55 protein-coding genes, 3 pseudogenes and 1 riboswitch (1 of these 59 running past the window's edge) are annotated in these 57,671 nt (G+C 50.3%); of the genes and pseudogenes, 46 read left to right on the plus strand and 12 right to left on the minus strand.

The genetic code is table 11. The features are described 5' to 3' along the window. Positions 1-157: 157 nt before the first annotated feature. Positions 158-841: pseudogene (locus EDM55_RS10075) on the minus strand (SLC13 family permease); the annotation flags it as partial. A gap of 31 nt (positions 842-872) precedes the next feature. On the opposite strand from EDM55_RS10075, the gene EDM55_RS10080 reads away from it, so the two are divergent. Both EDM55_RS10080 and EDM55_RS10085 read left to right on the plus strand, forming a co-directional pair. Next, a complete protein-coding gene (locus EDM55_RS10080; protein ID WP_122960237.1) occupies positions 873-1,196 on the plus strand; it encodes an ArsR/SmtB family transcription factor in 324 nt (107 codons plus the stop codon). Between the two features lie 86 nt (positions 1,197-1,282). Beyond that, positions 1,283-2,186: pseudogene (locus tag EDM55_RS10085) on the plus strand (NADP-dependent oxidoreductase). 207 nt (positions 2,187-2,393) lie between these two features. Here the strand turns inward: EDM55_RS10085 and EDM55_RS10090 are convergent. Continuing rightward, complete coding sequence (locus tag EDM55_RS10090) at positions 2,394-3,581, minus strand: cation:proton antiporter (protein WP_122960238.1); 1,188 nt, start codon at positions 3,579-3,581, stop codon at positions 2,394-2,396. 162 nt (positions 3,582-3,743) lie between these two features. Here EDM55_RS10090 and EDM55_RS10095 point away from each other — a divergent pair, with 162 nt between their 5' ends. Then, positions 3,744-4,340, plus strand: a complete 597-nt coding sequence (locus EDM55_RS10095) for a TetR/AcrR family transcriptional regulator (protein WP_246071129.1) — start codon at positions 3,744-3,746, stop codon at positions 4,338-4,340. Next, a complete protein-coding gene (locus tag EDM55_RS10100; protein WP_122960239.1) occupies positions 4,330-4,761 on the plus strand; it encodes an SRPBCC family protein in 432 nt (143 codons plus the stop codon). The genes EDM55_RS10095 and EDM55_RS10100 overlap by 11 nt, the downstream gene beginning before the upstream one ends. 35 nt (positions 4,762-4,796) lie before the next feature. On the opposite strand, the gene EDM55_RS10105 is transcribed toward EDM55_RS10100, so the two are convergent. Further along, a complete protein-coding gene (locus tag EDM55_RS10105; protein ID WP_122960240.1) occupies positions 4,797-5,426 on the minus strand; it encodes an RraA family protein in 630 nt (209 codons plus the stop codon). Positions 5,427-5,664: 238 nt separating this feature from the next. Here EDM55_RS10105 and EDM55_RS10110 point away from each other — a divergent pair, with 238 nt between their 5' ends. Then, positions 5,665-6,729 carry an isocitrate/isopropylmalate dehydrogenase family protein gene (locus EDM55_RS10110; RefSeq protein WP_122960241.1) on the plus strand — a complete coding sequence of 355 codons (1,065 nt, stop codon included), beginning with the start codon at positions 5,665-5,667 and terminating at the stop codon, positions 6,727-6,729. An 18-nt stretch (positions 6,730-6,747) separates the two neighbouring features. After that, the gene (locus EDM55_RS10115; RefSeq protein ID WP_122960242.1) at positions 6,748-7,419 is read left to right on the plus strand and encodes an aspartate/glutamate racemase family protein; all 672 of its coding nucleotides are present in this window, start codon (positions 6,748-6,750) and stop codon (positions 7,417-7,419) included. Positions 7,420-7,513: 94 nt separating this feature from the next. Here EDM55_RS10115 and EDM55_RS10120 read toward each other — a convergent pair whose 3' ends face one another. Then, a complete protein-coding gene (locus EDM55_RS10120; RefSeq protein ID WP_122960243.1) occupies positions 7,514-8,707 on the minus strand; it encodes an MFS transporter in 1,194 nt (397 codons plus the stop codon). Between the two features lie 107 nt (positions 8,708-8,814). Here EDM55_RS10120 and EDM55_RS10125 point away from each other — a divergent pair, with 107 nt between their 5' ends. After that, positions 8,815-9,765 carry a helix-turn-helix transcriptional regulator gene (locus tag EDM55_RS10125; protein ID WP_092276731.1) on the plus strand — a complete coding sequence of 317 codons (951 nt, stop codon included), beginning with the start codon at positions 8,815-8,817 and terminating at the stop codon, positions 9,763-9,765. Positions 9,766-9,919: 154 nt separating this feature from the next. Here EDM55_RS10125 and acnA read toward each other — a convergent pair whose 3' ends face one another. The 3 genes from acnA to EDM55_RS10140 all read right to left on the minus strand — a co-directional run bounded on the left by acnA (position 9,920) and on the right by EDM55_RS10140 (position 14,598). Further along, the gene (gene acnA, locus EDM55_RS10130; RefSeq protein ID WP_092276864.1) at positions 9,920-12,631 is read right to left on the minus strand and encodes an aconitate hydratase AcnA; all 2,712 of its coding nucleotides are present in this window, start codon (positions 12,629-12,631) and stop codon (positions 9,920-9,922) included. 107 nt (positions 12,632-12,738) lie between these two features. Beyond that, positions 12,739-13,626, minus strand: a complete 888-nt coding sequence (locus EDM55_RS10135) for a LysR family transcriptional regulator (protein WP_092276734.1) — start codon at positions 13,624-13,626, stop codon at positions 12,739-12,741. A 63-nt stretch (positions 13,627-13,689) separates the two neighbouring features. Then, positions 13,690-14,598, minus strand: a complete 909-nt coding sequence (locus tag EDM55_RS10140) for a LysR family transcriptional regulator (protein WP_092276737.1) — start codon at positions 14,596-14,598, stop codon at positions 13,690-13,692. Between the two features lie 215 nt (positions 14,599-14,813). On the opposite strand from EDM55_RS10140, the gene EDM55_RS10145 reads away from it, so the two are divergent. From EDM55_RS10145 to EDM55_RS10185, 9 genes are all read left to right on the plus strand, one after another. Next, positions 14,814-16,160, plus strand: coding sequence for a M20/M25/M40 family metallo-hydrolase (locus EDM55_RS10145; RefSeq protein WP_122960244.1), 1,347 nt, complete (start codon positions 14,814-14,816; stop codon positions 16,158-16,160). Between the two features lie 62 nt (positions 16,161-16,222). Further along, positions 16,223-17,803, plus strand: a complete 1,581-nt coding sequence (locus EDM55_RS10150; protein WP_122960245.1) for an ABC transporter substrate-binding protein — start codon at positions 16,223-16,225, stop codon at positions 17,801-17,803. A 30-nt stretch (positions 17,804-17,833) separates the two neighbouring features. Then, positions 17,834-18,793, plus strand: coding sequence for an ABC transporter permease (locus EDM55_RS10155; protein WP_441294223.1), 960 nt, complete (start codon positions 17,834-17,836; stop codon positions 18,791-18,793). 12 nt (positions 18,794-18,805) lie between these two features. Further along, positions 18,806-19,735, plus strand: a complete 930-nt coding sequence (locus EDM55_RS10160) for an ABC transporter permease (protein WP_122960246.1) — start codon at positions 18,806-18,808, stop codon at positions 19,733-19,735. Between the two features lie 16 nt (positions 19,736-19,751). After that, entirely contained in the window at positions 19,752-20,714 is a 963-nt protein-coding gene (locus tag EDM55_RS10165) for an ABC transporter ATP-binding protein (protein WP_092276747.1), read from the plus strand. Between the two features lie 14 nt (positions 20,715-20,728). After that, positions 20,729-21,715: an ABC transporter ATP-binding protein gene (locus EDM55_RS10170; protein WP_122960247.1), complete on the plus strand. Its 987-nt coding sequence runs from the start codon at positions 20,729-20,731 to the stop codon at positions 21,713-21,715. A gap of 34 nt (positions 21,716-21,749) precedes the next feature. Further along, entirely contained in the window at positions 21,750-22,886 is a 1,137-nt protein-coding gene (locus EDM55_RS10175) for a C45 family autoproteolytic acyltransferase/hydrolase (RefSeq protein WP_122960248.1), read from the plus strand. Between the two features lie 36 nt (positions 22,887-22,922). Then, positions 22,923-23,507, plus strand: coding sequence for an SGNH/GDSL hydrolase family protein (locus tag EDM55_RS10180; protein ID WP_122960249.1), 585 nt, complete (start codon positions 22,923-22,925; stop codon positions 23,505-23,507). 254 nt (positions 23,508-23,761) lie between these two features. After that, positions 23,762-24,880, plus strand: coding sequence for a PepSY-associated TM helix domain-containing protein (locus tag EDM55_RS10185; RefSeq protein ID WP_122960250.1), 1,119 nt, complete (start codon positions 23,762-23,764; stop codon positions 24,878-24,880). Positions 24,881-24,947: 67 nt separating this feature from the next. On the opposite strand, the gene EDM55_RS10190 is transcribed toward EDM55_RS10185, so the two are convergent. Then, positions 24,948-25,556, minus strand: a complete 609-nt coding sequence (locus tag EDM55_RS10190; protein ID WP_122960277.1) for a TetR/AcrR family transcriptional regulator — start codon at positions 25,554-25,556, stop codon at positions 24,948-24,950. A 225-nt stretch (positions 25,557-25,781) separates the two neighbouring features. On the opposite strand from EDM55_RS10190, the gene EDM55_RS10195 reads away from it, so the two are divergent. The 7 genes from EDM55_RS10195 to EDM55_RS10225 all read left to right on the plus strand — a co-directional run bounded on the left by EDM55_RS10195 (position 25,782) and on the right by EDM55_RS10225 (position 31,985). Next, a complete protein-coding gene (locus EDM55_RS10195; protein WP_122960251.1) occupies positions 25,782-26,978 on the plus strand; it encodes an aminotransferase-like domain-containing protein in 1,197 nt (398 codons plus the stop codon). Positions 26,979-26,999: 21 nt separating this feature from the next. Further along, entirely contained in the window at positions 27,000-27,860 is an 861-nt protein-coding gene (gene kynA, locus EDM55_RS10200) for a tryptophan 2,3-dioxygenase (protein ID WP_122960252.1), read from the plus strand. 12 nt (positions 27,861-27,872) lie between these two features. Next, a complete protein-coding gene (gene kynB, locus EDM55_RS10205) occupies positions 27,873-28,496 on the plus strand; it encodes an arylformamidase (protein ID WP_092276767.1) in 624 nt (207 codons plus the stop codon). Between the two features lie 282 nt (positions 28,497-28,778). After that, on the plus strand, positions 28,779-29,417 hold the full coding sequence (locus EDM55_RS10210) for an O-methyltransferase (protein ID WP_122960253.1): 639 nt from the start codon (positions 28,779-28,781) through the stop codon (positions 29,415-29,417). 48 nt (positions 29,418-29,465) lie between these two features. Next, positions 29,466-30,398 carry a phosphotransferase gene (locus EDM55_RS10215; protein ID WP_122960254.1) on the plus strand — a complete coding sequence of 311 codons (933 nt, stop codon included), beginning with the start codon at positions 29,466-29,468 and terminating at the stop codon, positions 30,396-30,398. Between the two features lie 129 nt (positions 30,399-30,527). After that, on the plus strand, positions 30,528-30,998 hold the full coding sequence (locus tag EDM55_RS10220) for a GNAT family N-acetyltransferase (protein ID WP_092276774.1): 471 nt from the start codon (positions 30,528-30,530) through the stop codon (positions 30,996-30,998). A gap of 300 nt (positions 30,999-31,298) precedes the next feature. After that, a complete protein-coding gene (locus EDM55_RS10225; RefSeq protein ID WP_122960255.1) occupies positions 31,299-31,985 on the plus strand; it encodes a sulfite exporter TauE/SafE family protein in 687 nt (228 codons plus the stop codon). 10 nt (positions 31,986-31,995) lie between these two features. Here EDM55_RS10225 and EDM55_RS10230 read toward each other — a convergent pair whose 3' ends face one another. Beyond that, on the minus strand, positions 31,996-32,451 hold the full coding sequence (locus EDM55_RS10230) for a FixH family protein (RefSeq protein ID WP_122960256.1): 456 nt from the start codon (positions 32,449-32,451) through the stop codon (positions 31,996-31,998). A gap of 165 nt (positions 32,452-32,616) precedes the next feature. On the opposite strand from EDM55_RS10230, the gene EDM55_RS10235 reads away from it, so the two are divergent. The 5 genes and pseudogenes from EDM55_RS10235 (at position 32,617) to EDM55_RS10250 (ending at position 36,639) form a co-directional block, all read left to right on the plus strand. Further along, positions 32,617-34,800, plus strand: coding sequence for a heavy metal translocating P-type ATPase (locus EDM55_RS10235; RefSeq protein WP_122960257.1), 2,184 nt, complete (start codon positions 32,617-32,619; stop codon positions 34,798-34,800). Beyond that, a riboswitch (cobalamin riboswitch) is annotated at positions 34,794-34,984 on the plus strand. Its footprint overlaps the gene before it by 7 nt. A 174-nt stretch (positions 34,985-35,158) precedes the next feature. After that, positions 35,159-35,272: pseudogene (locus EDM55_RS31415) on the plus strand (hypothetical protein); the annotation flags it as partial. A 36-nt stretch (positions 35,273-35,308) separates the two neighbouring features. Continuing rightward, positions 35,309-35,791 carry an acyl-CoA thioesterase gene (locus tag EDM55_RS10245; RefSeq protein ID WP_122960259.1) on the plus strand — a complete coding sequence of 161 codons (483 nt, stop codon included), beginning with the start codon at positions 35,309-35,311 and terminating at the stop codon, positions 35,789-35,791. Continuing rightward, the gene (locus EDM55_RS30220; RefSeq protein ID WP_183191709.1) at positions 35,788-35,934 is read left to right on the plus strand and encodes a hypothetical protein; all 147 of its coding nucleotides are present in this window, start codon (positions 35,788-35,790) and stop codon (positions 35,932-35,934) included. The genes EDM55_RS10245 and EDM55_RS30220 overlap by 4 nt, the downstream gene beginning before the upstream one ends. A 192-nt stretch (positions 35,935-36,126) precedes the next feature. Next, positions 36,127-36,639 (plus strand): AAA family ATPase, encoded by a 513-nt coding sequence (locus EDM55_RS10250; RefSeq protein ID WP_122960260.1) that lies wholly within the window; start codon positions 36,127-36,129, stop codon positions 36,637-36,639. Positions 36,640-36,953: 314 nt separating this feature from the next. Here EDM55_RS10250 and EDM55_RS10255 read toward each other — a convergent pair whose 3' ends face one another. Beyond that, positions 36,954-37,385 carry a VOC family protein gene (locus EDM55_RS10255; RefSeq protein ID WP_122960261.1) on the minus strand — a complete coding sequence of 144 codons (432 nt, stop codon included), beginning with the start codon at positions 37,383-37,385 and terminating at the stop codon, positions 36,954-36,956. Positions 37,386-37,646: 261 nt separating this feature from the next. On the opposite strand from EDM55_RS10255, the gene EDM55_RS10260 reads away from it, so the two are divergent. The 8 genes from EDM55_RS10260 to EDM55_RS10295 all read left to right on the plus strand — a co-directional run bounded on the left by EDM55_RS10260 (position 37,647) and on the right by EDM55_RS10295 (position 45,898). Then, positions 37,647-38,102: a MarR family winged helix-turn-helix transcriptional regulator gene (locus EDM55_RS10260; protein WP_246071127.1), complete on the plus strand. Its 456-nt coding sequence runs from the start codon at positions 37,647-37,649 to the stop codon at positions 38,100-38,102. A 303-nt stretch (positions 38,103-38,405) separates the two neighbouring features. Continuing rightward, the gene (locus tag EDM55_RS10265) at positions 38,406-39,353 is read left to right on the plus strand and encodes a ring-cleaving dioxygenase (RefSeq protein ID WP_092276792.1); all 948 of its coding nucleotides are present in this window, start codon (positions 38,406-38,408) and stop codon (positions 39,351-39,353) included. Continuing rightward, positions 39,354-39,968, plus strand: a complete 615-nt coding sequence (locus EDM55_RS10270) for an alpha/beta hydrolase (RefSeq protein ID WP_092276795.1) — start codon at positions 39,354-39,356, stop codon at positions 39,966-39,968. 227 nt (positions 39,969-40,195) lie between these two features. Continuing rightward, complete coding sequence (locus tag EDM55_RS10275; protein WP_122960262.1) at positions 40,196-40,615, plus strand: MarR family winged helix-turn-helix transcriptional regulator; 420 nt, start codon at positions 40,196-40,198, stop codon at positions 40,613-40,615. 533 nt (positions 40,616-41,148) lie between these two features. Next, a complete protein-coding gene (locus tag EDM55_RS10280) occupies positions 41,149-42,612 on the plus strand; it encodes a hypothetical protein (protein WP_092276801.1) in 1,464 nt (487 codons plus the stop codon). Between the two features lie 302 nt (positions 42,613-42,914). Continuing rightward, positions 42,915-44,189, plus strand: a complete 1,275-nt coding sequence (locus tag EDM55_RS10285; RefSeq protein WP_122960263.1) for an MFS transporter — start codon at positions 42,915-42,917, stop codon at positions 44,187-44,189. 46 nt (positions 44,190-44,235) lie between these two features. Then, positions 44,236-45,285, plus strand: coding sequence for an XdhC family protein (locus EDM55_RS10290; RefSeq protein ID WP_122960264.1), 1,050 nt, complete (start codon positions 44,236-44,238; stop codon positions 45,283-45,285). Beyond that, positions 45,278-45,898, plus strand: coding sequence for a nucleotidyltransferase family protein (locus EDM55_RS10295; RefSeq protein WP_170184513.1), 621 nt, complete (start codon positions 45,278-45,280; stop codon positions 45,896-45,898). The genes EDM55_RS10290 and EDM55_RS10295 overlap by 8 nt, the downstream gene beginning before the upstream one ends. Before the next feature lie 124 nt (positions 45,899-46,022). On the opposite strand, the gene EDM55_RS10300 is transcribed toward EDM55_RS10295, so the two are convergent. Continuing rightward, positions 46,023-46,646 carry a LysR family transcriptional regulator substrate-binding protein gene (locus EDM55_RS10300; protein WP_170184512.1) on the minus strand — a complete coding sequence of 208 codons (624 nt, stop codon included), beginning with the start codon at positions 46,644-46,646 and terminating at the stop codon, positions 46,023-46,025. On the opposite strand from EDM55_RS10300, the gene EDM55_RS10305 reads away from it, so the two are divergent. From EDM55_RS10305 to EDM55_RS10315, 3 genes are read left to right on the plus strand one after another with little or no spacing between them, the layout of a single operon-like run. Further along, entirely contained in the window at positions 46,615-47,691 is a 1,077-nt protein-coding gene (locus EDM55_RS10305) for an FAD binding domain-containing protein (RefSeq protein ID WP_218033728.1), read from the plus strand. The two genes, EDM55_RS10300 and EDM55_RS10305, sit on opposite strands and share 32 nt — an antisense overlap. Further along, positions 47,688-48,173 (plus strand): (2Fe-2S)-binding protein, encoded by a 486-nt coding sequence (locus EDM55_RS10310; protein ID WP_092276813.1) that lies wholly within the window; start codon positions 47,688-47,690, stop codon positions 48,171-48,173. The genes EDM55_RS10305 and EDM55_RS10310 overlap by 4 nt, the downstream gene beginning before the upstream one ends. A gap of 4 nt (positions 48,174-48,177) precedes the next feature. After that, positions 48,178-50,523: a xanthine dehydrogenase family protein molybdopterin-binding subunit gene (locus EDM55_RS10315; protein ID WP_122960266.1), complete on the plus strand. Its 2,346-nt coding sequence runs from the start codon at positions 48,178-48,180 to the stop codon at positions 50,521-50,523. A gap of 197 nt (positions 50,524-50,720) precedes the next feature. On the opposite strand, the gene EDM55_RS10320 is transcribed toward EDM55_RS10315, so the two are convergent. After that, positions 50,721-51,110: an ArsR/SmtB family transcription factor gene (locus EDM55_RS10320; protein WP_092276819.1), complete on the minus strand. Its 390-nt coding sequence runs from the start codon at positions 51,108-51,110 to the stop codon at positions 50,721-50,723. Between the two features lie 169 nt (positions 51,111-51,279). Here EDM55_RS10320 and EDM55_RS10325 point away from each other — a divergent pair, with 169 nt between their 5' ends. From EDM55_RS10325 to EDM55_RS10355, 7 genes are all read left to right on the plus strand, one after another. Next, positions 51,280-51,576 carry a hypothetical protein gene (locus EDM55_RS10325; RefSeq protein WP_122960280.1) on the plus strand — a complete coding sequence of 99 codons (297 nt, stop codon included), beginning with the start codon at positions 51,280-51,282 and terminating at the stop codon, positions 51,574-51,576. 196 nt (positions 51,577-51,772) lie between these two features. Beyond that, positions 51,773-54,034, plus strand: a complete 2,262-nt coding sequence (locus EDM55_RS10330) for a heavy metal translocating P-type ATPase (RefSeq protein WP_122960267.1) — start codon at positions 51,773-51,775, stop codon at positions 54,032-54,034. Between the two features lie 125 nt (positions 54,035-54,159). Beyond that, entirely contained in the window at positions 54,160-55,125 is a 966-nt protein-coding gene (locus EDM55_RS10335) for a helix-turn-helix transcriptional regulator (RefSeq protein WP_122960268.1), read from the plus strand. Between the two features lie 77 nt (positions 55,126-55,202). Beyond that, on the plus strand, positions 55,203-55,709 hold the full coding sequence (locus EDM55_RS10340; protein ID WP_092276828.1) for a DinB family protein: 507 nt from the start codon (positions 55,203-55,205) through the stop codon (positions 55,707-55,709). A 142-nt stretch (positions 55,710-55,851) separates the two neighbouring features. Next, positions 55,852-56,268, plus strand: a complete 417-nt coding sequence (locus EDM55_RS10345) for a hypothetical protein (protein WP_141296079.1) — start codon at positions 55,852-55,854, stop codon at positions 56,266-56,268. Beyond that, entirely contained in the window at positions 56,268-56,591 is a 324-nt protein-coding gene (locus EDM55_RS10350; RefSeq protein WP_122960270.1) for a hypothetical protein, read from the plus strand. The genes EDM55_RS10345 and EDM55_RS10350 overlap by 1 nt, the downstream gene beginning before the upstream one ends. 224 nt (positions 56,592-56,815) lie before the next feature. Beyond that, positions 56,816-57,671: the 5' portion of an MFS transporter gene (locus tag EDM55_RS10355; protein ID WP_122960271.1), read on the plus strand. It continues 368 nt past the right edge of the window; 856 of the gene's 1,224 nt are visible here — the first part of the coding sequence; it begins with the start codon at positions 56,816-56,818; the stop codon falls past the right edge of the window.

Genomic DNA, 57,671 nt, shown 5'->3' on the forward strand with positions numbered 1-57,671 from the left:
AGCTAGCTGACTACGCTCTGTTATGCTAAGATGGGAATAACTCATGATTGATTCTCCTGTGTAAATGTGGTGTGGTAACTTCATTTTACACGAATCAATCATGGGCCATTTTTTTGCCTAAGCGTAGGTGTCGCACTTCATATTACAATCCGTCCTGTAAAAAAGAAATGGGATAGCCTTCTTTGCCTGACATACCAGCTACGATTAAATTTGCACTTGCTCCAATCAGAGATCCATTTCCACCAAGACAAGCGCCTAATGCCAGGCTCCACCACAACGGTTCCAGATTATTTACGCCCATGTTACCCATTTCCTGAATCATAGGGATCATTGTTGCTACAAACGGAATATTGTCCAAGAAAGCAGAGGCGATGGCACTCAGCCACAAAATCAGCATGGAACTTGCGAACAGGTCGCCTCCAGTTAACTCGATGGCTTGTTCAGCTAATTTGGCGATTACTCCTGTTTCAATTAGGCCAGAAACTAGGACGAATAAGCCAACGAAGAAAAATATAGTCGTCCACTCGACCTTGGCTAATGCCTCTTCCATTAATTTCTCTCCGGTCAAGAGGAGTAACAAGAAGGCTCCAGCTAATGCAACTGTCGCAGACTCCAAATGCAACAGCTGGTGAAGAAAGAAACCAATAATAGTCAGACCTAATACTGCTATGCACTTGAAGAGAAGGTTAGGAGCTGTTATTAACTCCTTTTCATCCAGTTTCATCAGATCACACATCAACTCAGGGGTTGTCTGAATTTGCTTGCGGAACAACCAGATAAAAAAAGGGATGTATACGAGGTTGACGATGTAAACATGAACGATTAAAATTATGTTTAGGAGATTAAACGAATGAACGATAGGGGCGGATCGTATGAGCCAGCAAACCGAGCATATTCTACAACAATTTAAAGATTGTATCCCTCTATTGGAAGTGCTGACCGATGAAAACCGTCAAGCTATTATAATGCTGTTGGCGCAGAACAAATCGGGCCTTAATGTGAATACCATTTCAGGCCATATCAATTTGTCCAGACCCGCTGTCTCCCATCATTTAAAGGTGCTGAAACAGTCTGGTTTTATTAAATCCGAAAAAAAGGGCGTAGAAAATTATTACGTATTGACTGTCCGCAAGCCGCTTGAACAACTCAAATCATTAATTCTTGCAGTTGAAGCCGAGTGCGATGGGCATCAGTAATTAAAAAGGACTACAGGAGAAAGGGCTTATTTTGCACAATCGGTTCGTTTGTTTAAACGAATAATCGTAAATGAAGTGATAATTTTATGAAAGCGATGATCATTGAGAAGTACGGGAAACAGGTTCCATTCGCAATTGCTGAACAATCAATGCCTGCTATCGGAGAACATGATGTGCTAGTGGAAATTCATGCGGCCAGCTTAAATCCTATCGACTTTAAAATTAAAGAAGGGAAAATGAAATTCCTTTTGAATTACAAGTTTCCTCTAATCTTAGGAAATGATTTCTCCGGAGTGGTAGTCAAGGTTGGTAGCCGGGTGAATACATGGAAGCCCGGCGATGAGGTTTACGGGAGACCCCGCAAAAACCGAATCGGAACATTAGGGGAATTTATTGCTGTACATGAGGATGATATTTGGCTGAAGCCGCAAAACCTAACCTTTGAAGAAGCGGCATCGATCCCGCTGATTGGACTTACAACCTACCAAGCTTTTGTGGATATTTTAAAGCTCCAAAATGGGCAAAAGATATTGATTCACGCAGGTTCGGGAGGCGTAGGAACCTTCGCCATCCAATTGGCCAAGCAGATGGGCGCTTTTGTCGCCACAACAGCAAGCGATAAAGGCTACGAATTGGTTAAATCGTTGGGGGCAGATCTAATTATTAATTATAAACAAGAGAATTTTGAAGAAAAGCTTACCGGATATGACGCTGTTTTCGATACTTTAGGCGGGGAAGCCCTGGAAAAATCATTCCGGGTACTGAAACCAGGCGGACAAATCGTATCCATCTCCGGCTTGCCAAACGCGATATCATTTCCTCTTTATGAAACCGAGCGGATCGCAATTGAAGGTGATAAAGGAATTTATGGAAGTAGGTCTCATTAAGCCTGTTATCGATAAGGTGTTTCCTTTGAAAGAGGTCGGGGATGCATTTCAGTATCTGGAAAGCGGAAGGGCAAAAGGAAAGGTAGTCATTCGAATAAAGTAATTCTAGGGAAAAGTTCAACCAATCCATAGATCAGGGAACGAAACAGCGAGCGTTCTTTCAATGGAACAGCGACAGTCTAGGGCAATATTTCTTGTCCTCGGCTGTCGCTGTTCCAATTTCTAGGCTCAGTTGAAAGGTATTAGATGGATTCCCTGGTTTTTATTTAACGCTGCAGGTGACTTAGGATTAAAGGAGTCGAGGGTTTACCTAAGATTGTTTCTTAATGCTAATGGAGAAGATCATTGGCGATAACACAGAAGTAATGATAGCGACCACAATGGCTGCATCTTGTATTCCCCTGTTAATTACCCCCAGCCTTAAACCGATCGATGTCGCAACAACGATTAGTGTCATCCTTGATGATAGGAGAAAGCCTCCAGCAAGAGCTTTTCGCATGTTTAGAATTGGTGCGAGACACATCATTGGGAGTACTTTAACGATGTAGGCTGTGGAAAGGAGAAGGGGAACCCAACTTATTGCAACGGGAGATTTTACAAAATCCTCTATATGAAAATGAAAGCCGACCATAACGAAGAAGATCGGTATGATAAAGCCGTATCCGATTCCCTCTAGCTTCTCCTTAAACGGGTGATGATCTTGGAGCTGCAGACTCGATAAAAGAAAACCGGCCAAGAAACTACCTAAAATAGGCTCTGAACCTGTCAGGTCGGTGAAGATGCCATATAAGCCAAGAATAGCTAGTAGTCCTTGCAATTGGACAGTAAAATTTTTGCGGATTTCCATTTTCCAAAACATGCTTTCCCTTAGCCTGAGAATGGTCTGATAGAAAATGACTGATAAAGGCAGGAGTAAACCTATGGAAGCCTGACGCCAAGTCAAACCAGTATAGTAAGATCCTCCTATCGTAGAGAGCACGATCATCGTTATAAGATCAGCGAGAATGGCCGATGTTAGCAGCAACTGACCGTACTGGGTATGGATGATTCCCGTTTCCTTGAGAACGGGCATTACAATTCCAAGAGAGGTTGTCAAAAGAATGAGCATCATCATCCAGGACTGTGTAGAAGGGTCAATCTGGTGTATTCGCATCCCGATCAGCAGGGCCAATATCGCACTCCCCATAAATACGAATAACCCAATGATTAAAGTATTTTGCCGTAGCTTGGTCCGCTTTTGAAAACGAAGACAGGTTAAATCGACTTCCATTCCTGACAAGAACATTAAATAGTAAAGTCCAAATTCACTTAATCCGTCCAGCCATTTTATATCCTCTTGACGAAACATTTCTTTACCGAAGTAGGAAATAACCATTCCTAAGATCAAATATGTCAAAACAGATGGAATCCGGAAAGGCTTTGTTTTACTAAGCAGTATTTGCACTGCGAATATAAAAAGAAATAACCAAAAAAGAGAGAGTAAAGGACCATTCCCCATAATAAGAAGTCACCCCATTCTTTATAAGGTATGCTAGTCCGATTCTCCATTATAACAATGAATCATTTTCTTCACGTATGCGTACCTGTTCCCAAAAGAAGAATATGATAGTGGGCACTAACTAACGGTATTTTTCTCGACCAGTGCCGGGAAGGTGAGGATTTGGAAGACAAGCAGATTTTGGACAGTAAAAGCAGGTTGATGCTGGCTGCCATCGACTTAATGGCCGAAAAAGGCTACAAGGGGGTATCGACCAAGGAAATCGCTGCAGCAGCGGGCGTCAGTGAAATGACGCTGTTCCGCAACTTTGGCAGCAAGTTCAATTTGCTGGAGAAAGCGATTGATCGATATCATTACTCGATTGAAATGACCCGGATCTTTAACGAGAAGGTCACATGGGATCTGCGGACGGACCTGCTTATGTTTAGCCAAATGTATCATGAAATCATGGACCGTAACCGCAAATTATTCCTCATCGTCTTAAGGGACGACGAACTGATCGAAATCCGCGAGAGGGCACAAAAGCATCCGCGTAAATTGCTGGAGCTGCTGACGAATTATTTTACCGAAATGCAGAGCCGGAATCGAATGATCCAGACTGATGCGGAAACACAGGCGATTACGTTTATGTGGATGAATTACGGTGCCTTTCTGACACAGCTCTTCGGGGCGTCGACGATTACAAAAGTAACCTTGCCCGAATTTATAGAGTCGAGTGTCGAGCTATTCGTGAGGGGGTTGAGTATAGATGAGCAATAAATCGTCTACATCGAACAAGGTTGTCGGTTTAACGGCTTCGACCGGCTTTCAGGTAGGGGTCCGAAGAACGCTGCCAATCTCACCAGAGCAGGCATGGGCGTACCTGACCTCTGCAGAAGGGTTGAAACTGTGGATCGGGACCGTATCGCCCCTGTCCTTTCATGTGGGGGAGACCTTTCAATCCACGGAAGGCATTTCCGGCCAATTCCGGGTCGTCAAACCGTATCAGCAGCTCCGCTTACGATGGGAGAAGCGGGAGTGGGGGGAGCCGTCCACTCTGCAAATTCGGCTGCTGTCCAATCACCCGGACAAAACGACGATCAGTTTTCACCAGGAAAGACTGGACAATCCGCTTGCGCGGGAGCAGATGAAGCTGCACTGGGAAGGGGTATTGGCCGCAATTCGGGATGCGTCAACATAAAAAAAGCGCCCTGGGAAAGGCGCTTTTTGTGTTGTTTACTTACCTGCCGAGGATGCAAGAAACTTATCCAAATAGGCTCGTACTGCCTCCGGATTGCCGGAAACACTTGCCTCACGCTCTTGGTCTTTGACCAGCTTATCCAGAGCCTGCTGCAGGATCTCTTTTTCCTGTGCTTGCGGGATCACGACTACACCGTCTGCATCCCCGACGATGATGTCTCCTGGCTGGACGCTGGTTCCGCCGCAGGAGATGGGCACATTCAGTTCGCCCCAGCCGGCTTTGCCACTGGCAGCCACCGTTGTTCCTTTGCAAAAGACAGGGAAGTCCAACTGCTTGATCCCGACGATATCCCGGATGACACCGTCTACGACGATTCCCTGTATGCCCAAGGTTTTGGCGAGACCCACAATGAAATCGCCGGCGATGGCGCGGTAGGTGTCTCCTTTTGCATCGATGACGAGGACATCCCCGGGCTGTGCCTCGCGAATGGCTTTCAGAACAGCCAGATTGTCTCCGACAGGCATTTTGACGGTAAAGGCTCTCCCGGCTAGATGGTATTCCTCTTTTAAAGGCTTGATGGAGCTATCCATGTTATGAAGTCCTTGCATCGTATCAGAAATGCAGGTGGTAGGAACACTCTGGTATTTCGCGACGATATCCGACATTGCTTCTCCTCCTTAGGGGCATGAGTGATCAAGGTACATGCATTATACGTTACGTCATGACGTGCTGAAAAATAGCTTGTGTTTATCACGAGCCATAACCAAACGAGATAATAACCAAAAGCTATGGGACCCGATTCGAAATCCGTATTTTATTTCGATACTGATCTGGATTACATTTTTTACAGATGACTCGTACTTGCCTCGCAAATAAACGTCTGTAGAAAGGACTTGATGGAATATGGCGACTTATCAATTGGGAGTGTTGTACGGAGATGGGATTGGACCGGAGATCGTCCAGTCCACAGTAGAGGTACTGCGAGCGGCAGCGGAGCAGGTAGAGGGAACCTCGTTCGATTTTATCGAGCTGCCTATGGGGTGGACAGGTATTCAAGAACACGGAGAACCTATCCCTGCGATTACTAAAGACTCGCTGGTAACCTGTCACGGATGGATTATGGGGCCGCATGATTCTTCGGCGTACCCGGCAGAGCACCAAGCGAAGAGAAATCCGAGCGGGGAGCTTCGCCATCATTTTGATCTATATGCCAATGTAAGACCGAGCAAGACGATCGCTGGTGTCAAAAGCTTGGTGGGAGAAGCCGATATGGTGATCTTTCGTGAAAATACCGAGGGCTTCTATCCGGATCGAAATATGTACGCAGGCAGCGGGGAGTACATGGTAAATCCGGAGACTGCCATCGTAACGGGAGTGTTTACGAAAAAAGCTGCCGAGAGAATCGCGCACGCCGCCTTCCGCATGGCGATGCAGCGCCGAAAGAAAGTCACGATTGTTCATAAGGCGAATGTGATCAGGCTGGGCTATGGATTGTTCCTGAATACGTGCAGAGAGGTAGGCAAGCTGTATCCCGAGGTGCAGGTAGAGGATTACCACATCGACGCAATGGCTGCGCACATGGTTCGGCGGGCGAAGGACTTTGACGTGATAGTGACGACCAATATGTTTGGGGACATTCTCTCCGACCTGGCGGGTGAGCTGGTAGGAAGCCTGGGACTGGCACCTTCGATTAACACCAACGACCATCAGGCGATGGCTCAGGCTGCACATGGCTCTGCTCCAGACATTGCAGGGAAAAACATAGCCAACCCGGTAGGAGAGCTGCTGTCTGCGGTCATGCTGGTAGATTGGCTGGCGAGCCGTCATGAGGATCACGGCCTGCATCAGCTGGCAAGGAAAGTGGAGAACGCCATCATGAAGACGATGTACGACGGTATCCGCACGCGTGATTTGGGCGGAGAGGCATCGACAACGGAATTTACCAAAGCGATTGTGGAGCGGCTATAAATTCGGGGGATGGGTTCTATGAAAACCAGGATCGGTTTGGTCCATGCGACGATGAATTCGGTTTCGCCTATGCTAGAAGCCTTTCGCACCCATTATCCCGAAGCGGAACTGGTCAATCTGATGGATGAAGGCTTGCTGCTGGCGGTGAATGAGAAAGGAGGCATCACTCCTGAAATCCTGCAGCGTTTTGAAGACCTCGTCCAAAAGGCGGTCGATTCCGGCACGGACGGAGTGCTGCTCTCCTGCTCTGTTTTTTCTCCGTATGTTCCGGCTATTCAAAAGAAGTATGCGATCCCGATTTTGAGTGTCGATGAGGCGATGCTTGCGCGTGCAGTGCTTTTGGGGGAGCGTATTGGGGTTGTCGCGACGGTGGTAACGGCTGGTCCCACCACAAAAGGGTTGCTGGAGCAGTTTGCCCAGGCGAGTGGAAAGGCTGTCCGGGTCGATGTGGAGATTGTGACGGAAGCCTTCGAAGCGCTAAAAAAGGGCGATCCAGAGCAGCATAACCGCTTGATTCAGGAGCGGGCAAAAAGGCTTGCTGAAAACGCAGACGTCCTTGTTTTGGCGCAAATCTCCATGGCGCGAGCGGCTGCGGGATTGAATGAGATCGGCATCCCGGTTCTGACAAGTCCGTTGACCAGCACCAGCTCTATCATGGAACAGATTCGGGCGAGAAAAGGGCTCGAATGAGCTGGACCAAGCGGTTTAGGAAGGGCATCGAAAACAAAGGGAGCAGTTCTTTGGCAGACAGACCGCCGAGGAACTGCTCTTTTCTTCGTCTAGATCAGGAAACCGAGGTCGCTTCTTTCCCTGTTCGTTCTTCGTTTTTTCGAAAAACGCCTCCGTATAAAAACATGGCAAGGGAAAGCGCCAGACAAATGGCTGCGAATATTCCGATCGACGCATAGCCGCCGAGCTGGACATAGAGCAGGCCAGCTAACCACGCACCGAGCGTGTTTGCCGCATTCATCGTGGAGTTGGCGAGGCTGGAAATCGTCCCGCGGATGGAGGCGTTCAGCTCAGTAAGAGCTCCCATGACAAGCGGGAAAATGATCCCGAGCGTCGCAAAAATGATCAGGTAGAGGATGGCAACGACAGATAGACTCGTCAGCTGAGGCAATAGAACGTACAAGAGGACGAGCAAAGACATGCTTGCCGTGATCGCTCTCATCGGTCCCATTTTACGAGTCACAAAGCCGCTTACCATACTTCCCAGCAGCGTACCGAAGCCAAGGCACATCATCACCGTCCCGATCTGCGCGATGGGAAGCTCGAAGCGGTCCGCCATCCATTTCCCTACGAAAGCGAAGGCGGTACCGCTCCCCAGATGGAGAAGCAGGTAAGCAAAGAAGCCACTTCTAGCCCTGCTGCTTGTGATCAGCGGAACATACCGGCTGAGAATGGATGCACGGCTGCTCCCCATGGGCACAGAGGGCTTCATGTCGGGAAGCAAAGAGAATGCGATGGCTGCCAAAAGCAGGGATAGGGCACCGATCGTCCAGAACGGAACGGACCAGTGAGCAGCTGCGAGCCAGCTTCCGATGGGTACGCCGAGCGCTTGGGCAGCGGCGAGTCCGCCAAAGGCAATGCCCATTGTTTTCGGGATGCTGGATGCGGGCAAGACCATGGGGATGGATGCCCAAACCTGGGGAGCCGTAAACGCGGCACTGACACCAGCCAGGAAGCGGAACAGACACATCGTCCAGAAGTTATCGGCAAAGCCGCAAAGAATCGTGGAGAGGGAGAAGGCGAGCAGGCCGCTGAGCATCACCGTTCTGCGGTTCCACCCGTCTGACAGCGGTCCGGCGATCAAAGCAAAGATCGCGGAGCCTAGCGTGTAGCCGCCGATCATCCATCCGGCAATTCCCGTCGATACGCCGAATTGCGCTTGCAAGGTTGGAAGCATGGGGGAAACCAGAAAAGTATCGGTGCCAATCATGAACATGATGAGAAAGAAAAGAGCGGTATATTTGCGCATGGTCGATCACTCCTCTTAAGGTAAGGTTGCTTGCTGAGTTCATCGTACGTCATAATGGTGACAGAATCTGTCATGGACTCAACGATTTACAAAAGGAGGTTGTCAAGATGCCGAAATCCAAGAGGTTGATGGAGCTGATGATGACCGTTAACAGGAAGCGGCGGTTCAAGGTGCAGGAGCTTGCCGATGAATTTGGCGTCTCCAAGCGGACGATATTACGGGACTTGCAGGAGCTGAGCGAGCTGGGGGTGCCGCTTTATTCGGAAGTAGGACCACATGGCGGCTATCAAGTGCTTCGGGAGAGGGTACTGCCCCCGATTGCATTTACAGAGGAAGAGGCCGTGTCGATGTTCTTTGCGGTGCAGGCCCTGCGCCATTACTCTTCCCTGCCTTTTGAAGCAGAATCTGCGTCGGCACTGAATAAATTTTACCTGCATATGCCTGGAGACGTTCGGGATCGGATCGACAGCATGAAAAACCGGGTCGACTTCCTTACGCCGACAAGAAGAGGAGATGCGCCGTGCTTGGCCATTCTGTTGGATGCTGCTGTTCACCAGAAGGTACTCACCGTGGAATACGAGTCGAAGGAGGAAGAGGCGAAGTGCCGCCAGATTCAGCCTGTGTGCATCTATGCGCACAACGGCTTCTGGTATTGCACGGCGTATTGTTTCCTGCGCCAGGGGTATCGCGTGTTCCGCTGCGATCGTATCCGTGAAGCGGCACATGACACATCTGGAACAGAACCACTCGAGCTGGGAGATATACGCCTGAGCAGACGGGATGCTGCGGAGCCTCGTGAGCCGATTCGACTGCGGGCACAGCTGAGCCGAATCGGAGTTCAGCGCTGTGAGGCCGAGCTGTGGCTGGCCCCCATGCTGCAGGTTCACGCGGACGGTAGTGGTACGATTGATCGGGATGTGTCCCAGGGGGATATCCCCTTTTATACGGACTTTTTCATCGGGCTGGGAGAAGAGGCGGTCTTGCTGGAGCCAAAGGAGTTGAGGGAGGCCATACGCAGGAAGCTTGGTGAGATGCTGGAGCGATACAAAGGAATCTAAACGGAAGTCGTCACTGAATCAGAAGGATGGGGGCTGGTTTGTGTTTTTCCTGCTGCAGGATATGGTCGTAAAGCATTTGATATGAGGAATAGAAGCAAGCAAAAGCAAAGAGCTCATGCACCCGCACGAGCTCTTTTTTCTATCCGGTATGTGCTCAATCGAGAACCAGTCTTCTGACTACCGACTGCATGATCCCACCGTTGCGATAGTACGCAATATCCACGACATTATCCAAGCGCACGATGACGTCAAAGAGAAACGAGCTTTTGTCTGGACGAGTGGCTTTTACTTGGATGATCTGCCCCGGTTTGAGATCATTTTGCAAGCCGATGGTTTCAAGGCTCTCATGGCCTGTGATTCCGAGAGAAGCAGCGCTTGTCCCCGCTACAAACTGCAGAGGGAGAATGCCCATTCCGACGAGGTTGCTGCGATGAATCCGTTCAAAGCTCTCCGCGATGATGAACTTCACACCGAGCAGGTAAGGTCCTTTGGCAGCCCAGTCACGAGAGCTTCCTGTACCGTACTCCTTGCCGGCGATGATTGCCAAGGGGACGCCTTCTGCTTGATAGTGAACCGAGGCATCGTAGATGGTCATGACTTCCTCGCGCGGGAGGTAGGTAGTGACACCGCCCTCGGAGCCTGGTGCCAGCTTATTGCGAATACGTGGGTTGGCAAAAGCACCGCGCACCATGACGAGATGGTTGCCTCGGCGGGAAGGATACGAGTTGAAGTCTTCCACGCCTACCCCCAAGGACTGCAAATAACGGCCTGCCGGACTTTTCGGAAGAATGCTGCCGGAAGGAGAAGCGTGGTCCGTGGTGACGGAATCGCCCAGATAGGCGAGAACACGTGCGGACGTGATTTCCCGAATGTCGGATGCTTCGATAGCCAAATCCGACAGAAACGGAGGCTGCTGGATATAAGTAGAGTCTGCATCCCATTCATAGAGCTGTCCCAGAGGAGGTTCGATGGCATTCCACTGCTCGTTGGCAGAAAGAACGTTCTGATAGCTTTTACGGAAAAGCTCAGGGCGAACTGCATGGGCAATCCCCTCCCGAATCTCAGCAGCAGAGGGCCACAGGTCCTTTAAGAAAACGGGCTGTCCCTCCTGATCGAAACCGATTGGCTCAGTGGCAAAATCAATGGTTACGGTACCTGCCAAGGCATAGGCGACGACAAGCGGGGGAGAGGCTAAATAGTTGGCTTTGACCTGCGGGTGGATACGCCCTTCAAAGTTGCGGTTGCCGGACAGAACAGCTGCCGTGACCAGATCATGCTCGACAATCGCCTGACTGACCTCTGCAGGCAGCGGGCCTGAGTTGCCGATACAGGTCGCGCATCCATATCCAGCGACATGAAAGCCGAGGGCATCCAAGCTTTTGGACAGACCTGACTCGTTCAAATAATCGGTAATGACCCGAGAACCGGGAGTCAGTGACGTTTTGACGTAGGCAGGCTTCTTCAATCCCTTTTCCACAGCTTTTTTGGCGAGGAGCCCCGCACAAATCAAAACGCTCGGGTTGGACGTATTGGTGCAGCTCGTAATGGCAGCAAGCACGACAGCGCCATGGCGAAGGGCCGTTTTTTCCCCCGACGGATGTGTCAGGTGGGACGACTTGATCAGATCAGACTCGGACAGGCCGTACCCGCCTTGATCGATAGGTGCCCGGACGATTTCCTCAAATGCTTGTTTCATAATGGCAAGCGGTACCTGGTCCTGTGGTCGTTTGGGGCCGGCCAGACTGGGAACCACCGTGGACAGGTCGAGCTCGATGACGTCTGTATAAACCGGTTCCTCGCCGTTTTCCGATACAAACATGCCTTGTGCCCGGTAATAGGCTTCAATCAGGGCTACGTGCTCTTCGGTGTGCCCGATCATACGCAGGTAGTTCAAGGTCTCCGAATCGACGGGAAAATAGCCCATGGTCGCTCCGTATTCGGGTGCCATGTTTGCGATGGTTGCCCGATCGGCTAGGCTCATGGTGCTGACGCCAGGTCCGATGAACTCGACGAATTTACCTACGACGCCTTTTTTTCGGAGGAGATGAGTGACGGTCAGAGCGAGATCGGTAGCCGTCGCCCCTTCTGGCAAAGAACCCGTGAGTCGAAAACCGACCACTTCCGGAGCGACGAAATACAAGGGCTGCCCAAGGATGGCCGCTTCTGCCTCAATCCCGCCGACACCCCAGGCGACGATGCCAAGGCCGTTGATCATCGTGGTATGAGAATCCGTACCGACAAGAGAATCGGGATAGAGAACCGTGACGCCGTCGACCTCTTTGGAAGCGACTACTGTCGAGAGGTACTCCATATTGATTTGGTGCATGATCCCAGATGCGGGAGGAATGATCCGTACATTTTGAAATGCGTTCTGCACCCAGCGGAAAAAGCGGAAGCGTTCGAAATTGCGCTCGAATTCTCTTTGCTGGTTCAAGGCTAATGCATCCGAAGTGCCAAAATAGTCGACCATGACGGAATGATCAACGACGAGATCGACGGGAATCAGTGGATTGACGCAAGAGGGGTCTCCACCAATGGCCTGCACGGTTTCACGCATGGCTGCAAGATCGACCAATGCGGGCAGACCCGTCGTGTCATGCAGCAGGACGCGAGTAGGCTTAAAAGGGACCTCTTCGTTCGGATCGCGCTGGGTTGCACTGTTGGCGAGCTTGCGAACATGCTCTGCTGTAACAGTCACCCCGTCAAACTCGCGAACCGCTGCTTCCAAAAGGATCTTCATGCAGTAGGGCAGCGACGAGATCTTGCCTATTCCTGCTTCCTCAAGTGCCTGGATTCGATAGTATCTATAATCTTGACCGTGGCCAGGAAAGGCAGTCACCGCCGCCCGGATAGCCTGTTCTAGCATTTTCATACGAGTTCACCTCATCAGATGTGTAGCGAAGCACCTGTAGTATAGCGTGAGGAAGAAAACGTGAAAAATAAGAAAACCGCATGAACAGGCATAAGAATTTTTCATGATCCGCTTATTGCTTCTGAATCCTCGAAGTCGATGCCCTCCATAAACTGAACGAATGCTTTCACGACGTTTTTCTCCAGTGACTCTTCGTGATAGAACATCCATGTATTGCGCAAAACAGGTGTGTTTTCCGAGGTGAGAAGCTCCCTTTTATAGAGATTCGGTGCATCACTGACAAACATGGAAGGCAAAATAGCATATCCCAAGCCGCTCCGCACCATTTCTTTGCAAGTATCGCCGCGATCTACCTTCATCGAAATGAGAGGCGGCTTGGTGTAGTTCTCGGCCCACCAGTTGTCGACCAAGGCTTTGAACATCTGGTCCGTCTCATAATCGACTCTCGGCAAATCAGGCAATTGCGCGAGGTCCATCTCGGTTTTGGATACGAGCAAAACCTTTTCCACAAACAGCAGCTTCTTTTGATCCGGCCAGCTGTACTCTCCACGAACGAAGCCGATATGCACGTCGCGGTTGTAGACTTTATGCAGCACATCCCTGCTAAGACCTGTCTCCACCTGAAAATCAACCAGTGGGTATTGCTCGTTGAAAAGCTTTAAAAGGGTCGGGAGCTTATATTTGGCAAAGAAGTTCGAGACCCCTAGTCGCAGAGTCCCCGCTACACTTTGCTGGAGGTTGGATACTTCCTCCTTGATTTCGCGAATCGTCGTGAGAAGCTGCCCTGCCCGTTTCGCCAGCAGCTCGCCCTCGGGAGTAAAGTGAACGCCTTTGATTCCTCTATTCACGATCTTTACGCCAAATTCGGCTTCGATCTGCATCAGCCGCTTCGTCAAGGCAGGCTGGGTCAAAAACAGGAGCTGTGCGGTCTTGGTAATGTTTTTTTGGCTATGGAGGAGATGTAGTATCTGCCAGTCGCGATCATCCATGAAAAGCGACTCCTCTCTAGGTGATATAGGCTCTCTTCAGTCATTTCTCTGGGCGAGAGGTGCTTACTGGGATGGGGGAAAGCTCTGAGAGCGGACGAAGGAGACGAACTTATCGACGATGTTCAGCTGCATGGAGGATTCCTTGTATTGCAGCCAGGTTGTCCGCTTGATGGTTTCCCCGTTTTGGCGTAGCAGCCTGATCTTGTGCAGGTCGTCCCCCTCGTTGATGAACGTCTCGGGAATAAAAGCGTAGCCCAGATCATTGATCACCATTTCCTTGCAGATGTCGTAGCTGTCTACCATGACCGTAGTAAGCGGCGGTACACTGTATCTTTCTGCCCACCAGCTGCGCATGTTGTCTTTGACCGATACCTGTGGCCGGAATTTGCTTGGGATCGGCTGCTTAATGTTGTAGCTGTACTCGATCCTCTGCAGGTTTGGCAATTCATCGAGGTCAATTTCGTGCTTGGAGATCAGACACAGATTCTCTTCCGTAATCGGATACTTGGGATCTGTCCATTTGTATTCGCCCCGAATGAAGGCGACATCCACGCTTTCCGTATCCAAAAGCTCCATGATTTTGGGGGAAGGGCCTGTATACACGTTGTAAATCACCTTGGGGTATAGCGTGACAAAGCTCTTCATGAGGGAAGGGAGATAATACCTGGCGAAAATACTTGCAGCTCCAATGCGCAGCGTCCCCTGTACATCCGAGGACATATTGGCGAGAGAGTCTTTCGCGACGCGGTATTCCGCAAGCATTTTATTGGCGAAGGAAACGAGATACTCGCCCTGCGCGGTAAATTTGATACGCTTTCCATTCTTGATCAAGATTTGCGTATCGAGTTCTTTTTCTAGCTGCTGGATCCGATAGGTGAGAGCTGGCTGCGTCATGAAGAGCCGCTCTGCTGCTTTCGTCAAATGCATCTCCTCGGCAATGTACCGAAGAATGGTAAAATCCTTTTCTTCCATGAGGGCACCTCTCTTCAAAGGGGAGGATTTGTCTCTCCAAATATTATGCGCGGTCAAACAATTAAGCAATTCTGTCAATTGTAACTCTACCACAATTGATAAGAGTTTTTTTGGAACAACTCGCGAATTTATTAATTTTACCTATCAAGAGAGGCGTCATATAATCTTCAGTAATCAGAATTTACAAAATTATACCTGCGAAGTTGGAGGCAGAAATGGAGCAAGTCTATCGCTATATTGATGAAAACAAAGAGATGTACGTACAGTGGCTGCAGGATTTATGCAAGCTCCCAAGTGTCTCCACGTATGACCAATCGATGAAAGAAACTGCGGAGGTGGTTAAAACCTATTTAACACAAGCAGGGGTGCCTACGGAGATCTTGCAAATGCCTGGCCAGCAGCCTGTAGTGTACGGTCAGACGTCTCGTGACAAAGAGAGTACGATTTCCTTTTACAATCACTACGATGTGCAGCCAGAGGACCCGATCGAGCTGTGGGAGAGCCCGCCATTTGCAGCGGAGATTCGCGAGGGCAAATTGATTGCGCGAGGCTCAGCTGACAACAAAGGCGCCTTGATGGCCCGAATCTGCGCTGTTCATGCCTATCAAAAGGTGTATGGAGGGCTGCCTGTGAACATCAAATTCCTGATAGAAGGAGAAGAGGAATCAGGCGGCAGTCGGCACATCAAGCATCTCGCAGCTACACAGCCCGAGCTTCTGCAGGCCGATCTTTGCATTTGGGAAAATGGCTTCGTCAATAGCGATGGCAGCTTTGAGGTCAAACTGGGCAACAAGGGTCTCCTTTTTGTGAAGCTCGTAGCCAAGGGAGCCAACACAGACCTGCATTCTTCCCATGCGAGCATCATCGAAAATCCGGCTTGGCGGCTCGTCTGGGCACTGAATACGCTTAAAAACGATCGTGATGAGGTTCTGATCGAGCATTTCTATGACAAAGTTGCCCAACCGACAGAGGGAGAAAAAGAGATTCTCGAGCGGATGGATCTCGAAGAAGAGGAGATGCTGGCGCGTCTGGGTCTGGATCGCTTCATCCGCGATCTGCGAGGGAATGAGCTGAGAGAAAAGCTGGTCTTTCAACCGACCTGTAATATCTGCGGGATTGAATCCGGCTATACAGGCAAAGGCTCCAAGACGGTCCTGCCATCGGAGGCGTGGGTGAAAATCGATTTCCGCCTTGTGCCCAATCAGGTGCCAAAGGAAATTTTGCAGCATCTGCGCAACCATCTGGATCGTCACGGCTTCCAGGATATCGAGATCATCGCAAACGAAGGAACGCAAGCCGCCAAAACAGATCCGGATCATCCGCTCGTAAAAAAGGTTATGAAAGCGGCTACAAAAATGAAAGGTATCCCGCCGCGAGTCATCTTGATGAATCCAGGCTCGGGACCGATGTATGCGCTCTGTCAGCAGCTGGGGATCCCTGCAATCGGCTTCGGAGTAGGCAATCCGGATTCTCGCAAGCATGCGCCGAACGAAAATATTTTGATCAAAGATTATCTGGATGGAATCAAGATGGCGGCAACCGTTATACATGAATGGGCCTAGCAGCAGAGCAAGTCTGATGAATTCATTGAGTATTCGTTCTTTTATAAAAAGAGGGGGCAATTATGAAGAATCAAATGTCGCGTTTCCTGTTGGCTTCCACGTTCGCTTTTACTCTAGTCATGACGGGCTGTGGCTCGCAAACCTCCACTCCCGCACCGGGACAAAATGCAGCACCTGCAGCTGCCACCGCGAATAACGCAACGGCTGAAAAGGTATTAACCATCGCGAACGGCAGTGACATGCTGAGCTTCGACATTCATGACCACAGCAGTGCCTCGACAGAAGCCATCCATGTGAATATCTTCAACTACCTGCTCAAGCACGACGCAGAAGGCAAGTTTGTTCCCGACCTGGCAGAATCCTGGGAAAACGTCAATCCAACCACTTGGCGATTCAAGCTCCGTCAAGGCGTGAAGTTCCAAAACGGCGATCCGTTCACAGCTGCCGACGTCAAGTTCACGCTGGAGCGTGTGGCAAAAGACGAGAAGCTCTCTGAGCACTCCAATTACGACGAAATCCAAGAAGTGAAGGTCGTCGACGACCACACCGTAGATGTCATTACCAAAAATGCCGACCCGATTCTTCTAAATAGACTGTCCCGCAGCGGTTCCAGCATGCTTCCTTCCAAGTACATCGCCGAAAAGGGCTGGGAAGAGTTCCTGAAAAATCCGGTAGGAACCGGACCGTACAAGTTCCAGGAGTGGAAGCGCGATGATCGCCTCGTCCTGGTGAAAAACGATGCGTACTTTGGAGACAAGCCGAAATGGGACAAAGTCATTTTCCGTGTGATCCAAGAAGATTCTACGCGGGTAGCGGAGCTGATGACCGGTGGAATCGATGTCGCCTTGAACATACCTCCCAGTGACGAAGAGCGCATCGAGAGCAATGAAGGGACAAGCGTGATTACAGGACCGAGCCAGCGCGTCATGACGATGGAAGTGCGTGTAACCCCAGGCAGAGTGACAGCGGACCCGCGTGTTCGTGAAGCGATTGACCTGGCGATCGATGAGAAAGCGATTATCGACAATCTGTACGCAGGTAAAGGAACACCGACGCAAACCCGCGTGACACCAGGAAACTTCGGTGCGCATATCGGGCTCTACAACAAATACAACTACGATCCAGAGCGTGCGAAGCAGCTGTTAGCGGAAGCGGGATATGCAAACGGCGTGGACGTGACCTTCACTGCACCGAGTGGACGCTACCTGAAGGATAAAGAAACAGCTGAGCTGGTTACCGCGATGCTGACAGAGGTAGGGTTCCGCGTGAAGCTCGAGCTGATGGAATGGAGCGCCTTCAATGAAAGACTATCGGCACGCAAAATGGACGAACTGTTCATGGTCGCCTATGGAAATTCCATGTTCGACGCAGCGCTGGCGCTGGATCGCGTGACGATTGCCAGAACGAAGGATCGTACGGATTATACGAATCCAGAGGTAGAGGCACTGTACAAAGCAGCGAGTCAAAATATGAATCCGACAGAGAGATTGAAGCAATTCGAGAAAATCCAGGAGATTGTCGCGAAAGAGCTTCCGCAAATCTACCTGCTGCAAATGGACTCTACCTACGGAGTGAACGATCGCATCGCCTATAAACCTCGCGTAGACGAAATGCTGTATGTCGATGAAATAACGCTGAAATAAGAGGAAGGTTTCGGGGAAAAGGGGGCTTTCATGAGCTCCTTTTCCCCATTACATCATCGCGGAGGTGAAGTCGTGAGAAATTATCTAATCAAATCTGTGCTCCAGATCATTCCCGTGCTGCTCTTAATCTCTTTGATCGTTTTCATTCTGGTGCGTGTGACAGGCGATCCGGTCGCACTCATGCTGCCAGAAACAGCTTCCGATGAGGATCGAATGGTTCTCACGAGAGCACTTGGACTGGACCAGCCAATCTACGTCCAATACATCAAATTCATGGGGGACCTCCTGCAGGGAGACTTCGGAACCTCGTATCGCTACAACCTTCCGGCGCTGCCGATCATTTTGGAGCGGCTGCCCGCGAGCTTCGAGCTTGCGATTGCTTCGATGATCATCGCGACGCTAATATCCGTTCCTCTGGGGATATTGTCTGCTGTGAAACGCAATTCGTATCTGGATATCTTCATCACGGGTGCATCTGCTTTGGGCAAAGCCATTCCGCATTTCTGGCTGGGCATCATGCTGATCCTGCTGTTTGCCGTTCGGATGAAAATCGCTCCCGTATCGGGCAGAGGAACGTTTGAGCATTTGATTTTGCCGGCCTTGACCTTGGGTGTCGGGATCGCAGCGGAAACGACGAGGCTGATTCGTTCGAGCATGCTCGATATTTTGGGTCAGGATTACATTCGGACCGCGCGCAGCAAAGGCTTGATTGAAACCCTGGTCGTGTGCAAGCATGCCTTTCGCAACTCCTTGATCCCGGTTGTGACGATTATGGCCTTGCAATCCTCTGCCCTGATCGGGGGAGCCTTGATCTCCGAAACCATCTTTGCCTGGCCGGGGATGGGGCTGCTGATTGTCCAAGCGGTAAATGGCCGCGATATGGCAATCGTGCAGGCATCCATCTTTGTCGTCGCGTTCATCGTGATCTTGGGCAACCTGATCGCTGATATTTTGTATCGACTCCTGGATCCTCGCATCAAGTACAAGTAAAGGGGTGTAACTGTGACGACACCAATTCAAACTGAGACTGCACAAATCGTGACCGTTCGTAAGAGAAAAAAATCGGGAAGTCTATCGCGCTTTTTTCGCCTGCTGTGGAAAAGCAAGGTGGGAACAATCGGCCTGCTGATCATGGCAGCGATTGTCTTCGTGGCTGTTTTTGCAGGAGCGATAGCCCCGCATGACCCTGTGAAAACGAATGTTTCCAAACGCCTGCTCCCGCCGATGTGGCTGGAAAAGGGGAACTCGGACTATCCGCTGGGTACGGACAATTTAGGCCGCGATGTTTTAAGCCGCATTATATACGGTTCACAGGTTTCCCTGATCGTGGGTATTTTCGCGGTCATGCTGGCAGGAGCGATCGGCGGTTTGCTCGGGCTGGTCTCTGGCTATTACGGCGGCTGGATCGACGCGATCATCATGCGAACGGTCGATGCGTTTCTCGCTATACCGAGCATGCTGCTTATGCTGATCATCCTGTTTGTCATGGGGCCAAGCCTCGGAACGCTGATCTTTACACTAGGGATCACCAACTGGGTCAAGTACGCCCGCATCATTCGCGGAGAAGTGCTCAGTATGAAGGAGCGCGATTTCGTCAAAGCCTCCCGCACAGTGGGCGCCAGCGATGCCCGGATCATTTTCACGCATATCCTGCCGAATGTGACCTCGTCCTTTATCGTCGTCTCTACGATTAGCGTGGCGGCAGCGATCATCTCGGAAGCTTCACTCAGCTTTCTGGGTCTAGGTGTCCAGCCCCCGACGGTTTCCTGGGGAGGCATGCTCAGTGATGGCAGGCAGTATCTGGCGACGAGCTGGTGGGTCGCTACCTTTCCTGGCATAGCCATTACGATTACGGTTCTGGGAATCATCTTTTTGGGAGACTGGATCCGCGATGTACTCGATCCAAAAATGAAGGCAAAAGGCTCGAAATAGGAGAGGGGGGAAACGAGTGCAGCACAAATTGTTGGAAGTCACCAACCTGCAGACACATTTTAAAACAGAAGATGGCGTCGTACCGTCTGTGAATGGCGTGTCGTTTTCCGTATCCAGAGGGGAGACGCTTGCGATCGTAGGCGAGTCCGGCTGTGGGAAAAGCGTAACCTCGCTGTCTATTATGAGGCTGGTCGCATCTCCCGGAGAGGTAGTCGGCGGAGAGATTCTGTTTGAAGGCCAGGATCTGTTGAAGCTGGGCAAAAAAGAGATGAGGAAACTGCGCGGGAACAAGATTTCGATGATTTTTCAGGAGCCGATGTCGTCGTTGAACCCCGTGTTTACCATCGAAAATCAACTGGGTGAAGTATTTCGCATCCATGAAAGGCTGGATAAGAAGCAAGCGAGGCAAAAAAGCATCGCGATGCTGGAGAGAGTGGGCATACCCAATCCGGAGCGGGTCGTAGGCTATTTTCCGCATCAGCTGTCTGGCGGTATGCGGCAGCGGGTCATGATCGCGATGGCACTGGCGTGTAACCCGGCTCTGCTTATTGCAGACGAGCCGACGACCGCATTGGATGTGACAATACAGGCGCAAATTTTGGAATTGATGAAGTCGTTAAACAAAGCGTATCAAACGGGGGTCATCCTCATCACGCATGACCTGGGGGTCGTGGCGGAGATGGCCGACCGGGTCGTGGTGATGTACGCCGGAGAAGTGGTGGAGGATGCTTCGGTCTTTGATTTATTCGCGAATCCGCAGCATCCGTACACGACGGGGCTCATGAAATCGCTGCCGAAAATGGATGAGCAGCTCGAGGAATTAGACTCGATTACCGGCTCTGTTCCGAATCCACTAGAGATGCCAAAGGGCTGTGCTTTCCACCCACGCTGCCCGAAGGCGACGGTCGAATGCACACAGATCAAGCCGCAGCTGGAAGAGTATCGTGCCAATCATCTGGTTCGCTGCTTGCATACATAGGGAGGTGATCGGCAATGGCGCTAGACACGGCTCCGTTATTGGAAGTCAAAGGATTGAAAAAATACTATCCCTTTAAAAAGGGGATGTTTTCGTCTGAAGTAGGCTATGTACGGGCAGTAGATGGTCTGGATTTTACCGTTCAACAAGGTGAGACGCTAGGAATCGTGGGGGAATCCGGCTGCGGGAAATCGACCGTTGGACAGCTGATCCTGCAGCTCTTGGAGCCGACTGAAGGAGAGATCTGGTTTCAGGGCAAGGACGTCTCGACCTTGGGGAAGTCCGAGCTGAAGCAGGCGCGGCGAAATTTGCAAATGATCTTTCAAGACCCTTACTTCTCCTTGAATCCCCGCATGCGAGTCGAGGATATTGTGGGAGAACCTCTGAAAATCTTTGAACGGTACAGCAAAAAAGAGCGCAGAGAAAAGGTAGTGGAGCTGCTGCGGCTCGTCGGGCTGGATACGCACCATCTCTCCCGGCATCCGCATGAGTTTAGCGGAGGTCAGCGGCAGCGCATCGGAATTGCTCGTGCCCTGGCGTTAAATCCAAAGATTATTGTCTGCGATGAAGCCGTATCGGCATTGGATGTATCGATACAATCGCAAATATTGAATCTGCTCCGAAAGCTGCAAAACGAGCTGGGCCTGACGTACATTTTTATCGCCCATGGATTGCCGGCGGTCAAGCATATCAGTGATCGGATCGCCGTGATGTACCTGGGGAGAATCGTGGAGCTGGCGGATCGAGACACGCTGTTTGCCAGCCCCAAGCATCCTTACACCAAAGCTTTGCTATCTGCGGTACCGATTCCAGACCCGTTGCTGCGAAAGGAACGGATCATTTTACAGGGAGATTTGCCGAATCCGGCGGCTCCACCGTCTGGCTGTCACTTTCATACGCGCTGTCCCTACGCCCAGCCTGTCTGCGAGACGAAGTCACCCGAGCTTATGGCATACGGAGGGGGGCAGGTAGCGGCCTGCCATTTCCCATTAGAAGCTGAATAATAGCCATCATTCATGAACAAAGGAGAGAACCGTCATGAGCGAATCAAAGTCTCGGAACCTATCTACCCGTTCTACTAAAAGCTTTCCGTTCTATTGCTTTCAGGGAACCTATCGCCAGATCGGCCGGCAGCACGGGGAAGCGTGCAGAGAGCTGATCCATAAAAATCTGGAGCTGGCTAGCGAGCGTCTTCGGAGAAAATATAATGTTTCCTCACGTGAAGAAGTGGCAGAGGCTGCCCTGCAGTATCGGAGCTATGTGATCAAATACGCACCGCAATTCGACGAAGAAATTCAGGGCTTGGCAGAAGGCGCGGGAATCTCTCTGGGAGAAGCTTACCTGTTGCAGGTCCGGGCCGAGCTGAATAAAATTTTTCAAACCAATCAGACAGAGTGCACGACGTTTGCCGTTGCCGCAGAAGCGACAGCAGACGGCTCGCCACTCATCGGTCAGAATGCCGATCTGCCTGCTTTTTACGGTGAGCTGAGTATCGTAATTGAGTCGATCCCCGATGAGGGGCCTGCGACTCTCATGCTGACACCTGCGGGTCAAATCTCCTTCATTGGGATTAATGATGCTGGAGTGGGGGCATTCGGCAACTTCTTGACGTGTGATGGGTGGCGAGTAGGCTTCCCCCGGTACTTCTTTACGAAACTGGCGTTGACTCGCAGTACGACAGCAGAAGCGGTAGAGCTTGTAGATAGCCTCTATCGCGCCTCCTCGCGCAACCTGATCATGCTGGACAAACAAGGCGGCATCGTCGATGTGGAGACGATCCCGTCCAGAATCTCCCGCATCGAGGCGAAAAATGGCATTCTGGCTCACTCCAATCATTTCGTCAGTCCAGAGCTTCTGGGCGAGGAACGCTTAACAGGAATTGAGCTGGAAAATTCCCGCGTCCGCATTTCCCGTATGACAGAGCTGCTGGAAGCGAACCGAGGCAAGCTGAATGCCGAAGTGATGCAGGATATTTTGCGTGATCGTGGAAGCTATCCGCATTGCCTTTGCCAAATCGAGGGAGACGAGGGCATGCAGGCACCAGGAGAGAGGGCGACAGATATCATTACCTTTGCCTCCGTGATTGCTGAGCCTGCCAAAGGGCATTTATGGATCGCGATCGGGCCGCCTGATCAGTACGAGTACAAAAAGTATTCGTTCTCTCCTCGAAACTAACCATTTTGCTGGCTGCGGAAAGGGGACCCATCATCCATGAAAGTCGTTTGCTTTGGAGACAGTTTAACGGCGAGGACAGAAGGCTATGATCGTCCTTTGTTGTCGATCATGCTGGAGGCGAAACTGGGCGCAGAATGGGAAGTCGTCAACGCGGGTGTACCTGGAAACAATACGTTTCAGGCGCGGGAGCGGGTAGAGACGGACGTCTTACAGCACGCTCCTGATCTGGTGACCGTGTTTTTCGGGGCCAACGATGCAGCCTTTCACAAACAGGTCCCTCTGCCAGACTTCAAAACCAATCTCAAGGAAGTGGTCACGCGCATTGGGCCGAACAGGGTCATTCTGATTAGCCCAGCACCAGTTGACGAGCGTTTGCAGGAGTTTCGGACGAATGCAGTCATGCAGCAATACGCCGATGCTGTCCAGGAAGTGAGTGAGGCGACAGGCTGCCATTACCTCGATCTTTTCAAGAGAATGATGGGACTGCCGAACCTTCAGGAGGTTTTGCGAGGGCAAAGAAACGATGGCCTCCATTTTGGGGAGCTAGGATACGAGGTTTTGTCGGAAGAGATCCGTCGGAAGATAAAAAGAGTTATGCAAACAACGAAAGAAGCTAAATAGATTGGATAAAAAGAGCAGGTAGCCTCGGTACCTGCTCTTTGTTATAGAGATAAGAATCTATGAGATTCGTATACGCGCAAATACAAATACGACTTCACCCCATAAAGTTTGAAGATGACTTCAATCATAAAATTTTTTGCAAAAAACTCGCGAAATTACTAATTTTACCTATCGATTGAGGGGGGCTTATAATCAGCTTGTATTTGAAAATTCAAATTTTTCTATAAAAAAATTGAAAGAGAAGGGAGCATTATATGAGTGTTAAAAAGGTATTCGAGAAGGTCCATAAGTATTTGAGCTTCGTGTTCGGAATCTTTATCGTGCTTCTCTGTTTGTCGGGCAGCATCTTGGTCTTTGAGCATGATATTAAAAACTTCCAGCACCCGGAGCTGTACAAAGTAAGTCCAGGGAATGCTACTTTTTCAGAAATAGAAACCAATATTAAAGAAGCTTATCCATCGGGGAAAATTGATCGCATATACACACCGGAGGGTCCATTTGGTCAAGGGACGTATCTGTATAGGGTGAAAGAAGGAAAGACGGTCCACACATTAAGTATCGATCCGGGAACAGGTGAGATAAATGGCACCGAGGGTGATGAAAGTCCATTTATTGTTTGGTTGAAATCCTTTCACTCGACCTTGCTTATACCTGTTTATGGCATTGATGTAGTGGGATGGATCGGGTTTATCCTAGCCTTTATTCTCATTACCGGGCTCTATATGTGGTGGCCAGGGATCAAGAGAATACTTCAAGGTTTAAAATGGAGAAAAAATGCCCCCAATTCTTATGCGAAGTTCTCAAGTTTACATAGAGTGATTGGAGTGTACACCATCCCCATTTTGCTGGTTATTACTCTAAGTGGAGCACTGATCCCTTTCTATGTAACGATGTTGGGATGGTTTGGTATTGACTCCAGTATGCCAGCTGAAAAACTGACCTTGCAGCCAACGCCTGAGGGGGAGCTGCCCCTAGACGTACTCCTCGCCAAAATAAAAGAAGATGGTCCAAATGATGTTATATCCCAGATTCGCTATCCTGCCTCACCGGAAAAGGCAATCGAGTTTCGTACCAATCGGGTGCAGGATCCGGGGTTTGGAAGCAATCGAATTTATATGAACCAATACACAGGCGAGATTATCGGAAAGCAAGGACCGGATACTACACCCGGCTGGATCGTGAAGGTGTGGTTGTTCCCCCTTCATACGGCTGTGGAATACAACATGTTCCTAAAAATCATCTATGCACTTGCTGGGCTTGTCCCCGTTTTCCTCATGTTTTCGGGATTGTACATCTGGTGGTATAAGCGAGGGAAAAGAAAACGATCGACTGCTCAAAAAAAGGATGAGAAACAGAAAGTATTGATATCCTAGTTTGTGACAAAAGCCAGGGGAAGAATCCCGTGGCTTTTTGTTGGTTTTTTCTTATAGGCGGCTCTGGTTAATAATACAGACCACCCGTATAAAGCGCCGTAATATTATGAGTAATTTCCGATATGGAATGCTTGTTTGTCTGATTCACAATATCCCATAAATGCGATTCGTTAAGAGAAAACCAATTCCTCGCGACCAAATAGTTATCCAGATCGGTCCGAGCCAGTCCAGTTTTCTGAGCGTAGGCGACGTCTTTGGCGATCTGTTCTACAAAGCTTTCCCGGATTTCAATCCACTTTTCCTGGACTTTATCGGAATGGCGAATGGCCTCCATAAATACCTGCATGATGGCCTGCTCCTGGATCGCGTTCTCCAGAAATAAGCGGGTTTGCATCGTGATCATATCGATGGCTTCCTGTTTGGATGTCGGTTCAAAGCTCATTTTGGCAATCTCGTAAAAGCGATTCATGACATCATCCATCAGCACGATCAATAGGTCGTCCTTGCCGCTGAAATGAATGTAGGCTGTGCCGTAGCCGGTTTTTGCCTTTTTGATGATTTGGGAGATCGTTGCTTTTTGAAATCCGAATTCAATAAATATATCGTATCCAGCGGCTAATAATCGTTTGCGGGTATTGATCGAGCGTAGATTTCTACCGTCTATATGTTCCGAGATCTTCGTCACGTACCTTCCTCTTTTCGATCATTTTTCCTCATCTATTACTGATATTACCTAATTACGATCGGAAATCAAAGACGAACAAGGGCGTTTGACAACATTACTTGACGACATGTCACATATATTTTATATTAGTGACATCGCATCATATTTCCAACTTTTCTACTCAAACTAATATTCTCACTATTTACACTTTTACATAATAGAAGGGGGATTCTACTCATGAGCTACCGTTTTGCTGACCGGACCAAAATGTTTAAAACCTCGGCGATCCGCGAGATTGGAGGCATCATCCAAAGAAAGGGGAGCGATGTTATCTCTTTTGCGGGAGGAAACCCGCATGAGCCTTATTTCCCTACTGCCGAAATCCAGCAGGCATTCGAAAAAGTATTCGCATCCGGCAATGCAAGCCTGCAGTACGGAATGACGACAGGCTACATGCCGCTGCGTGGAGCGATCAGTGAGCGGGTCAAGTCCAAGGGCATTCAGGCCAAGCCAGAGGAGATCCTGCTGACGACTGGCTCGCAGCAGTCGATTGACCTCTTGAGCCGCGTCATGCTGTCACCGGGCGATGTCGTGCTGACGGAAAACCCAACCTTCCTGGCTGCGACACAGGCATTTGAATCCTACGAGGCCAAATTGGTTGCCGTTGAAGGGGACAAAGACGGGATGTACCCGGAAGACCTCGAGCAGAAACTCAAGCAACATCAACCGAAATTCGTCTATGTTGTCCCTACCTTCTCCAATCCGGACGGAAAAGTCTGGAGCGAAGAGCGGCGAGCTGCTTTGCTGGAGCTGGCGTACAAGTACGATACACTGATCCTCGAAGACGATCCGTACGGGGACATCCAGTTTCATGAGGAGGAAAAGTACACGCCGATCGCTGCCATGGACGAACGGAAAACACAAGTCGTGTATACAAGCTCTTTTTCCAAGACGGTCGTACCCTCCCTGCGTATCGGGTGGGTGACTGGTCCTGAGGCTGTCATCAAGTACATGTCTCAGATCAAAGAAGCGGCAGACCTCATGTCGAGCCCACTGGACCAGCAAGCGCTGTACTATCTGCTGCGTGATATGGACCTGGATGCGCACATTCGGATGCTTAGCAAAAATTACTATCAGCATATGAGCATTATGCGAGATTATTTAAATACCTTGGATGAGAATCTGGTTTCCTGGGTGGAGCCCAAGGGCGGGATGTTTATCTGGGCGAAGGTGCACGAGAGTATCAATGCAACAGAATTGCTGAAGCAGGTCCTGGAGCACGGTGTTGCGTTCATTCCGGGCGGTCCCTTCTTTGTAGAAAATCCTCAAGAGAATACGCTTCGTTTGAACTTTACGCACCCGAATCCGGAAAAGATCAAGATCGGGATGGAGCGCTTGACAGCAGCGTTTAAACAATCGGTTAAATTGGGCTAGAAAAAGGAGAGACCTGTACGGATGACCAAACAATCGGAGGAAGATCAAATGAAAGACAGCAGTGAGCTGGAGAAAACCATTCATACCGATTTCGGCAAGGACATGACTTACGGGGATTATTTGCAGCTGGATCGTGTGCTGACAAGTCAAAAAAGGCTGTCCGATCATCATGATGAAATGCTGTTTATCGTCATCCATCAGGTGAGTGAGCTATGGATGAAGCAGATTCTGCACGAGCTGTCAGCTGCGATGGCGAGCATCCAGGAGGATCAGCTGGAACCGGCTTTCAAAATGCTGTCCCGCGTTTCCCGTATTCAGCAGCAGCTGATCAAGTCATGGGATGTGCTCTCTACGCTGACACCAGCGGAGTACATGCAGTTCCGTCACAAGCTGGGATACTCCTCCGGCTTTCAATCCTATCAAAACCGCATGATCGAGTTTATGCTCGGACATAAAAATGAACACGTCCTCTCTGTCTATCAGCACGAAGCGGAGCTGTCCAGCAAGATGAAGCAGCTTTTGGATGCGCCAAGCATTTACGACGCTGCAATCGCCGCTATGGCAAACCGGGGATTGCCGGTGGATGAAGCTGCCCTGAACCGTAACTGGGCGGAAGCCTATCAGCCGAACGAAAGTGTAGAGCAAGCATGGCTGGCCGTTTATCGGGATGTGAATAAGTATTGGGACCTGTATGAGCTGGCGGAAAAACTGGTGGACATCGCGAGCCAGCAGCAGCAATGGCGTTTTAATCACATGAATACCGTAGAGCGCATCATCGGGCAAAAGCCTGGCACAGGTGGATCTTCGGGGGTAGGCTATCTCAGGAGAGCTTTGGATCATCGCTTCTTCCCTGAGCTGTGGAGCCTGCGCACGCAACTGTAAGGGGGGCTTTCCTTGAAGCGATTGATCGATATTTCGCAAAGACTGGATAACCAGGTAGCGGGTTGGCCGGGGGATACGCCGTTTTCGTATTCGCTGGCATGGAATAAAGCAGACAGCGGTTCTGTAAATGTGGGCAAAATCGTCATGAGCATTCATACGGGAACGCATATCGATGCTCCTTTTCATTTCGATGATGAAGGAAAGCGGGTCATTGACCTGGACCCGGAGCTGTATGTAGGGCCAGCGCGTGTCGTTCACGTTTCTGTAAGCCAATCGATTGGGATCGATGATTTGAAAGATGTCGAATTGGAAGGGGTAACGCGCCTGTTGATCCGTACTGGAGCATGGGTAGACCGACAGTCGTTTCCTCAAACCATTCCCCATTTGGAGCCAGACTTGGCTGCCTATCTCGCACAGTACGGCGTCCGACTGATCGGGCTGGATCTTCCTTCCGTTGATGTACTCGACAGCAAGGAGCTGCCCGCTCACCATGGGCTTACTCGTCATGGCATTCACATTTTGGAGGGCATCGTTCTGGAAGACGTACAGCCAGGTGACTATGAATTAATCGCACTGCCTCTGCCGCTAGTCGAGGCGGATGGAAGCCCGGTAAGAGCTGTGCTTCGGGAGCTGTAAGGGGATAGAGAGAAAGAGCATCGTGCGCTGGCACGGTGCTTTTTTCGTCCAGGTGAAGGCGTGGCCCACACAAGCTGTAGCTGCTGGCTCTGCCTTGTCGCTGTTCATCAAAAAGCCGAAACAATCATAAATGGTTAGAAGAAACTCCTGATTTTCTTACAAACGGCGGAAAATCAGGAGTTTTGTTATAGAAAGCCCAAAAAGGGAGTTTTACCCAAATGGGCGTTGTGTATAAAATTGGGTAAGAGACTTACCATCATGGAGAGAAGGGGATGGAACAGGATGGATCAAGTGAACAGCTATATCGACTCCGTGTTTTCCAAGCAAGATACTCTTTTGGAGGAAGTCGTTGCGTCCATCAAAGAAAACGGCATGCCTTCTATCTCGGTGTCTCCCTCTTCAGGAAAGCTCCTCACGTTGCTGATCTCCATTTCCGGGGCGAAAGATGTGCTGGAAATAGGAGCTCTTGGCGGCTATAGCGGGATTTGCCTGGCCAGAGGCTTTGGCAGGGGGGGAACACTCACGTCTCTGGAGCTGGAGGAAAAATACGCAGAGCTGGCACACCGCAATCTATCAAAGGCTGGCTTTGGGCAGCAGGTAACCTATATGATTGGACCGGCACTGCAAAGCCTGGAGCAGCTCGTCAGCGAGAAGAGGCAATTTGATTTTTTCTTTATTGATGCGGACAAAGACAATTATGAAAACTACCTGCATGCGTGCATTCGATTGGCAAAGCCGGGCGCTCTGATCGTTGCGGATAACGTGCTTGCCGGTGGCAGTGTAGCAGCTGACAATGCGATGCCGACGCGGTATACAAAAATCATGAGGAAGTTCAATGAAGCGGTGGCGAATCATCCTCAGCTGGAGTCCCAGTTGATTCCGATTGGCGATGGTTTGACTGTCTCAAAGGTAAAGGAGTAAGACTTTTGCCCGATCAGGTCGTAGCGATGAAAAGGGAGGAGCATATACGTGGCAAACAAGAATGTATGGGACCCGGATTGGGATATTTCAGACGAGATCGCACAGCAGCTCATCTACAGCCAATTTCCCCAGCTATCCTCTCATACTGTACAGCGGCTGGGGCATGGCTGGGACAATACGGTCTTTCTCGTTGGCGGCAAGTACGTCTTTCGATTTCCGCGAAGAGAGCTTGCGGTTGATTTGATTCATTTGGAAGGGAAGCTCCTGCCAAAACTGGACGGTTTACTTACTCTGTCGTATCCGAAGCCGCTTTTCTACGGAAAAGGAACCAGCGAGTATCCTTGTCCTTTTTTAGGGTATTCGTATGTCAAAGGCAGCTTCCCCCAAAAGCTTGCGGATGAGCAACGGGCGAAATCGGCTAAGAAGCTGGGACAGTTTTTGCGAAGGCTGCACTCCTTTCCAGTCCAGATCGCCCGTGAAAACGGTGCTCCCGAAGACCATCGGAAGCTGATGGACATCCCTGCGCGAAAGGAAAAGATGCAAGTCTTCCTCTCTCGTCTGAGCAACCAGATGGAGGAAAGAGAGCGAGCTGCTCTGGCGGACTATTTCAAACAGCTGTCTACCGATCCGGTTCGGGAGCGTAATGTTTTTTCACATGGCGATCTGCATTTTAAAAACGTACTGGTAGACGAACAGGGGGAAGTCTCAGGTATTATCGATTGGGGAGATATGAGCGTGGGGCACGCTGCCGGGGACTTGAGTATCGGATACAGCTTTCTGCCGCCGCGAGCACGCCATGCATTCTTCGCGGAGTATGGGGAAGTGGACGAAGATACGAAGCGACTGGCGCGTATGATGGCCATTTACATACCCATGCTGGTTTGGCTGCAAGCCATAGATGACGGAGATAAGCGGCTTGCCCAGGAGGCAAAGGGTACGATCGCGCGGGCGCTCACTGATGAGGAATTTCATGATAGGTAAATGTGATGTCATGTTTTCTGACATAACTGGTTGAAGGGTTGGAATTTTCCGTGCTACTATGGTGATGAGCCGAATGAAATGATGGCAAATCAATAGTCATGATTCCATGACAAGGAGCTGTGAATCGCCATGGTTAGCTTGACCAGAACTTCTTCCGACCACCCTGATTTTCGCTTGTTGATCGAATTGCTTGATCAAGACCTTTGGCAACGATACCCCCATACCCAAGAGTCTTACCTGCCGTTTAACGTGATCAAATTAGATGCGAAGGTCGTTGTCGCCTATGTAGATGGCGCGCCAGTGGGGTGCGGCTGTTTTCGTGATACAGGCCAATCGGGGATCGTGGAAATCAAAAGAATGTATGTGAAAGAGGGAGCACGGGGGCAGGGAGTCGCCAAAAAGGTACTCCAGGCTCTCGAGGCATGGGCAGTCGAGGAAGGGAAGGGAAGAGCGATTCTGGAGACAGGCACCAATCAGCCTGAAGCAGTCTCGTTGTACGGCAAGCTGGGCTATGAAGTGATCGATCGATATGAACCGTACGTGGATAATGACAACAGCATTTGTATGGGAAAAACGTTGTCTTACCCGTATCAATCATAAAGCTCTACATAAAACATGAACTGCCAGGTGCGCCCTGGCAGTTCGTTTTTTTAACGTATAAGAATTTATAAGCGTAATGCTTATGAATTCTGGAGCGCATGACGAAGTGCCTCAGCGTCAGCTTCTGGCATTACTTCGGTAAAACATTCCACTAAAACGCGGTCGCTCCTCCTTGAGCAGGCCTCGATAGAGGTTTTCTTATACAGCTGCACTCGAATCGTTCCCCTAGTCATAATCGCGCAGCAAGTGAAGTAACTAAAAGAGAGGATGACACATTCGAGCAAAGGTAGGGATCGCCCCATGCACCTCGGCCTGCATGATTATCTGCTCTTGACGCTGACAGGAATCTTTAGCGCCCCTCATTGCATCGGTATGTGCGGAGGAATTATGTCGGCATGGACCCTGCAGTCCCGTTCCTCCATGCTGCATACCGTTATGGCGTACAACCTCGGTCGGGTCCTGACCTATATGGGAGTCGGCGCGTTCATGGGATTGATCGGCTCGTTTGTAGATGCAGCGGGAACGATAGTAGGACTCCAAGGGATCGCCAACGTACTGGGTGGACTGTTGATCCTGCTGTGGGTCATCAAAAAGGTGTCTCTGCCGCTTACCCAATGGTCTATCCTGCAGCTGTCCCCCGTACAAAAGTGGCTGGACAAACAAAAATCTCGCCCTGGTGTCCTCCCTATTTTTTTCAGCGGGTTGCTGCTCGGCTTTTTACCCTGCGGCCTGACCTATACGATGCATATGAAAGCCGCTGCCTCAGGAAGCATGGGAGAAGGCGCGCTTACGCTGGCCTTTTTTGGACTCGGAACACTGCCAGCCCTTTTTCTGATCGGCCTGTTCTCCGTCGTTCTTTCCAGAGCGCTACGCAACCGGATTTTGGTCGTCGCCAATCTGCTCGCAGTCTACATCGGTGTGGTGTCAATCATGCGCGGTCTGGTAATCAACGGCTGGGTGCCTCATGTAAATCCTTGGCTATGGTAGATGGGGGAGATCAAGGCTCGGCGGAAAACAAGTAGGACACCGTGGAAGACTTGCCGTCTGCCTCCAGCGTAATATCCGCTTTCCATTCTCCGATCATCGTTGGGATGATCTTTGCAACGAATACCCCTGGCTCTATGTATTCGGCCGCTACCTGTACTTCTCCGTGATCCATGCTCGGCATCGACAAGGTGATCGAGACTTTGGCGTTTTTCCACTTGTCAGCCTCCGCTTCAGAAAGCATGATGCGCAGTTCATTTTCCTTGAGGATTTTAGGCGTTTCAGGCTCCAGTTCGACTTGGATGGAAAGAGAATACTCAGCAAAGGTCAGCCTATCAGATGACGCAGTGGAGCTGGATGGAGGGGATGATGGCGTATCCTGAGCCGAGTGACCCGCGTGTGAAGAGCATGCCGACAGGAGCAACAGGGCAGAAAAAAACAGCATGGACAGGACAGAAGCTCGTTTCAAACGATCACCGCTTTCTCACTGTATTGCAAGCAGCAAGCACCCTAATCGTATTCAAAAGAAGGCACTTCCATGCAGTTTATCTGCCTGGTTTCATTTCTAAATCCCTTGAACGACGCATACGTATTACAGCGGGACATGCGGTCGTAACAAAGGGGTGTTCAGAGAATGACCACGAAGCAAATCTATCAGGTCACAGGAATGACTTGTGCTGCCTGTGCGACTCGGATCGAAAAAATACTGACGAAAACGAACGGTGTGATAGAGGTAGAGGTCAGCCTGGCGACCAACAAAGCGCGGGTTTCCTATGATGATCAGCAAATTGACAACGATGCGATCATAGCGAGGATTGAAAAGCTGGGCTATCAGGCACAGCCCGAGCAAGAGGGAGAGGCGCACTCGGAAAAGGACGACCTGCTTCGCCGCTTCCTGTTTTCCAGTGTCCTCACCGTGCCTTTTTTGTGGGGGATGGCGTCTCATTTTTCGTTTTCCTCGTTTATTTGGGTACCTGCGCTATTTTTGCATCCCTATTTTCAGTTCGCCTTGGCGCTTCCCATTCAGCTATGGATCGGCTATCCCTTTTACGCGGGCGCTTGGAGTGCGATCCGGAACCGTAGCGCCAATATGGATGTCCTGGTCGTTCTCAGTACGTCGGCCGCTTTTTTTTACAGTCATTACCTCACGTTTACGGCCTCGCCTGCGTCCACCCATCAGCTCACGCTTTACTACGAGACCTGTGCGGTTATCTTTACTTTTCTGCTACTTGGCAAATACCTGGAGGCCATGGCCAAGGATCGCAGCAGAAACGCCATCCGGCAGCTGCATCATTTACAGCCGAAGGTCGCGAACGTGCTGCGCCCGACAGGTGTTACCACTGTGCCCATAAGCGAACTCGTTGTCGGTGATATTTTCATCGTCAAGCCAGGGGAACGCATTCCTACGGACGGCCTCGTCATCGAAGGCCAATCCACGGTCGACCAATCCATTTTTACAGGAGAGAGCCTGCCGGTGGAGAAATGGAGCGGTCAAACGGTGATCGGGGCGACACTGAACCAGAATGGCTGGCTGAAAGTGAAAACGACAAAGGTAGGTAGTGAAACTGCATTAACGCAGGTCATCAAGACGGTAGAGGAAGCCCAGATGTCCAAAGCACCGATCCAACGCATGGCAGACGAAATGACGGATATCTTCGTGCCGATCATCATCAGCATAGCCGTGATCTCGTTTTTGGCCTGGTATTACGTGTTCACGTCGCACGCATTCGGCGAGTCGCTCGAGAAGGCCATCGCGGTGCTCATCATCGCTTGTCCGTGTGCCTTGGGTTTGGCGACGCCGATGTCCATCCTGGTAGCATCAGGGCGGGCGGCACAGCTCGGTATTTTATTCAAGCAAGGCAAGTATTTGGAGACACTGCAGCGGGTGGATACGGTCGTTTTGGACAAAACAGGCACGCTGACAAAAGGAAAGCATGAAGTGATCGACCTGTATACATTAGGGTGGTCAAAGGAAGAGCTTATGCGCTTGGTAGCAGCTGCAGAAACGGCGTCCGAGCATCCTCTCGCAGCGGCGATTGTCACGTATATGAAAAATCGCGGCGTGTCCATACCTGCTCCTACCTCGTTCACACCTTTGCCCGGATACGGAATTATTGCGAGTGTAAGCGGTCACTCCGTCATCGTGGGCTCTGCCAAGCTCATGAACAGCCATAACATTGACGTTACCCCCGTACAACAGCGAATGGACGGACACGCGACAGAAGGGAAAATCGTGATGCTGGTGGCCATCGACCATCGGCTGGCTGGCTATATTGCCCTGTCCGATCCGCTGAAGGAGGATGCCGTACATGCTGTGCAACGGCTGAAAAAGCTCGGAAAAGACGTCATGATCATCACGGGAGACAACGAGCATACGGCCTGGAGTATCGCCAGACAAGCAGGGATACGTCGCGTCTATGCCAGCAAGCTGCCGGGGGAAAAGGTCCAGATTATTCAGGAGCTGCAAAAGAGGGGCAAGACGGTGGCAATGGTCGGAGATGGGATCAATGACGCTCCTGCGCTCATGGCTTCCCACATTGGGATTGCGCTCGGTACAGGAGCGGATATCTCGAAGGATTCTGCTGACGTGCTCATCATGCACGGGGAGCTGACGGGCATTGTGCATTCCTTCCTCCTCAGTCAGCAAACGATGAAAAACATTCGCCAAAATCTGTTTTGGGCGCTCTTTTACAATACGGTCGCCATTCCAGCGACGATGATTGGCTTTTTGGCTCCGTGGGTAGCGGGGATCGCGATGGCATTCAGCTCGCTCTCCGTCGTATTGAACTCGTTGCGACTGAGACGGAGCAAATTGTAAAAACAACTGTGCATGTAGCCAAGGATGAAAAGGGAAGCTCGGTGCAATTCCGACACGGTCCCGCCACTGTAAGAGGGGAGTCAGCACTCCGAAATAGCACTGATCCAAATGGATTGGGAAGGCAGGTTGCTGGCGAACACTGCTTATTTAGGCATTTCTAACCTTCTATCAGGGGTTGGGAATGCTTTTTCTATTTCGTTCAAAACCAAAAAGCTGGAGGGATATGGAGTGAGCGAAATGAAGAGCAGAAACTTTTTGGACTCCGTAAAACACTACGCGGAAGTGATCGATTTGCCGGTATATATGGATTCCTGAAAGATAAGACTCATGGTGTAGGACTTGTGGCTGGCCGTAATAGATCAATCCTGACTGCGGATTGAAAACACGCGGCGAAGAAGAAACCATCGCTTCGCTCAAAAACATGGTAGAGGCTACTCAACTGGTGCGCAAACAGCTGGCGGCAGTGAAATAGAGCAGCAGAGTAGAACGAGACGTAAGGAGGAGCAGCATGGACCATTCATCCAAAACTGTCAGTGAATCCAGAACCGTCATGACTGATCTGGTCTTTCCGCCCGATACGAACCACCTCCATACGATTTTTGGGGGAAAAGTGATGGCGCACGTAGACAAGATTGCTTGCATAGCAGCCATGCGTCATTGCCGCCGAGCCGTAGTGACCGTATCAAGCGACAGCTTTGACTTCTTGGCTCCGATCAAAACCGGTGAAGCGATCAATCTGGAAGCCTACGTGACGTGGGTACACAAAACCTCGATGGAAGTTTTCGTAAAGGTAGAGTCGGAGAATTTGCTGACAGCTGAGCGCAGATTGACAGCGAGAGCTTATTTAACCTTTATCGCCTTGGATGACGAAGGAAAACCGACCGCAGTCCCACAGGTGATTCCCGAGACCGATGAGGAAAAAAGCCAGTACGAACATGCGGAAGAACGCTATCATATAAGAAAAAAGCGCCGGGCAGAGAAGGTACAATGATGGAGCGAAATGACAGGATGATCGAGCATTTCGAATGTCCGTGGTGCGGCTATGTAGAAGATGTACGGAGCTTAGAAGAACACATCGATATGGGACAAGCATGCTCGTGCTGCGGGATGACGGATATCGACAGCCATGTCTGAGCGTTCTTGCTGTCCAATGAAAATAAAGTGTTGGACTAAAAAATAAAGTATTAGACTCGGAAAATAAGTTGTAGACTGAGAAAATAAAGTATTAGACTGGCAACGCCACATTAAGATAACGGGCAGTTTAGCGACAGATAGAAATATCTCATATTATTAATAGTGCTTATTCAGTTGAATGGAGGGTCTGTCATGGGCATTAGGAATTATCTGATTGGAGGCGTTTCTGGCGCCGGCAAAACTACGGTCTGCAACGAATTGCAGCGGCGCGGTTACCATGCCATTCATGGTGACCGTGAATTAGCTTATCAAGGCGATCCGGAAACTGGTACCCCGACGGATGACTTTAAACCCGAACACCACATTTGGCATGTAGATAAAGTAAAAGCTTTGGTCGACAATCAGGATGAGGCGGTAACATTTTTCTGCGGTGGTTCGCGGAATTATCCCAAATTCATCGATCTCTTCGACGGCGTGTTTGTCCTTGAGGTTGACTTGGAAACCTGTCTCCGGCGGATTGATGAGCGAGTGGCACTCGACCCAACTGACTGGGGTGGTAGACCAGAGGAACGGGAAATCTGTGCGCGCTTGCATCAAACGAAAGAAGGCGTTCCTAAAAACGGGATTATAATCGACGCCACCGTACCGATCGCGCACGTCGTTGACGAAATCCTCCATCAAATCGAAGCAAATGAACGCCAATGACAGTAACTTTCAGGCGCTCACGGATAGCCCAATACACCGGTGCACCTGGATCCGAATAGTCCCATCCACTGCACTAAAGGAGAGCGATAGTTGAATGATAACAGCGGCAGTCTAATACTTTATTTTCACCGAACACTTGCATATGGCTATAGCATGAAGGAAAGCAATCAGAAAAACCGAGCCTGCCATCTAGGAGACTCGGTTTCGTTGTACAGTAAGAATTTATAAGATTCTTATCCAGTAAACGTGCAACTAAGGCGGAGACCTGTACCCTTTGGGTGCAAAAGGCTTGGCGCAGCCAAGTTTTCTAATTATTACATATGATGCTGACCTTCCGTGTAGATTTGGAAGCTTACGCCGAACTTGTCCGTTACAATGCCATAACCAGGGCTGAAGTGGGTTTCTTGCAGAGGCATAACGACAGAGCCGCCTTCTTGCAGAGCTTCAAACAGCTGCTTGGACTTATCGGCTGAGTCGGTGGAGAGACAAATGGTGACTTGGTTGCCGATTTGAACAGGCTGCCCTGGGAATGTATCCGAAAACATCAGCTCGGACTCTCCGATTTTAATCGTAGCATGTCCAACGCGATCTCGTGCAGCTTCTGGCAGAGGATACTCGGGATTTGCAGGCATTTCCCCAAAGGTTTGCAGGAAAAGAACTTGTGCTTCGAGTGCTTTCTGGTAAAACTCGATCGCTTCTTTGGCGTTGCCATCCATCATCAAATAGGGAGTCAAGCGCATGGTCATGAACATTCAGCTCCTCGGCGAGTGTTTTTTTCGTTGCGGACAAGAGATGGTCATCCATTTTCTGCCACAATATGATTATAACGAACAGAACGTATGTTTGCAACAGGGTAATAGTTAAAATTTCCATTTATTTTCTATCGTTGTGGCGCATTGACTTGAATCGCCGTTTACAATCTTTTTCAATCGACCGGGTTGACAAAGGGAAATATTCATCATACAATTATCTCGAATTAAAGATATTTTATAAAAGGGTTTGGTTCTGTGAAAAAAGATGACGGCCACCCGGACGAATTGTCACTGAAGCTGTTCGTGATCTTATCGAGAGCGTATCGGTCGATCAGCGACTTCGTGACAGACGATATGAAGCGCTACGGTCTGAATCCATCGGAATTCATGGTGCTCGAGCTGCTGTATCATAAAGGCGAGCAGCCGATCCAGCATATTGGCAAAAAAGTGTTGCTGGCAAGTGGTAGCATGACCTATGTGATTGATAAGCTGGAGTCTAAACAATTGCTGGAACGGAAAAGCAGCCAGGAGGATCGCCGCGTCATTTACGCCTCCATCACGAAAGCAGGAAAACAGCTGATGGATGAAATTTTTCCTCAGCACCGTACAGCTATCGAAAAGCTGTTTAAAGGGCTTACAGCCGAACAAAAAGATACAATGATCCAACTGCTAAAAGAAACGGGTCTGAAAGCATCCAATTTGAAGAAGTAATTTTTTTGAGAATATATCTCTAATTTAAGATATATGAATAAAGGGTATTTGTGCGGTGATCTCGTACCTGATTGGGAATGATAACGAAGTCATAGCCAAGGAAAAAAGGGAAAGAAGGAGCGGATAAAGATGGCAAACGTAAACCTGGCAGTCAAAATGGTAAAGGCGGGGCAGCAGCCATAGATCCGTTGACAGCATCAGATGTGGGGATAATAGCTCTCCATTCCCACAAAATCTTTAATTAAAGATAAATGAACGAAGGATAAAAAGCCGATCCTACGGCAATCAGAGGAGGAAACAAGTATGAAACAGCAAACAGCAGGCATCCACCACATTACGGCTTTTGTAAGACATCCACAGGAGAACGTCGACTTTTACGCAGGCTTGCTCGGACTTAGACTGGTGAAGAAAACCATTAACTTTGATGCCCCTGAAGTGTATCATCTCTATTTCGGAAACGAGGCAGGGAGTCCGGGAACCGCTATTACCTTCTTTCCTTATGCCGCCTCACGCAAGGGCCGCATTGGGGGAGGACAGGTGGGGTATACCACCTTTTTGATTCCGGTCGGAACGCTGGGCTTCTGGGAGGATCGTTTGAACAAATTTGAAGTAGCCTATAACAAAGTAACGCGATTCAAAGAGACATATCTGCAATTCGCCGATCAGGATGGTCTGCAGCTCGAGCTGGTTGAGCGCGAAGGCGGTGCGCCAAGCAAGTGGTCGTTTGGCAATATTCCTGCCGAGAAAGCGATCAAAGGCTTTGGGGGAGCGATCCTGTATAGCGTACAGCCAGAAAAAACGATGGAAGTGCTGCAAAATCTGCTGGGGCTTGAAAAGGTCGGTGAGGAAGGTGGACTCGTCCGCTTCCGTTCGGTAGGCGATCTGGGCAACATCATTGATGTAAATGCACAGCCTGTGCCAAGAGGAGCAGGCGGAGCGGGAACGGTTCACCATATCGCTTGGCGGGCAAAAGACGATGCCGATCATCGCAGCTGGAGGGAAAAGGTGGAAGCGTATGGACTGCATCCAACAGACATCGTGGACAGACAATATTTTAACGCACTCTATTTCCGGGAATACGGCGAGATTCTCTTTGAAATTGCTACGGATCCTCCAGGCTTTGGAAGAGATGAAGCGTTCGAACAGTTAGGGGAGAAACTGATGCTGCCCGAATGGTATGAGCCTTATCGTACGCAGATTGAGCAGGGCTTAACGCCTATTACCGTACGTGTGCTGGAGGGAGACAAGTAAATGAAACATGTGTTTAAACAAGGGACCAACCTCGATGCTCCTACGCTTTTGCTTCTGCATGGCACGGGCGGAGACGAAAACGACTTGCTTCCGCTGGGGCAGCGCATCGCTCCAGAGGCTTCTGTGCTCAGCGTTCGGGGAAATGTACTGGAAAATGGCATGCCACGCTTCTTTCGACGGCTTGCAGAAGGGGTGTTTGACGAAGAGGATCTCATTTTTCGCACTAAGGAGCTCAATGATTTTCTTGATCAAGCGGCGCTCGAATACCAGTTTGACCGCGACAATCTAGTGGCTGTCGGCTATTCCAACGGAGCGAATATCGCAGGAAGTCTTCTTTTTCATTACGCAGATGCTTTAAAGGGAGCGATTCTTTATCACCCGATGGTTCCGCGGCGTGGAATCCCTTTGCCTGATCTGACTGGTGTCCCGATCTTTATCGGTGCAGGTACGAATGACCCGATTTGTTCCCCACAGGAAACGGAGGAGCTGTCTCATTTGCTAAAGGGAGCGGGTGCCTCGGTCGCGCTGCAATGGGCAAACTACGGCCATCAGCTCACTGCTGCGGAAGTGAACGCCTCTGCCGAGTGGTTCCGCGATGTATTTGATCTCGGGTAAACAGGAAAATAAAAATGAGAACTTGCCCATGAAGAAAAACAGCAGGCGTCCAGTCTGCTGTTTTTTTGTGAGGTTTTGCCGGGTAACAGGGAGGAAAAGGGGTACAGAGTCGCATTCTTTTTGAATTAAACATCTGTGTAAAAAGGCTGGTAAGCGACTGGAGCTGCCATTGACGGCTATCCGAAATGCATCTACACTTGTAACAAATTTCAGACGTGGGTGATTTCATGAAAATTGACGATACAATGTCTTTGTTTATTCGCCGCTTGGACGTAAAGATAACCAATCTCATGCGAACGAAAATGGAGCCGTATCAAATAGCTCCCGAGCAGCATCTGATTTTGCGATTGCTCCTCGAGCGGGACGGACTGACACAAAATGAGATTGCGCAGCAGCTCGAAAAAGACAAAACGAATGTAGCCCGAATGGTTTCCAGTCTGGAAAAAAAGGGATTTATCATTCGGGTCACCAGTACGAGTGACCGTCGCTATTTGAGCGTCCATATCTCGAAAAAAGGCAGAATATTGTGTGAGATGGTTCGTCCGCACTTGGCGGAAGTGAACAAGCAGCTGCAACAGGGTATGACGGAAGAAGAGAAAGAGACACTGCGCAGGATCCTGCATAAGATTTATAAAAACGCGACGTAAGCCTGCTGGATGATCCTTTCGGAAAGAGGATCATTTTTTATACGGTAAGAATTTACAATATTCTTAGCCAGTATAAGTGCAACTAAGGCTCCGCCATAAAGCTTGGCGGAGCCAAATTTTCTAATTCCCCTGAAACTATGAATCCCCAAATAAAGGGTGGAACATACGACTTGTCCCAAATCGCGCTACAAAAAGGTTTTTGGTGAGAAAAAACGCCCTGACAACCCGATCAGGATTGCCTTATGAGGCTATAAGCATGATGTAATAATTGTTTTTATATTTAAAATTATAAAAAAACAAAAGTACAATGAAGGGGTAACGTGATAGCAGCACAGTTATTAGGGGGGCGCAGCTACGTATCTTTTGAGCTGGCAAAAGAAACGCATCGCTATTTTCAGATGGACATTTGAGATGAAAAGGGGGGGGGAGCGTGATAGTCACAAGCCAGGAGCAGTGGTTGCTATGGCAACTAATTTTCAGCTGTTATCGCAGATTTGCGGATAACGGAGTTAATATCCTGTGAAAGAAGGTTTATGGCATTGACTGCAGCACATTGGATGTTCGCCTTTGTTACCTTGGTCATTATTGCGGCCATTATTTTCCGCCGGGGAGTTGTCATCCCCACCTTAATCGGTACGCTGCTCGTAGCCTGGATGTATAAGGGGAGCATGGTTGGTGGACTCACCGCCGTTTTTAACGCGAATCTAGTAGCGGCTAAAGAACTGTTCAATATTTTTCTGATCATGACCTTTATGGTTGCCTTGCTTAACTCATTGAAGGATCTCGGCGCAGACAAACAGATGATTGCCCCGATTCAAAAGTATATGGTAAACGGTCACGTTGCCTTTTTTGTTCTGGTCGGCATTACGTATGTGATTTCGCTGTTCTTCTGGCCGACTCCAGCGGTCCCATTGATCTGTGCCTTGCTGGTCCCGGCAGCGGTTCGTGCCGGATTGCCTGTGATGGGGGCAGCGGTGGCGGTAGCGCTGGCAGGGCAGGGGATGGCACTGGCCTCTGACTATGTCATGCAGGTCGTCCCTATGGTGACTGCTACAGCGGCAGGGATTGATACGGCTCTCGTGGCAGACAAATCCTTGGTATTGTCGCTGATCACTGGTCTGACGTCCATTGCCATCGCGTATGCAGTGATGCGCAAGCAGATCCGTAAACCAAACAGCGCCGAAGTAGAGCAGGAACTAGCTATTTTGCAAGGCGTAGGTGCCCAAGGGCAGGCTGCCAGTGAAATGGCTGCAACAGCGGAAGATGCGATTCCAAAAAGCGTTGCAACCAAGTGGGGAAAGGCATTCGCTATTATCGTTCCACTGACCATGCTCGTCGTCGTAGGCTATATGATCAGCACAAAGGTTATCGAAGGTCGCGAGGGTGGTTTGATTGGCGGGGACGGAGCGGCTCTCATTTGCGGGACAGCCGTTATGCTTTTGATCCTGGCGACTTTGGCGGCAAAAGGAATGAAAGCGTTTGATAAAATCGGCGACCATCTGACAGAGGGCTTTGTCGTTGCATTCCGGGTGATGGGGGCAGTCATTCCGATTGCCGGATTTTTCTTCATGGGCAGCAGCGATTTCACTGGAAGTATTTTGTCGCTGGCAGAGGATGCTGCGAAACCGGCATTTTTGTTTGACCTCGTGCAGAGTGCGCAAGCTTATGTTCCACAAAGCTCGTTCTTAACGGCATTCGGCATTTTGTTTGTAGGAATGCTCACCGGGCTGGATGGCTCAGGATTTGCAGGCTTGACTTTAGCCGGATCCCTTTCTGGCGCATTGGCACAAGGATCGGGAGTGGACGCTTCGACTCTGGCGGCGATCGGTCAGGTAGGAACGATCTTTACAGGGGGCGGAACACTGGTAGCTTGGTCTTCCCTGGTGGCTGTATCCGGATTTTGCGGAGTATCTGCCTTTGACTTGGCACGGAAAAACTTTTTACCCGTCGTGGTGGGCTTGATTCTTTCCACAATCGTTGCCCTCGTGATTTGGTAGTTAGCCTCACCTTTGAGAGGAGGCATTCATAGTTGCTATAGCATCTTCCTCTTGATGGAGTGCCGAAGAGCCGTTTTCATATTCCATAGAAACTATGATAGGCCAGATAAAGGGGGAGAGCGGGTGTTTTGCCAAAGCTCTGATTTTGAAAAGGTTTTTTTGCAAAAATTCGGGCGCGGATGGTCATCATTATTGGCTTATGAGTTTTTAAGAATGATTTAATAATTCTTTTTATATTTAAAATAATAAAAAATCGAACGTACAATGGGGGAGTAGCAAGAAAAACAATAGCGGGTATTCATTTGAGCCAACTGGGGACTACAGCGCAAGCAGCAACTGGAAAAATGACAAGAGCAAGATGGATTCAGATCGGTTTGCCGCTACTTATTTTGTTCACCGTGTCGATGATTGACAAGTCCAACATCAACATTTTGCTGGCGAACAAGCCCTTCCTGCAGGATTTGGGCATTAAGGATGGCGCGATTAAAGGTACATTGAGCAGTATTTTCCTGATAACCTACGCTATTGGGCAATTTGGTTGGGGTTTTGTTGTTGACCGTATTGGTGCATGTAAGAGTGGTCTCATCGGTATTTTCTTCTGGGTAGTTGCAATGGTTCTGGGGGGAATGGCTGAGTCCGTATCGGCTTTGTTCTGGTCCCGTTCTATTCTTGGCTTGAGTGAAGGTGTCCTTTATCCCATCGCTTTGACGTTGACTGCCAAATGGTTCCCTGCGAACGAGCAAGCAAAAGCACAGGCGCTTTGGTTCAATGGTAACTCCTTGGGTCCCGTGATCGGTTTGCCGATTATCGCGATCGTCGCGCAAAATTATGGATGGAGAGAGAGCTATCATGCGCTTGGTGCCGTGTCCCTTCTCTGTCTGGTCATGTTCTGGCTGATGGTCCGCAACAGCCCGGGCGAACACCGTGCCGTCAATGCGGCTGAGAAAGAGTACATCGAAAAAGGAGCAAGCACGGTAAAGAAAGAGATCGCGGACACGGGTGAAGTAAAAGCGGTTTTGAAAAACCCCATCTTCTGGATGCTGGTTGCGGTTTACGGCTGTGTTTCCATCGGATTCTTCGGAATTTCCACATTCCTTCCAAGCTATCTGACGGAAGTCAAACAAGTTCCTTTCGTACAATCTGCTTTTGTCAATGCTGCCGGCTATGGCTTGGCGATTCTCGTTCAAATGGGTTCGGGTTTCTTGTCTGACAAAATCATGAAGCGCGCTGTATTTGTTGGCGGAGCAAGTGCACTGATTATTATTTTCTTGTTGCTGTCGATGTTTACCAGCAGTGTCATGGGTGCACAGCTTTTGAGCATTCTCTTGATCAGCGTATTGCTCATGCCGGCTGCTCTGACCATGACGATGCTGCATAAAGTGGCATCGCCGCGAGTAATGGGACGTATCGGCGGTATTTTTGGTAGCGTTTCCTATGCCCTGGCGGCTGTCGGGCCAATCGTAGTAGGTGCTGTAAGCCAAGCTTCTGGTTCCTATACAGGGGGCTTCCTGGCGCTGATGAGCTTTATCGTCATTTCACTGGTACTGCGCTTGGTACTGATGCGCAAAGGCTACTAATCAACTCGAACGTACAACAAGAGGATTTCACAAGGAGTGTGCCGAAATGTCACGTTTACAGGAGTTTCGGGAAGTGATAAATCAGATCAGGATGGCTTGGCAGGAAGGTCACAAGGCTGCACTGCTTATGCTCATGAATGTACAAGGGTCGGCTTACCGCTTGCCAGGTACGAAGGTAATGATGGCAGAGGATGGACGTATCTTTGGGACGATAAGTGGGGGCTGTCTGGAAAGCGATCTGTTCGGCTGGGCTGAAAAAGCCATGCAGTCAGGAGAACCTCGTCTGCAGCGATACGACCTGAGCGAAAGTGAAGTGTGGAGCCTGGGGATTGGCTGCAAGGGCTCGCTTACGATCGGCATCCTGCCTGTGAATCCGCAAGACCGCTTTTGGTTGCAGGTAGACGAAGCGCTTCAGCGAGAGCAAAGTGTTTCCTTGATTATTGAAATCATCAACGGGTCACGTGCGCTGCTGACAGAGAACGAAATGGTCGCGCGAGAAGGCGACTTGCTGCCGGAAGAAGTCCTTCGCCATGCCAGACAGCGCTTTGATCGCCAGACACGTGCAGAAGTCTTTGTTTTTGAAGGCAGACGTTTTTATATCGATGTGGTAAAACCGAATGAGCGATTAGTTGTAGCGGGTGCTGGGCTTGATGCACGACCCGTTGTTGAAATGGCGGCGCGTATGGGCTTTTCGGTCACCGTGTTGGACCCGCGAAGTGGCTTTAATACACCGGAAGCTTTCCCTGCTGCACGTCATATCGTCCAGTCAGCAACAGAGGTAGACCCATCGGAGCTTTCAGACAGCTGGTGGGTGATCATGAATCATCATCTGGAGCGCGATCAAGCTTCCCTGAATCTGGCTTTGCGCAGTGATCCGAAATTTATCGGAGTGTTGGGGCCTCTCACGCGTACAGAAGAAATGCTGGTACAGATTGATAGCAAGCTTTCAAGCGGTCCGATTCATGCCCCGATCGGTCTCGACCTGGGGGCAGAAACGATGGATGAGGTGGCGATGAGTATCGTGTCACAGCTGATGGCAGAAAGAAATAGCAGACAAGCCCTTCCGCTGCATGGAAAGAGCAAGATCCATGCCTAGAATCGGTGCGATTGTACTGGCGGCAGGACTGTCACGGCGCATGGGGGAGGCCAAGCAGTTTTTGCCTCTGCAGGGGAAACCGTTGTTTCGTCACAGTGTTGAGAGGGCAATAGCAAATGATCTGAGTCCGGTTCTGTTGGTTGGCGGAGAACGAACGGAAGAATTGCGCCGGCTGACAAGTGATTTGCCAGAGGTAGAGGTGCTGGACAACCGAGAGTATGCGACGGGAATGGCATCTTCTCTGCGAGTAGGGATTGCTGCTGCGAGTGGACGCGTTGATGCAGTCCTCGTATTTTTGGCGGACCAGCCGTATGTGCCGGACGAAGTGGTACAAGCTTTGATCCGTACCTACGAAGACAGTCGGGCAGAAGGAACCAAGATCGTGCGTGCCTTCTACGCGGGCATCGCTGGTCATCCCGTGCTTTTTGACGCTGCTTTGATGGAGGAGCTTTGCCTAGTGACGGGGGATCAGGGGGGCAAAGATGTGATCGTCAAATACAAGACTCACATGAAAACGGTCAGCTTTGACACTGCAAGCTGGAATCTCGATGTAGATACTCCCGATGACTATCGACGGATTCAGGAAATAGACCCGCGACTGCATCAGAAATAGATAGAAACGAAATAGGATTTATCCAAAGGCTGATACCCATGGGTAAATCCTATTTCCATTTCTACAAAGGTAAGCGCTTTCGATCTCTTTGAATTAAAAAAATTAAAAGTATTCAGGAAAATTTTTATATGGAGTCTTTGTTCATCTCTTCAAAGTAGCTGATGGTAAAATCGCGCAGCTCGCGGGCAGCCATGGTGAGATAACGGGCTTTTACCCAGGATAGCCCCACGACCCGCTTGGAGTAGTGATCGACGATGGGCAAGTAAACAGGTGCTTGGGCTTCCCGTTTTTCCGGGGATTGTGTCCACCAGTGCTGGTTGTAGGTCCACCAATGCTCTGGAATGAGGGCGACGCCCAGTCCGTTGTTAACCATGCGCAGGATGACTTCTGCATCATTGCACTCAAAGGCAAAATTCGGAGTAAATCCGGCTTGCAGACACATGTTGGTTGTCGTTTCTGTCAATTCGTACGTCTTGGTGAGACCGATGAAGGTTTCTGTGGCTGCTTCGCTCAGGGATACCTTGTTTGCGTTTGCGAGGCGGTGGTCAGGCGGAACCGCAAGAAACATATTTTCTGTCAACAAGGAAACGCTTTGAATGCGTTCTTCCTGAATGAGCGGATGAGTAATCGCGAGGTCGACCTCTCCGCGTTCCAAAAGATTTTGACATTCCTGCGTGGAGCCTTGCAACAGCTTGACATTGACGTGAGGATGACGCTTGAGAAAAGCACTGAGCAGCTCCGGAAGCAAGCGGCCAGTGGCAGCTGCCAGAAAAAACTTGTCCGCGCTCCAATCCGGTCAGGTCAGCCAACTCCTGTTGCCCTTCCTCCAGCTCGGAGAAGACACGCTCGATGCGTTTGAGAAAGGCTTGTCCAAAGCGATTGAGACGGATTTGCTTGCCATGACGGTCAAACAGAGGGACCCAGCCGCGTTTGAATACCTGCGTCCGTCGAGTTTGGAGGAAGCGCTTCAATACCTTGCTGATCTGGGCGAGGATGCAAAAATTATGTCCGGTGGCCAGAGCCTGATTCCGGTTTTGAACATGCGGCTTTCCACACCGAAGTATTTGATTGATATCGGTCGTGTTGAGGATCTTTTCTATATTCGCGAAGAAGATGGCTACCTCGTGATCGGTGCGCTTACGAAGCATCGCGACGTGGAGTTTTCGCCGTTGGTTCGAAAGCTGTGTCCCCTTTTGATTGAGGCGGTTCGCTGGATCGGGCATCCCCAAATTCGCCTCAGAGGAACGATTGGCGGAAGTATCGCCCATGCGGACCCGTCTGCAGAGCTTCCCTGTGTGATTGCCGCACTGCGTGGAGAGATTGTCATCGCCCATGCCGACGGTGAAGAAACGGTTACACCTGATGAGTTTTTCCTCACGTATTTGCTGACTTCCCTGCAGCCCGACCAAATGATCAAAGAGCTGCGCTTCCCGATTCTTCCGGAAACTGCGGGCTATGAATTTACAGAAGTATCAAGACGTCACAGTGACTTTGCCTTGGTTGAAATCGCGGCAGTCATTGACCTGGATGAAAACAACGAAATTACCTTGGCCAGACTCGCGGCTGGTGGAGCAAACCCGGTACCTTGCGTATTGGAGGATGCAGAAGAATTCTTGATAGGCAAAGAGCCTACAGACGAGGTTCTGGAAGAGGCCAGTGTGCTGGGAAGTGAACAAGTAGAGCCGGACAGCGATTTGCACGGTTCTGTGGAGTACAGACGCTCTTTGGTAAAAGCATTGACCAAGCGTGCGCTGCAAACAGCTTTGAAACGGGCGGGAGGGACGAAGGGATGAATACAAAAGAAATTACCGTTACCGTAAACGGAGAGCAGCTGACGGAAACCGTAGAAACACGCATGCTTCTGGCTGACTTCATCCGTGATCATCTGAATCTGACAGGTACGCATTTGGGCTGTGAGCACGGTGTCTGTGGTGCATGTACCGTATTGGTAGACGGAAAGGCTGCGCGCTCCTGTCTGATGCTCGCGGTTCAAGCAGATGGCAGCAGTATCGACACCGTTGAGTCTTTGGTAAAAGAAGATGGGACCCTGCATCCGCTGCAACAGGCATTCTCCGACAACCATGCTCTGCAATGCGGTTTCTGCACGCCAGGCTTCATGATGACACTCGTCGATTTCCTAAACGAAAACCCGAACCCGAACGAGCACGAGATTCGCGAAGCTATTTCCGGTAATCTGTGCCGCTGCACAGGATATGCAAACATAGTCAAAGCAGTAGAGCAGGCTTCCCAAGCGCTTGCCAAACAAGGAGAGTGAACCGATGGCAACTCTAGTTGGACAAAGCTTGAGACGTAAAGAAGATTATCGCATGGTCACGGGTACAGGAATGTTCGTCGCCGATATCAAAAAGCCGGGAATGGTGGAAGCTACCTTCGTGCGCAGCACACATGCGCATGCGAAGATCAAAAATATCGACGTAGAAGCGGCAAAGGCGTTGGAAGGTGTGTACGCAGTTTACACAGGTGCGGATTTGGTAGGAAGAGTAAAGCCGCTTACCCAGATTGACTCCCACTGTCGCCTGCCGAAGCATATCGAAGACCAGATCAAACCGTTCATGTTCAATAATGAAGAGCCAGTTCTCGCGCAAGGAAAGGTCATGTACGTGGGACAAAGCGTGGCATGTGTAGTGGCGAAAAACCGTTATGTCGCAGAGGATGCGGCAGCCCTGATCAAAGTCGATTACGAACCACTGCCGTCTGTCGTGGATCCGTTCAAAGCACTGGAAGAGGGAGCTCCACTCGTACAGGAGAGCATGGGGAATAACCTGCAAGCGTACTTCCATTTGCCAGTAGGAGACTTTGAGGACGTATTGAAAAAGGCTGATCACGTACTGAGCGGCCGCTTTACTTCTCCGCGTGTTTCCTCCAATCCGATCGAGACGCGTGGTGTCGTGGCCGATTACGAAAGCCGCGGCGACCAGCAGCATATTTGGTCTTCTACCCAAATGCCTTTTGAGGTACGTCACTATGTCGCGAAGATTCTGGGGCTCGTGGAACAAAATATCCGCGTAACGGCTCCTGACGTAGGCGGCGGTTTTGGAGCAAAAGGGGGACTCTATACCGAGGAAGTCATGCTGGCTTTCCTGGCGAGGGAGCTGAAACGCCCAGTTCGCTGGATCGAGGACCGCATCGAGAGCATGAGTGCGGCTCGTCATTCCCGTGACCAAATTCACGATATCGAAGTGGCATTCATGAACGACGGTACGATTCTCGGCCTGCGTGATCATTTCGTGCTGGACGTCGGTGCGATCAACTACTTCGCTTTCACCTGCGCGTACAACAGTGCGGCGCATTTCCGTGGTGCTTACAAAATCCCGGTATTCGACCTCACATGCAAGATTGCGTTGACGCACAAAACACCGAATGTTCCGTATCGCGGTGCGGGAAGACCGGAAGTTGTTTTGGCAATGGACCGGATGATGGACATGATTGCTCGCCATCTGAATATCGATCCGGCAGAAATCATGATGAAAAATATCATTCCGGCCGAGGAAATGCCGTACAGCCAAGGGATGTACTATAAAGATGGCGGCGAGCTGATCTATGATTGCGGCGACTATCCGGAAGCGATGCAAATGGCGCTGGAAATGTCCGGCTACAAAGATATACGCGCGTGGAGAAAAGAAGGCAGATACGTGGGGATCGGGATCTCCTCCAACGTAGAAGGAACCGGTGTGGGACCGTTCGAGGGCGCTAAGGCGGCTATCGATGCTTTCGGACAGCTGATGATTCACACAGGCTCTTCTCCGCAAGGACAAAGCCATGAGACTGTCTTCGGGCAAGTTGCAGGAGATGTCTTGAATGTCGGACTGGACAAAGTAACCGTCAAATGCGGAGATACGGCCCTTCTCGGCTTCGGTGCCGGTACGTATGCGAGCCGAAGCGCGGTAAACGCAGGATCTGCTACTCATTTCGCAGCAGAAAAACTGCGTACGAAAGTGCTGGCGGTTGCAGGTCATGTGATGGGCATCCCGGCCGAGGAGCTGACGATGAAGGATGGCGTCGTTTACTCGGAAACGGATCCCGAGCAAAAAATGACGTTCGCGCAAGTATACGAGGCAGCAGCTCCGGGTCCTCGCTGCAAGGTACCACCTGGCATGGAGCCAGGCTTGGAAGCTACCCATTACTTCGTGCCGCCGACAGTTACCTACTCGTCCTCCTTCCACGTCGCAGAGGTCGAAGTAGATATCGAGACCTGTTTCGTCAAAATCAACAATTACTACATCGTGCACGACAGCGGTCGCGTGATCAATCCGATGATCGTGGAAGGCCAGGTACAAGGAGGCTTCGCACAAGGTCTGGGTACGGCTCTGTACGAAGAGATCGTCTACAATGACAACGGTCAGCTGCTGACAGGTACGTACATGGACTACCTGATGCCGACCGCGATGGAAGTGCCGAAAGCGATTCAAGGCGAGCAGGAATACTACTCCACGCGCAACCCGCTCGGTGTCAAAGGAGTAGGGGAGAGCGGCGCAATATCTTCGCCGGCTGCGATTGCGAATGCGGTAGTAGATGCTTTGTCTCCGTTCAACATAAAAATCGACCGCCTGCCAATCAGCCCGAACCGTGTGTTCAGCCTGCTGCAGGATGGCCAAAGGGCGTAAACGCCACATCCGATAAAGTCAAAACCAACGCTACAAAAAGGGGCGCATCAATCAGTGAGCGCCTCTTTTTTTGCCTCCTCAGCTTCTATGGTCAAACCCCAATAGAGAAGCCATCGCGCACAGTGGGGACTGACTCCCGTTTGTGCAGCGATGGCCTTTTTTAACCAAGTTTTCTCACGAGACGTTCTGTTGTTTTCTTATCCGTTGCTTTCCGAATGCACGGGAATCCGCTGCTCCTTGGCGTGCTCGACGCCTGCCGAGATGAGATGACGCACGTGGTCATCATCGAGGGAATAGAAAACGAGCTTTCCTTCTTTCCGATACTTGGCAAGTCCCATATTACGCAGCAGCCGTAAATGGTGAGACGTATTGGCGATCGAACTGCCAATAATCGCGGCGATATCACAGACGCAGAGCTCGTCTTCCAATGACAAAATGTGAATGATTTTCGCGCGTGTATCATCAGCCAGCGCCTTGAAAATCTTCGCAACACCTAATGATTCGGCTGCGAACGGCTTTAAACGATTCACCTTTTCGTCATCAAAGCATTGAACCTCACAAATATCGTCCTGTTCTTTTGGAGACACCCGACTTCACCTCTTGCCTCATTACAATGTCTTCCTATTATAGTCATTCGTATGAAAACTGGGAAGGAAAAACGACATTTTGGTGGCGTGGTAGTTCCTCCTTATTTTTTGGTGTAAAATGGACGTGTTTACTTGTCACGTTTGACGGGGAAAGGAATTGGGAAAAATCATGAACGTACCACAGAAATGCCCGAAATGCCGTTCCAAAAAAATCGACTATACCGAGTCCATCAACCGACGTCTCTATACGATCCTGTACGCCCTTGTTTTGCTGATCTTGGGCTGGATCGGGATCGTTATGAAAGGGACGCCAGTCATTTTCCTGTTTCTTGGGTTGATGGGTGCGTTTGTGCTCTTTGCCATTCGTTTGTCGCTGGAGAAGCGAAAAGTGATCAAATGCCTTTGCCTGGATTGTGGCGAGCGCTGGCAAACCCTGCCGAACCCAACTGAAAACACAGCTCGATAAACCGTTCAGAGGCTTCTTTATTGGAGAAGCCTCTTTGTTTTTTTCGGGACGTTCGCATGCATGAGGGAAATAGGCGGAAAAATCAAATTCTATCCTTGAATCACGGGAATGGTTCGGATAGTATAATAATTAAATATTCGTTTGAATGACATGCGGATCCGACTAAAATACGGGATTGGAAAATAGGTGAGAGCAGATGTCAGCGGACAAAAATAAAGGTGCCTGCTGCAACGATCATCATCATTGTAGCGCCGGGAACAGCGCGGCCGGCCATGAACATAAGTCAGACAGCCACAAATCGCACGAGATGAAGCTGCTCCCTGTCATGGGGGCAGAGGAAGCTGTGGCTGCTGCGGATTTATCACGGGCAGCTGTATACCGTATTGTAGGCATGGATTGCAGTTCATGTGCCAAATCCTTAGAGAAACATATGAAATCACTCGCAGCGGTTCAGAATGTCGTTGTCAATTTTTCTACCGGCAAGATGCAAATTGTGCAAGAGGGACTATCTGATGAATCGATTGTAAGCGAGGTGTCCAAGGCGGGATATGCCGCCAGCCCCCTAGCTCGGGGCAAATCGAGTAAGGCAGAAGCGAAGGACAGCATGGGGACGCGGCTTGCGGTCATTTCTGGCGTGCTGCTTGCACTAGGCTTCCTGGGTTCCTTTACGAGCTTTCCTGAGCTGCTTTTGACTGTTTGTTATGCCTTGTCCATGATCATCGGTGGCTATCGACCTGCTCGCAGTGCCTTTTACGCGATCAAAAGCGGTTCGCTTGACATGAATGTGCTGATGACGGTAGCAGCGATCGGGGCAGCTCTGATCGGAGAATGGCTGGAGGGAGCTACGGTCGTCTGGCTTTTCGCCATCGGGAATTGGCTGCAAACGAACTCCATCGAGAAGACGCGTGATTCGATTCGCACCTTGATGGATCTGACGCCCGCAGAAGCCTGGGTGAAAAAGGGAGAGTCGATGGTCAGGCTGCCTGTGGAGGATGTAGGCGTCGGTGACATCATCGTCGTCAAGCCAGGTGAGAAAGTGCCATTGGACGGTGAAATTCTCTTCGGTACATCCAGTATCAATCAGGCGCCGATTACGGGGGAGTCTATCCCGGTCGACAAACAATCAGGTGACACCGTCTTTGCGGGCAGTGTCAACGAGAGCGGCTCGCTGGAAGTCAAAGTGACGAGGCTGGTTGAAGATACAGCCATTGCAAAAATCATTCACTTAGTCGAGGAGGCGCAGGAGAAAAAAGCGCCGACGCAAGCGTTCGTCGATAAATTTGCGGCATGGTACACCCCGATTGTACTGGTGCTGGCACTCTTGGTGATCGTGTTTCCCCCGTTGCTGGGCTGGGGAACGTGGGGCGAATGGTTCTATAAAGGGTTGGAGCTGTTGGTCGTAGCGTGCCCATGTGCCCTGGTCATCTCGACGCCGGTAGCGATCGTGTCTGCCATTGGGAATGCCGCGCGGAACGGAGTCTTGATCAAAGGCGGAGCCTTTTTGGAAAAGGCCGGGGCGATCAACGCGATTGCTTTTGACAAGACCGGTACACTGACACAGGGCAAGCCGCAAGTCTCACAAATGCTAGCAGCTCCGGGCAAAGAGGACGAAGTGTTAGCCATCGCCCGTACGATTGAAGAGCACTCACGCCATCCGATTGCACAGGCGATCTTGACGTATGCAGACGAAAGGAAGATCGCTCCGTTAGCAGGGCAGGACTTCGGTGTCATCGTGGGAAAAGGGGCGGAAGCGAGGATTGGCGGGGAGTCGTATTACGCAGGAAAACCCGCCTTGTTTGAAGAAATGGGCATCTCGCTGGCAGCGTGGAGCGAGCAGATCGCGTCCTTGCAAAACGAAGGCAATACCATCGTGATGGTCGGGACCAGCCAGTCAATTCTCGGGCTGATTGCCGTATCGGATACCATTCGCGATATCTCCGTAGGGGCGATCAGCAAGCTGAAGGCTGCTGGTATTCAAGAGATAATCATGCTGACTGGGGACAATGCAGGCACGGCGGCAAAGGTGGCGAGCCAAGCGGGCGTCAGTCGTTACTTTGCGGAGCTCTTGCCGGAGGATAAAGTCGCGGCGATTCAAAAGCTGCAGCAGGAAAGCAAGACAGTCGCGATGGTGGGAGACGGGATCAACGATGCACCTGCTCTTGCAACCGCCGATCTGGGTATTGCCATGGGCGGAGCGGGTACAGATGCCGCTATGGAAACAGCTGATGTTGTGCTGATGGCAGATAACCTGGAAAAGCTGCCCCATACGGTGAACATCAGCCGCAAAGCATTGCAGATCATTCAACAAAACATTTGGTTCTCGATCGTCATCAAGCTCTTGGCACTCATTTTGATCTTCCCAGGGTGGCTAACCTTGTGGCTGGCAGTGCTGAGTGATACGGGAGCTGCGCTGATCGTCATTTTGAACAGCATGAGGCTGCTCAGGATGAAATCATAAAGGAAAAGGAACCAAAGGGAGGCCCTTCCGCACAGCAATGAGCGGGAGGGTTTTTTGTTGGTTTCCAAGGCTTGGAATTGTTAAAATAGGGAAATAATACGAGCAATAGGAAAAAGGGGAACAATATGTCCAAAGCGGATAATATGCTATCTATTCTGTGGTTGCTGCAGACTGGAAAACGTTTGACTGCCAAGCAGTTGGCAGAAGCCTTGGAAATGAATATTCGAACCGTTTACCGCTACATTGACGCTCTGTGTGCGAGCGGTGTTCCCATCGTCGCGGACTCGGGCCATAACGGCGGATACAGCTTGCTCCAGCCCTTTACGGATGCTCCTCTGCTCTTTGATTTGAATGAACAAAAGTCGCTGATTCACGCCGCAGTGTTCGCCCAAGAAGCGGGGTATCCGTTTGGGGAAGATTTGGATCGGGCGATCGCCAAGCTGAAAAGGTACACCAATGAAGAACAGCGAGGTGCCATCGAACGTCACAGCAGAGGCTTCGATGTCATATTACCTCCTGCCAATCCGATGCTGGCGTCGATGCTGCAAGAGCTGGAGATCTCCGTCGCCAACGAGCACACCCTCATCGTGGATTATCAGAAAAACTTCCAGACCGAATATCAGACAAGGCAGATCGATCCATACGGCCTCGTTCACTGGAAAGCCACCTGGTACGTCGTCGCCTTTTGTCATTTGCGAAGGGACATTCGCAGCTTCCGTGTCGATCGGATTGGAAACATGACGCGCACGGATTCGACATTTCAACGACCTGCGATGTTCTCCGCTCGGCAATATTTTCTATCTAGCCTTTTATCTGATGCGGATCGACAGGAAAAACCGATTTCCATCAAAGTTATCGGGAGAAAGCAAGCCCTGAACGATTTGTGCGGGCACTGGTTTCTCGGTAGGACGCTGGTGGAGCGGACGCATGAGGAAGCTTATTTCCAACTGGATGAACAGCTCGTCCACACGCATGTCCCTCATATTCTGTTGCCATTCGGGAAAGCGATTCGGGTACTAGAGCCGTCCTTCTTAAAGGACCGTTTGGCTGCCATCGCAGCTGATTTATTGCATTACTATCAGTCCACTTAATATTCACTGACTGAAGCTGTCAGGGAAGCCAGTGTATGATCGAGCTATCCCAAAGAGATTGAATGGAGGAAGCTTGCATGAAACAGGATGCTGTCCGTTTTTATGATTACCATTTGTGGGCGAATGAAAGAGTCTTTCAACGCTTGAGGGAAGTGCCACAAGAGGTCTGTGAACAGGAAATTCCTAGCGTGTTCCCGACGATCACAAAGACACTGCAGCACATGCTTCGGACGGATCATGTGTGGCTGCTTGCGATGAAAGGGGAAAGCTACGAAAACGTCGGGAAGATCGTAGGTGCACTGTCACAGCAGCTGGAAGGCAAAGGGCCAGAGGAACTGCGCGAAGGCTTTATTGAGATCGGGGAGAAGTTCAAAGACTTTTTCGCGCAAACCGATCTGGATGCAAAAGCTCCTTACACACACCCGGCAATGGGAACCATTCATGTTCCCTACAGTGAGATTGTCCAGCACGTCGTCAACCACGGAACCTATCATCGGGGGAACATTTCCGCCATGCTCCGCCAGCTGGGTCATGCAGGAGCTTCTCACGACTACATTTACTTCCTATTTGAAAAAAATCTCTAGAGAGACCACGATAAAAGCTCTGCCAGACCACGGCAGAGCTTTTTGCTGGCTTACTTCTTTGCTTGAAACTCGTGATTGACTCGCTCAGGCAGACTGCCCCAAAACTGGGCGATGTTCGGCTTGGGGTCCCCGATGAGGCAGCTTGCAGGGCCGGGTAGTCGACCTGCCAGTACAACGACATGTCGGAGGTTGCCATGAGCGTAAGCTTGCCTGCCGTTTGGGTTTGCAGCCACTGCTTGAGCTTGTCGTCGTTTTGGATTTTGCTGAAGTCGTACGGATGGTCGAGTGCGTACAGCTTATCCGTCACGCCCGGCTTCTGCAGCAGATTGCGAAAATGATCATTTACAACGGAAACATGGCTCGCGTAAAAAGACTCCAGAGCCAAAAACATCTGGTCTGCCGTTTTTGCATCTACCTGCTTCAGATGTTCATCGAGAAAAGCGGTCACGTCACGCGCTTCCTTGGCTTGGCTGACGGTCACCTGCAGCTGCTGGAGGACTTCGATATCCGCCTTGGAGCCATTCTGATCCGGGCTTACAGGGGTGGCGGTATTGCCTGATGAAGCAGGCGGAGGTTGAACAGTCAGTTGTTTGTCTTGGCTCCCGCAGCCTGTCAAAAGGGCAAAGGCGGCGAGAAGCGGAATTAGGGTACATTTGCAGCGTTTCATATTATCAATCACTCCATTTTTATTGGGACTTAAGACGAAGTATGGGCGCTTCCGTCTTCGGAGTAGCAGAGGGGCAGCGTGCTGCCGGTCTTGGCGTCAATCACGAAAAGTCCGCTCATGCCTTGGCCAAGGTTGAAGACGGTGAAGGCAAAAAGAAACAGACAGGCTCTGGTGATTATTTCTTGATCCGGGTTTTTATGTATGTTATGCTTTGAGCATTCTAACACGAAAGGGTGACCATCAAGCCAATGAAGTACTAATTCCTATTTCCAAAAAAAGCATTCGAAATTAAAAACGATGCGTTTTTCTGGATAGGATTAGTATGTGCATATTGGCAAATGGATGGTAGCTCCCGTGTGTCGTTGAACGGGTTTCTATGTCTTTTTGTGATGGTATGCGATGCCTCCTGTCCAGAAAAAATGGATAAGGAGGTTTTTTGATGTCTGGACTCTTTCAAAATCGTTACGTGCGGGCCATCTTGCTTTCAGGCCTGTTCTTGCAAATTGGGATATGGGTACGCAATTTCGCGATTTTGCTCTACGTCATGGATCATACAGGGGGAGATCCTCTGGCGATTTCCATGATCTCGGTTGCTGAGTATGCGCCGATCTTTCTGTTTTCATTTCTCGCCGGAACCTTTGTTGACCGTTGGAGACCGAAACGCACCATGGTCTGGTGTGATCTGATCAGTGCGATATCCGTGATCGCGGTGCTCCTGACGTTTATCTATGGAACATGGAAAGCTGTCTTCTTCGTGACGTTGATTTCTGCGATTTTGTCACAGTTTTCTCAGCCGGCGGGGATGAAGCTGTTCAAGCTGCATGTGCCAGCTGAGCAGCTGCAAGCAGGGATGTCGATGTACCAGACGCTGTTTGCGATCTTCATGGTTCTGGGGCCGATCCTCGGCACGTTTGTCTTCCAGTCCTTTGGGATGGTCATGTCGATGGTCGTTACTTCTTTGGCGTTCATGCTCTCGGCCCTGGTCCTGTTCTTTTTGCCGGCCGACCCAGTAGAAGAGAAAGCGAAGCAGCCTTCCACCCTGTGGGCTGACATGGCAAGCGGGATGCGCTATGTACGGGAAAATCGCGTGCTGACGCTGATCGGGTTGTGCTTTCTGGCATCTGGACTCGCGATTGGCCTCGTGCAGCCGCTCAGTATTTTTCTGGTGACGGAACGTTTGGGATTGCCAAAAGAAAGTCTGCAATGGCTCCTCATGCTGCAAGGGATTGGGATGATTGCAGGGGGAGGCTTGACTATGAGCTTTGCGAAAACAGTCGTCCCGCAAAAGCTGCTCA

Origin of the sequence: Brevibacillus centrosporus (genome assembly GCF_003710815.1) — a bacterium.
Classification (GTDB): domain Bacteria; phylum Bacillota; class Bacilli; order Brevibacillales; family Brevibacillaceae; genus Brevibacillus; species Brevibacillus centrosporus.

Excerpts from the sequence above, each read along its gene's own strand:
- EDM55_RS10080 (WP_122960237.1), top strand. The coding sequence starts at position 873 with ATGAGCCAGCAAACCGAGCATATTCTACAACAATTTAAAGATTGTATC.
- EDM55_RS10090 (WP_122960238.1), bottom strand. The coding sequence starts at position 3,581 with ATGGGGAATGGTCCTTTACTCTCTCTTTTTTGGTTATTTCTTTTTATA.
- EDM55_RS10100 (WP_122960239.1), top strand. The coding sequence starts at position 4,330 with ATGAGCAATAAATCGTCTACATCGAACAAGGTTGTCGGTTTAACGGCT.
- EDM55_RS10105 (WP_122960240.1), bottom strand. The coding sequence starts at position 5,426 with ATGTCGGATATCGTCGCGAAATACCAGAGTGTTCCTACCACCTGCATT.
- EDM55_RS10110 (WP_122960241.1), top strand. The coding sequence starts at position 5,665 with ATGGCGACTTATCAATTGGGAGTGTTGTACGGAGATGGGATTGGACCG.
- EDM55_RS10115 (WP_122960242.1), top strand. The coding sequence starts at position 6,748 with ATGAAAACCAGGATCGGTTTGGTCCATGCGACGATGAATTCGGTTTCG.
- EDM55_RS10120 (WP_122960243.1), bottom strand. The coding sequence starts at position 8,707 with ATGCGCAAATATACCGCTCTTTTCTTTCTCATCATGTTCATGATTGGC.
- EDM55_RS10125 (WP_092276731.1), top strand. The coding sequence starts at position 8,815 with ATGCCGAAATCCAAGAGGTTGATGGAGCTGATGATGACCGTTAACAGG.
- acnA (WP_092276864.1), bottom strand. The coding sequence starts at position 12,631 with ATGCTAGAACAGGCTATCCGGGCGGCGGTGACTGCCTTTCCTGGCCAC.
- EDM55_RS10135 (WP_092276734.1), bottom strand. The coding sequence starts at position 13,626 with ATGGATGATCGCGACTGGCAGATACTACATCTCCTCCATAGCCAAAAA.
- EDM55_RS10140 (WP_092276737.1), bottom strand. The coding sequence starts at position 14,598 with ATGGAAGAAAAGGATTTTACCATTCTTCGGTACATTGCCGAGGAGATG.
- EDM55_RS10145 (WP_122960244.1), top strand. The coding sequence starts at position 14,814 with ATGGAGCAAGTCTATCGCTATATTGATGAAAACAAAGAGATGTACGTA.
- EDM55_RS10150 (WP_122960245.1), top strand. The coding sequence starts at position 16,223 with ATGAAGAATCAAATGTCGCGTTTCCTGTTGGCTTCCACGTTCGCTTTT.
- EDM55_RS10155 (WP_441294223.1), top strand. The coding sequence starts at position 17,834 with ATGAGCTCCTTTTCCCCATTACATCATCGCGGAGGTGAAGTCGTGAGA.
- EDM55_RS10170 (WP_122960247.1), top strand. The coding sequence starts at position 20,729 with ATGGCGCTAGACACGGCTCCGTTATTGGAAGTCAAAGGATTGAAAAAA.
- EDM55_RS10175 (WP_122960248.1), top strand. The coding sequence starts at position 21,750 with ATGAGCGAATCAAAGTCTCGGAACCTATCTACCCGTTCTACTAAAAGC.
- EDM55_RS10180 (WP_122960249.1), top strand. The coding sequence starts at position 22,923 with ATGAAAGTCGTTTGCTTTGGAGACAGTTTAACGGCGAGGACAGAAGGC.
- EDM55_RS10185 (WP_122960250.1), top strand. The coding sequence starts at position 23,762 with ATGAGTGTTAAAAAGGTATTCGAGAAGGTCCATAAGTATTTGAGCTTC.
- EDM55_RS10195 (WP_122960251.1), top strand. The coding sequence starts at position 25,782 with ATGAGCTACCGTTTTGCTGACCGGACCAAAATGTTTAAAACCTCGGCG.
- kynA (WP_122960252.1), top strand. The coding sequence starts at position 27,000 with ATGACCAAACAATCGGAGGAAGATCAAATGAAAGACAGCAGTGAGCTG.
- EDM55_RS10210 (WP_122960253.1), top strand. The coding sequence starts at position 28,779 with ATGGATCAAGTGAACAGCTATATCGACTCCGTGTTTTCCAAGCAAGAT.
- EDM55_RS10220 (WP_092276774.1), top strand. The coding sequence starts at position 30,528 with ATGGTTAGCTTGACCAGAACTTCTTCCGACCACCCTGATTTTCGCTTG.
- EDM55_RS10225 (WP_122960255.1), top strand. The coding sequence starts at position 31,299 with ATGCACCTCGGCCTGCATGATTATCTGCTCTTGACGCTGACAGGAATC.
- EDM55_RS10235 (WP_122960257.1), top strand. The coding sequence starts at position 32,617 with ATGACCACGAAGCAAATCTATCAGGTCACAGGAATGACTTGTGCTGCC.
- EDM55_RS10245 (WP_122960259.1), top strand. The coding sequence starts at position 35,309 with ATGGACCATTCATCCAAAACTGTCAGTGAATCCAGAACCGTCATGACT.
- EDM55_RS30220 (WP_183191709.1), top strand. The coding sequence starts at position 35,788 with ATGATGGAGCGAAATGACAGGATGATCGAGCATTTCGAATGTCCGTGG.
- EDM55_RS10250 (WP_122960260.1), top strand. The coding sequence starts at position 36,127 with ATGGGCATTAGGAATTATCTGATTGGAGGCGTTTCTGGCGCCGGCAAA.
- EDM55_RS10255 (WP_122960261.1), bottom strand. The coding sequence starts at position 37,385 with ATGACCATGCGCTTGACTCCCTATTTGATGATGGATGGCAACGCCAAA.
- EDM55_RS10265 (WP_092276792.1), top strand. The coding sequence starts at position 38,406 with ATGAAACAGCAAACAGCAGGCATCCACCACATTACGGCTTTTGTAAGA.
- EDM55_RS10270 (WP_092276795.1), top strand. The coding sequence starts at position 39,354 with ATGAAACATGTGTTTAAACAAGGGACCAACCTCGATGCTCCTACGCTT.
- EDM55_RS10275 (WP_122960262.1), top strand. The coding sequence starts at position 40,196 with ATGAAAATTGACGATACAATGTCTTTGTTTATTCGCCGCTTGGACGTA.
- EDM55_RS10280 (WP_092276801.1), top strand. The coding sequence starts at position 41,149 with ATGGCATTGACTGCAGCACATTGGATGTTCGCCTTTGTTACCTTGGTC.
- EDM55_RS10290 (WP_122960264.1), top strand. The coding sequence starts at position 44,236 with ATGTCACGTTTACAGGAGTTTCGGGAAGTGATAAATCAGATCAGGATG.
- EDM55_RS10295 (WP_170184513.1), top strand. The coding sequence starts at position 45,278 with ATGCCTAGAATCGGTGCGATTGTACTGGCGGCAGGACTGTCACGGCGC.
- EDM55_RS10310 (WP_092276813.1), top strand. The coding sequence starts at position 47,688 with ATGAATACAAAAGAAATTACCGTTACCGTAAACGGAGAGCAGCTGACG.
- EDM55_RS10315 (WP_122960266.1), top strand. The coding sequence starts at position 48,178 with ATGGCAACTCTAGTTGGACAAAGCTTGAGACGTAAAGAAGATTATCGC.
- EDM55_RS10325 (WP_122960280.1), top strand. The coding sequence starts at position 51,280 with ATGAACGTACCACAGAAATGCCCGAAATGCCGTTCCAAAAAAATCGAC.
- EDM55_RS10330 (WP_122960267.1), top strand. The coding sequence starts at position 51,773 with ATGTCAGCGGACAAAAATAAAGGTGCCTGCTGCAACGATCATCATCAT.
- EDM55_RS10335 (WP_122960268.1), top strand. The coding sequence starts at position 54,160 with ATGTCCAAAGCGGATAATATGCTATCTATTCTGTGGTTGCTGCAGACT.
- EDM55_RS10340 (WP_092276828.1), top strand. The coding sequence starts at position 55,203 with ATGAAACAGGATGCTGTCCGTTTTTATGATTACCATTTGTGGGCGAAT.
- EDM55_RS10350 (WP_122960270.1), top strand. The coding sequence starts at position 56,268 with ATGAAGCAGGCGGAGGTTGAACAGTCAGTTGTTTGTCTTGGCTCCCGC.